55 protein-coding genes (1 of these 55 cut by a window edge) are annotated in these 57247 nt (G+C 69.2%); 18 read left to right on the top strand and 37 right to left on the bottom strand.

The features are described 5' to 3' along the window. Window positions 1-892: the 5' portion of a threonine synthase gene (locus MOQ72_RS19555; protein WP_242185299.1), read on the bottom strand. Its footprint begins 335 nt before the window's first position; the window shows 892 of its 1227 coding nt (coding positions 1-892); its start codon is at window positions 890-892; the stop codon falls past the left edge of the window. A 524-nt stretch (window positions 893-1416) separates the two neighbouring features. Between MOQ72_RS19555 and MOQ72_RS19550 the strand changes: the two genes are divergently transcribed. Next, a complete protein-coding gene (locus MOQ72_RS19550; RefSeq protein ID WP_242185298.1) occupies window positions 1417-2976 on the top strand; it encodes an ABC transporter transmembrane domain-containing protein in 1560 nt (519 codons plus the stop codon). 44 nt (window positions 2977-3020) lie between these two features. Beyond that, window positions 3021-4718: an ABC transporter ATP-binding protein gene (locus MOQ72_RS19545; RefSeq protein ID WP_242185366.1), complete on the top strand. Its 1698-nt coding sequence runs from the start codon at window positions 3021-3023 to the stop codon at window positions 4716-4718. On the opposite strand, the gene MOQ72_RS19540 is transcribed toward MOQ72_RS19545, so the two are convergent. From MOQ72_RS19540 to MOQ72_RS19525, 4 genes are all read right to left on the bottom strand, one after another. Then, complete coding sequence (locus MOQ72_RS19540) at window positions 4706-5290, bottom strand: TetR/AcrR family transcriptional regulator (protein ID WP_242185297.1); 585 nt, start codon at window positions 5288-5290, stop codon at window positions 4706-4708. The two genes, MOQ72_RS19545 and MOQ72_RS19540, sit on opposite strands and share 13 nt — an antisense overlap. Window positions 5291-5403: 113 nt before the next feature. Then, window positions 5404-5727 carry a DMT family transporter gene (locus MOQ72_RS19535; RefSeq protein ID WP_242185296.1) on the bottom strand — a complete coding sequence of 108 codons (324 nt, stop codon included), beginning with the start codon at window positions 5725-5727 and terminating at the stop codon, window positions 5404-5406. A gap of 119 nt (window positions 5728-5846) precedes the next feature. Continuing rightward, window positions 5847-6497 carry a hypothetical protein gene (locus tag MOQ72_RS19530; protein ID WP_242185295.1) on the bottom strand — a complete coding sequence of 217 codons (651 nt, stop codon included), beginning with the start codon at window positions 6495-6497 and terminating at the stop codon, window positions 5847-5849. A 14-nt stretch (window positions 6498-6511) separates the two neighbouring features. Continuing rightward, window positions 6512-7027 (bottom strand): SigE family RNA polymerase sigma factor, encoded by a 516-nt coding sequence (locus tag MOQ72_RS19525; protein WP_242185294.1) that lies wholly within the window; start codon window positions 7025-7027, stop codon window positions 6512-6514. A 168-nt stretch (window positions 7028-7195) separates the two neighbouring features. Between MOQ72_RS19525 and MOQ72_RS19520 the strand changes: the two genes are divergently transcribed. Next, window positions 7196-8218: a threonine aldolase family protein gene (locus MOQ72_RS19520; RefSeq protein WP_242185293.1), complete on the top strand. Its 1023-nt coding sequence runs from the start codon at window positions 7196-7198 to the stop codon at window positions 8216-8218. 61 nt (window positions 8219-8279) lie between these two features. Continuing rightward, window positions 8280-8879 (top strand): HAD family hydrolase, encoded by a 600-nt coding sequence (locus tag MOQ72_RS19515; protein ID WP_242185292.1) that lies wholly within the window; start codon window positions 8280-8282, stop codon window positions 8877-8879. 68 nt (window positions 8880-8947) lie between these two features. Here MOQ72_RS19515 and MOQ72_RS19510 read toward each other — a convergent pair whose 3' ends face one another. From MOQ72_RS19510 to purD, 3 genes are all read right to left on the bottom strand, one after another. Beyond that, entirely contained in the window at window positions 8948-9112 is a 165-nt protein-coding gene (locus MOQ72_RS19510) for a hypothetical protein (protein WP_242185291.1), read from the bottom strand. Between the two features lie 163 nt (window positions 9113-9275). Beyond that, window positions 9276-10454, bottom strand: coding sequence for a pyridoxal phosphate-dependent aminotransferase (locus MOQ72_RS19505; RefSeq protein ID WP_242185290.1), 1179 nt, complete (start codon window positions 10452-10454; stop codon window positions 9276-9278). Window positions 10455-10514: 60 nt separating this feature from the next. Beyond that, complete coding sequence (purD, locus tag MOQ72_RS19500) at window positions 10515-11777, bottom strand: phosphoribosylamine--glycine ligase (RefSeq protein WP_242185289.1); 1263 nt, start codon at window positions 11775-11777, stop codon at window positions 10515-10517. Window positions 11778-11996: 219 nt separating this feature from the next. On the opposite strand from purD, the gene MOQ72_RS19495 reads away from it, so the two are divergent. Then, a complete protein-coding gene (locus MOQ72_RS19495; protein ID WP_242185288.1) occupies window positions 11997-13115 on the top strand; it encodes a glycerophosphodiester phosphodiesterase in 1119 nt (372 codons plus the stop codon). A 58-nt stretch (window positions 13116-13173) separates the two neighbouring features. Next, the gene (locus MOQ72_RS19490; protein ID WP_242185287.1) at window positions 13174-14787 is read left to right on the top strand and encodes a Na+/H+ antiporter; all 1614 of its coding nucleotides are present in this window, start codon (window positions 13174-13176) and stop codon (window positions 14785-14787) included. 284 nt (window positions 14788-15071) lie between these two features. On the opposite strand, the gene MOQ72_RS19485 is transcribed toward MOQ72_RS19490, so the two are convergent. Beyond that, entirely contained in the window at window positions 15072-16358 is a 1287-nt protein-coding gene (locus MOQ72_RS19485) for an adenylosuccinate synthase (RefSeq protein WP_242185285.1), read from the bottom strand. A 103-nt stretch (window positions 16359-16461) separates the two neighbouring features. Between MOQ72_RS19485 and MOQ72_RS19480 the strand changes: the two genes are divergently transcribed. From MOQ72_RS19480 to MOQ72_RS19470, 3 genes are all read left to right on the top strand, one after another. Then, window positions 16462-17163, top strand: a complete 702-nt coding sequence (locus MOQ72_RS19480; protein ID WP_242185283.1) for a hypothetical protein — start codon at window positions 16462-16464, stop codon at window positions 17161-17163. 244 nt (window positions 17164-17407) lie between these two features. Continuing rightward, entirely contained in the window at window positions 17408-18046 is a 639-nt protein-coding gene (locus MOQ72_RS19475) for an HNH endonuclease family protein (RefSeq protein WP_242185281.1), read from the top strand. Between the two features lie 191 nt (window positions 18047-18237). Then, entirely contained in the window at window positions 18238-18525 is a 288-nt protein-coding gene (locus MOQ72_RS19470) for a hypothetical protein (RefSeq protein ID WP_242185280.1), read from the top strand. Here MOQ72_RS19470 and MOQ72_RS19465 read toward each other — a convergent pair whose 3' ends face one another. The 4 genes from MOQ72_RS19465 to MOQ72_RS19450 all read right to left on the bottom strand — a co-directional run bounded on the left by MOQ72_RS19465 (window position 18526) and on the right by MOQ72_RS19450 (window position 22045). Then, the gene (locus tag MOQ72_RS19465; RefSeq protein ID WP_242185278.1) at window positions 18526-19620 is read right to left on the bottom strand and encodes an FUSC family protein; all 1095 of its coding nucleotides are present in this window, start codon (window positions 19618-19620) and stop codon (window positions 18526-18528) included. It lies immediately after the preceding gene. A gap of 121 nt (window positions 19621-19741) precedes the next feature. Continuing rightward, the gene (locus tag MOQ72_RS19460) at window positions 19742-20152 is read right to left on the bottom strand and encodes a DUF3151 domain-containing protein (RefSeq protein WP_242185276.1); all 411 of its coding nucleotides are present in this window, start codon (window positions 20150-20152) and stop codon (window positions 19742-19744) included. 370 nt (window positions 20153-20522) lie between these two features. Further along, entirely contained in the window at window positions 20523-21557 is a 1035-nt protein-coding gene (gene fbaA / locus MOQ72_RS19455; protein ID WP_242185275.1) for a class II fructose-bisphosphate aldolase, read from the bottom strand. Between the two features lie 209 nt (window positions 21558-21766). Beyond that, on the bottom strand, window positions 21767-22045 hold the full coding sequence (locus MOQ72_RS19450; RefSeq protein WP_242185274.1) for a YciI family protein: 279 nt from the start codon (window positions 22043-22045) through the stop codon (window positions 21767-21769). Between the two features lie 91 nt (window positions 22046-22136). Here MOQ72_RS19450 and MOQ72_RS19445 point away from each other — a divergent pair, with 91 nt between their 5' ends. The 5 genes from MOQ72_RS19445 (at window position 22137) to MOQ72_RS19425 (ending at window position 26031) form a co-directional block, all read left to right on the top strand. Next, window positions 22137-22709, top strand: a complete 573-nt coding sequence (locus MOQ72_RS19445; RefSeq protein WP_242185273.1) for a SigE family RNA polymerase sigma factor — start codon at window positions 22137-22139, stop codon at window positions 22707-22709. Between the two features lie 84 nt (window positions 22710-22793). After that, window positions 22794-23720 (top strand): ROK family protein, encoded by a 927-nt coding sequence (locus MOQ72_RS19440; protein WP_242185272.1) that lies wholly within the window; start codon window positions 22794-22796, stop codon window positions 23718-23720. Next, entirely contained in the window at window positions 23717-24868 is a 1152-nt protein-coding gene (gene nagA / locus MOQ72_RS19435; protein ID WP_242185271.1) for an N-acetylglucosamine-6-phosphate deacetylase, read from the top strand. Before MOQ72_RS19440 ends, nagA begins: the two co-directional genes overlap by 4 nt. A gap of 137 nt (window positions 24869-25005) precedes the next feature. Continuing rightward, entirely contained in the window at window positions 25006-25209 is a 204-nt protein-coding gene (locus MOQ72_RS19430) for a hypothetical protein (protein WP_242185270.1), read from the top strand. A 138-nt stretch (window positions 25210-25347) separates the two neighbouring features. Further along, window positions 25348-26031, top strand: a complete 684-nt coding sequence (locus tag MOQ72_RS19425; protein ID WP_242185269.1) for a DedA family protein — start codon at window positions 25348-25350, stop codon at window positions 26029-26031. A 74-nt stretch (window positions 26032-26105) separates the two neighbouring features. Here MOQ72_RS19425 and MOQ72_RS19420 read toward each other — a convergent pair whose 3' ends face one another. From MOQ72_RS19420 to MOQ72_RS19375, 10 genes are all read right to left on the bottom strand, one after another. Further along, window positions 26106-26750 (bottom strand): TrmH family RNA methyltransferase, encoded by a 645-nt coding sequence (locus MOQ72_RS19420; RefSeq protein WP_242185266.1) that lies wholly within the window; start codon window positions 26748-26750, stop codon window positions 26106-26108. Beyond that, window positions 26747-27295 carry an orotate phosphoribosyltransferase gene (locus MOQ72_RS19415; protein WP_242185265.1) on the bottom strand — a complete coding sequence of 183 codons (549 nt, stop codon included), beginning with the start codon at window positions 27293-27295 and terminating at the stop codon, window positions 26747-26749. The genes MOQ72_RS19420 and MOQ72_RS19415 overlap by 4 nt, the downstream gene beginning before the upstream one ends. 137 nt (window positions 27296-27432) lie before the next feature. Beyond that, complete coding sequence (locus MOQ72_RS19410) at window positions 27433-28206, bottom strand: SDR family NAD(P)-dependent oxidoreductase (protein ID WP_242185264.1); 774 nt, start codon at window positions 28204-28206, stop codon at window positions 27433-27435. Between the two features lie 135 nt (window positions 28207-28341). Continuing rightward, the gene (locus MOQ72_RS19405; protein ID WP_242185365.1) at window positions 28342-29034 is read right to left on the bottom strand and encodes a TtfA family protein; all 693 of its coding nucleotides are present in this window, start codon (window positions 29032-29034) and stop codon (window positions 28342-28344) included. Between the two features lie 155 nt (window positions 29035-29189). Then, the gene (locus MOQ72_RS19400; RefSeq protein WP_242185263.1) at window positions 29190-29945 is read right to left on the bottom strand and encodes a S1 family peptidase; all 756 of its coding nucleotides are present in this window, start codon (window positions 29943-29945) and stop codon (window positions 29190-29192) included. A gap of 33 nt (window positions 29946-29978) precedes the next feature. Then, window positions 29979-30911, bottom strand: a complete 933-nt coding sequence (locus tag MOQ72_RS19395) for an ABC-2 membrane transporter-related protein (protein WP_242185262.1) — start codon at window positions 30909-30911, stop codon at window positions 29979-29981. Between the two features lie 72 nt (window positions 30912-30983). Continuing rightward, window positions 30984-31844, bottom strand: coding sequence for an ABC-2 membrane transporter-related protein (locus MOQ72_RS19390; RefSeq protein ID WP_242185261.1), 861 nt, complete (start codon window positions 31842-31844; stop codon window positions 30984-30986). Next, complete coding sequence (locus tag MOQ72_RS19385; protein WP_242185260.1) at window positions 31841-32716, bottom strand: ABC transporter ATP-binding protein; 876 nt, start codon at window positions 32714-32716, stop codon at window positions 31841-31843. The genes MOQ72_RS19390 and MOQ72_RS19385 overlap by 4 nt, the downstream gene beginning before the upstream one ends. Further along, complete coding sequence (locus MOQ72_RS19380) at window positions 32713-33105, bottom strand: GntR family transcriptional regulator (protein ID WP_242185259.1); 393 nt, start codon at window positions 33103-33105, stop codon at window positions 32713-32715. The genes MOQ72_RS19385 and MOQ72_RS19380 overlap by 4 nt, the downstream gene beginning before the upstream one ends. A gap of 210 nt (window positions 33106-33315) precedes the next feature. Further along, window positions 33316-33954 carry a TetR/AcrR family transcriptional regulator gene (locus MOQ72_RS19375; RefSeq protein ID WP_242185257.1) on the bottom strand — a complete coding sequence of 213 codons (639 nt, stop codon included), beginning with the start codon at window positions 33952-33954 and terminating at the stop codon, window positions 33316-33318. 127 nt (window positions 33955-34081) lie between these two features. Here MOQ72_RS19375 and MOQ72_RS19370 point away from each other — a divergent pair, with 127 nt between their 5' ends. Continuing rightward, window positions 34082-35308 (top strand): MFS transporter, encoded by a 1227-nt coding sequence (locus MOQ72_RS19370; RefSeq protein ID WP_242185254.1) that lies wholly within the window; start codon window positions 34082-34084, stop codon window positions 35306-35308. Window positions 35309-35374: 66 nt separating this feature from the next. Here MOQ72_RS19370 and clpB read toward each other — a convergent pair whose 3' ends face one another. After that, window positions 35375-37957, bottom strand: a complete 2583-nt coding sequence (gene clpB, locus MOQ72_RS19365) for an ATP-dependent chaperone ClpB (protein WP_242185253.1) — start codon at window positions 37955-37957, stop codon at window positions 35375-35377. Between the two features lie 198 nt (window positions 37958-38155). On the opposite strand from clpB, the gene MOQ72_RS19360 reads away from it, so the two are divergent. Further along, window positions 38156-39730 (top strand): alanine/glycine:cation symporter family protein, encoded by a 1575-nt coding sequence (locus tag MOQ72_RS19360; protein ID WP_372495466.1) that lies wholly within the window; start codon window positions 38156-38158, stop codon window positions 39728-39730. 93 nt (window positions 39731-39823) lie between these two features. Here MOQ72_RS19360 and MOQ72_RS19355 read toward each other — a convergent pair whose 3' ends face one another. From MOQ72_RS19355 to MOQ72_RS19335, 5 genes are all read right to left on the bottom strand, one after another. Continuing rightward, window positions 39824-40678: a YceI family protein gene (locus tag MOQ72_RS19355; RefSeq protein WP_242185251.1), complete on the bottom strand. Its 855-nt coding sequence runs from the start codon at window positions 40676-40678 to the stop codon at window positions 39824-39826. A gap of 120 nt (window positions 40679-40798) precedes the next feature. Further along, entirely contained in the window at window positions 40799-43330 is a 2532-nt protein-coding gene (locus MOQ72_RS19350; protein WP_504980667.1) for an MFS transporter, read from the bottom strand. A gap of 80 nt (window positions 43331-43410) precedes the next feature. Continuing rightward, complete coding sequence (locus MOQ72_RS19345; protein ID WP_242185249.1) at window positions 43411-43905, bottom strand: MarR family winged helix-turn-helix transcriptional regulator; 495 nt, start codon at window positions 43903-43905, stop codon at window positions 43411-43413. Between the two features lie 418 nt (window positions 43906-44323). After that, window positions 44324-44806 (bottom strand): MarR family winged helix-turn-helix transcriptional regulator, encoded by a 483-nt coding sequence (locus MOQ72_RS19340; protein ID WP_242185248.1) that lies wholly within the window; start codon window positions 44804-44806, stop codon window positions 44324-44326. Between the two features lie 141 nt (window positions 44807-44947). Beyond that, window positions 44948-45754 carry a pyridoxamine 5'-phosphate oxidase family protein gene (locus MOQ72_RS19335; protein ID WP_242185247.1) on the bottom strand — a complete coding sequence of 269 codons (807 nt, stop codon included), beginning with the start codon at window positions 45752-45754 and terminating at the stop codon, window positions 44948-44950. Between the two features lie 301 nt (window positions 45755-46055). On the opposite strand from MOQ72_RS19335, the gene MOQ72_RS19330 reads away from it, so the two are divergent. After that, entirely contained in the window at window positions 46056-47159 is a 1104-nt protein-coding gene (locus MOQ72_RS19330) for an FAD-binding oxidoreductase (RefSeq protein WP_242185246.1), read from the top strand. A 398-nt stretch (window positions 47160-47557) separates the two neighbouring features. Here MOQ72_RS19330 and MOQ72_RS19325 read toward each other — a convergent pair whose 3' ends face one another. The 8 genes from MOQ72_RS19325 to MOQ72_RS19290 all read right to left on the bottom strand — a co-directional run bounded on the left by MOQ72_RS19325 (window position 47558) and on the right by MOQ72_RS19290 (window position 54460). Beyond that, window positions 47558-48013 (bottom strand): heat shock protein transcriptional repressor HspR, encoded by a 456-nt coding sequence (locus MOQ72_RS19325; protein WP_277954337.1) that lies wholly within the window; start codon window positions 48011-48013, stop codon window positions 47558-47560. A 2-nt stretch (window positions 48014-48015) separates the two neighbouring features. After that, a complete protein-coding gene (gene dnaJ / locus MOQ72_RS19320; protein WP_242185245.1) occupies window positions 48016-49179 on the bottom strand; it encodes a molecular chaperone DnaJ in 1164 nt (387 codons plus the stop codon). A 25-nt stretch (window positions 49180-49204) separates the two neighbouring features. Then, complete coding sequence (gene grpE / locus MOQ72_RS19315) at window positions 49205-49900, bottom strand: nucleotide exchange factor GrpE (protein WP_242185363.1); 696 nt, start codon at window positions 49898-49900, stop codon at window positions 49205-49207. Window positions 49901-49917: 17 nt separating this feature from the next. Continuing rightward, complete coding sequence (gene dnaK / locus MOQ72_RS19310; RefSeq protein WP_242185244.1) at window positions 49918-51783, bottom strand: molecular chaperone DnaK; 1866 nt, start codon at window positions 51781-51783, stop codon at window positions 49918-49920. 236 nt (window positions 51784-52019) lie between these two features. Beyond that, window positions 52020-52862 carry a DUF4097 family beta strand repeat-containing protein gene (locus MOQ72_RS19305; RefSeq protein ID WP_242185243.1) on the bottom strand — a complete coding sequence of 281 codons (843 nt, stop codon included), beginning with the start codon at window positions 52860-52862 and terminating at the stop codon, window positions 52020-52022. A gap of 148 nt (window positions 52863-53010) precedes the next feature. Continuing rightward, the gene (locus tag MOQ72_RS19300; protein WP_242185242.1) at window positions 53011-53622 is read right to left on the bottom strand and encodes a TetR/AcrR family transcriptional regulator; all 612 of its coding nucleotides are present in this window, start codon (window positions 53620-53622) and stop codon (window positions 53011-53013) included. Beyond that, entirely contained in the window at window positions 53619-53942 is a 324-nt protein-coding gene (locus tag MOQ72_RS19295; protein WP_242185241.1) for a DMT family transporter, read from the bottom strand. The genes MOQ72_RS19300 and MOQ72_RS19295 overlap by 4 nt, the downstream gene beginning before the upstream one ends. Window positions 53943-54019: 77 nt before the next feature. Then, window positions 54020-54460, bottom strand: coding sequence for a DUF1707 SHOCT-like domain-containing protein (locus MOQ72_RS19290; protein WP_242185240.1), 441 nt, complete (start codon window positions 54458-54460; stop codon window positions 54020-54022). A 390-nt stretch (window positions 54461-54850) separates the two neighbouring features. Here MOQ72_RS19290 and MOQ72_RS19285 point away from each other — a divergent pair, with 390 nt between their 5' ends. Further along, the gene (locus MOQ72_RS19285; RefSeq protein WP_242185239.1) at window positions 54851-57079 is read left to right on the top strand and encodes a (Fe-S)-binding protein; all 2229 of its coding nucleotides are present in this window, start codon (window positions 54851-54853) and stop codon (window positions 57077-57079) included. The last annotated feature ends 168 nt before the right edge of the window (window positions 57080-57247 follow it).

Here is a 57247-nt window from a genome sequence, read left to right as displayed (position 1 = left end):
TCGCGCCCTCCCACCGCGGCGCGTGCCGTTCGCCGGTGTCGTGGGCGCGCACGATCGGCGCGCATCCCTCGGCCTGCACCACGACCATGCGGGGCCGCTTGGCGCCGATCCAGCCGAGCGCCTCCAGTTCGGCGAACGCCTTCCACATGCCCACCAGGCCGGTGCCGCCGCCGGTCGGGTAGATCACCACGTCCGGCAGTTCCCAGCCGAGCTGTTCGGCCAGTTCGTAGCCGAGCGTCTTCTTGCCCTCGACGCGGTAGGGCTCCTTGAGGGTGGACACGTCGAACCAGCCGCGGGCCGCGGAGCTCGTCTTGACCAGCCGTCCGGCGTCGTCGATCAACCCTTCGACCAGCCAGGTGTCGGCACCGGAGACCACCGCTTCGACCTGGTTGATGCGCGGGCAGTCGACGGGCATCACGACACCGGCGGCCAGCCCGGCGCGGGCCGCGTAGGCAGCGAGCGCGCCTCCCGCGTTGCCCGCCGACGGGGCAGCGACCGCCGACGCCCCGAGTTCGCGGGCGCGGGAGACCGCAGCCGCCATGCCGCGCGCCTTGAAGCTCCCGGTCGGGTTCTGGCCCTCGTCCTTGATGCGCACGTCCGCGATACCAAGCGCGTCGGCGAGCTTCGGCGCGGCCAGCAGCGGGGTGAACCCTTCGCCGAGGCTGACGATGTTCTCCTGGTGGCGGATCGGCAGGAGTTCGCGGTAGCGCCACATGGTCGGCTCGCGGGAGGCGAGGTCATCCGGCTGGACGGTGACCTTCGCCAGGTCGTAACGGGGGTAGAGCACCTTCTCGCACTCCGCGCACAAGCGGTGCGGTACGTCCGCGTCGTAGGTCTGCCCGCAGTAGGTGCATTCGAGGTGGGTCAGCGTGCTGCCGGTGGATGTCGCCATGCCCGCATCCTCGCTGGCGGCACCCGATCAGGTCCAGCCCACCCGCGCCGATCGGACTACCGGCGAATCCTCCCCAGAGACCAATCGGTACATTAATTCGAACCTAAATAATCCGGCGGCTGCTGGACCGCGCCAAAATGCGAACATATCGTTGGCACATCGAGTTGGCGCGAGCAAAGGGACCCGGACGGATGATCAGTGACGTCTTCCGCGATGAACAGCAGGACGTGTTCTGGATCGTCGGCGCAGGTTGCAACGTGCGACACGCCACCACACTTCGACCCGGCGCGGTGTACGCGGGCCAATTGATTCCATGCCTGTGCGACGAACAGTTGAAAGTTCCACAACCCACCCCCAGCGGTCGGCAACCGAACTCCAGACCGATCACCGACAAATGCCCAGAATGCGCTCGGAAAGCGACGGACTCGGAGTTCTCGGAAATAACCTGGGACTTCTGACACGCGCGGGCCCGCGGCGAAAATCGGTCGCCACGCCACGGACCGCGAACTACCGTCAATCCCGTCATGGCACCGAGCAGCTCACCTCGATTCCTGTGGTCCTTGCTGGCGCAACGGCCCGGCCTGCTCGCGCTCGCGACGATCTCCGGTGCGCTGTGGATGCTGCCGACCGCGCTGCTGCCGCTGGTCGTCGGTGCGGCGATCGACGCGGGGATCCGCGCCCACGACGTCGGCTCGCTGCTGCGCTGGGTGCTGGTCGTGCTCGGTCTCGGTGTCGCCCAGATGATCGCCGCGGGCACGCTGAACTGGGCGGCGCACACGCTCTGGATACACGGCACGGCGAGTGCGCAACGGGTCGTGCTGGCGCACGTGGTGCGCCTCGGTGGCACGCTGACGCGCAAGGTCCGGGCCGGTGAGGTGGTCGCGGTCGGCGCATCGGACATCTACCGCATCGGTGGGCTGTTCGAGGTGATCGGCCGGGCGACCGGATCGCTGGTGTCGTTCGCCGTGGCCGCGATCGTGGTGCTGTGGATCTCGCCGATCATGGGCGTCGTGGTGCTGATCGGCGTGCCGCTGGCCACGGTGGGCATCGGCCCGCTGCTGCGCCCGCTGCGCCGCCGCGAGGAGACGCATCGGGAGCGGCTGGGCCAGGTCAGCGCCCAGGCCGCGGACATCGTGTCCGGACTGCGCATCCTGCGCGGGATCGGCGGCGAATCCCGCTTCCACGCGCGATTCGTGGCCGCCAGTCGGCAGGTCCGGGCGGCCGGGGTGGCCACCGGGCGGATCGAGGCGTGGCTGGCCGGTGCGGAGATCCTGCTGCCCGGCCTGGTCACGGTGCTGGTGACCTGGCTCGGCGCCCGGCTGGCGCTCGACGGGACGATCAGCGTCGGCCAGTTGGTCGCGTTCTACGGGGTGTCGGCGTACCTGGTGATCCCGGTGCGCACCGCGACCGAGGCGTCCTACGCGTGGGCCTCGGCGCTGGTCGCGGCAGGTCGCGCGAGAGCCCTGCTGCGGTTGGAGCCCGAACCGGCGCCCCCGGAGCAGCCGGAACAACTGCCGCCCGGCCCGCTGGAACTGTTCGACGAATCCATCGGGCTGCGGATCCCGGCGGCCGAGCTGACCGTGATCGACGCGGGCGAGCACGTGGAGGCCTTCGCGGAACGCTTCGCCGGGCAGGTGCGCGCCGGTGGCGTGCCGCTCCGGGACGTCGAGCCGGATGCGTTGCGGCAGCGAATCGTGTTGGCGCACAACCAAGATCTGCTGTTCTCCGGACCGGCTCGCGCCGAAGTGGACCTGGGGTCCGGGGTGGACCTGGAAAGCGCTTTGCACGCCGCGGACGCCCATGAGGTGCTGTCGGCACTACCGGCGGATGAGGTGCTGGACGAGCGTGCCCGCTCGCTGTCCGGTGGCCAGCGGCAACGCCTGCTGCTCGCCCGCGCGCTCTGCGCGGACGCGGACGTGCTGATCCTGGACGAGCCGACCTCGGCGGTCGACGCGCACACCGAGGCGCGGATAGCCGAGCGGGTCAAGGAAATCCGCCGAGGTCGAACCACCGTGGTGTTCAGCCAGAGCCCGCTGTGGGCAGCGGTGGCGGACCAGGCATTGGACGTGGGAGCGAAGCCGTGACCGCGAGACTGCCGCTGGCGGGAGCAGCCGCCGTTCGCCGCTGGATGTGGCGAACGCTGCTGGTGCACCGCCGCCGCTTCGCCACGATGATGCTGCTGTTCTGCCTGGCGACACTGGTCGGACTGGTCGGCCCGCAGGTGCTCGGCTTCCTCGTCGACTCGGTGCTCACCGGCACCACGACCGGGCGGGTGGACCTGCTCGCCGGGGCATTCCTCGCGGTCCTCGCAACGCAGGCGCTGCTGGTGCGCGCCGCACGGCTGCGCGCGGCGATGCTCGGCGAGCACCTGCTGGCGGAATCGCGCGAAGGCATGGTCAGTCACGCGTTGCGCCTGCCGCTGGGCACCGTCGAGGCCGCTGGTACCGGTGATCTGCTCAGCCGCGCCACCACTGATGTCGACCGGCTCGACTACACGGTTCGCAACGCCGTCCCCGAGATCACCACGGCGCTGATCACCGTGGCGCTGACCGGCACCGCGATGGTCTTTACCTCGCCGCCGCTGGCATGCGGAATGCTCGTGGCGGTGCCGCTGATGGTGTTCAGCACCCGGTGGTACTACCCGCGTTCGCTGCCCACCATCCAGCGGGTCATGGCGAACTGGGCGGAAGTGCAGTCCAGCATGCACGAATCCGTCGAAGGCGCCCGCACCGTCGCGGCGCTGCGCCTGGCCGAACGCCGCGTGGCGCGCAACGAGCAGGCGCTCGGCCGGGCCGTCGCCGCCGAGCGGCGGCACCGGTTCCTGCTCAGCATGTGGCTGCCGTGCCTGGAACTGTCCTACGTGCTGCCCATCGCCGCGATCCTGCTGATCGGCGGGTGGGCCTACCAGGCGGGACTGGCCGAACTCGGCACGATCATCACCGTCGTGCTCTACGCCCAGGCGATGGCGAACCCGTTCGACGAGCTGTTCATGTGGTTGGAAGAGCTGCAGGTCGGCCACACGGCGCTGCAACGGATCCTCGGGGTCCGCGAGGTTCCGGCGGCCGATGATGCGCGGCGCGCCGCCAGCACCGACGGGCAGTGCGATCTCGTGCTCCGCGACGTGCGCTTCTCCTACCGGCCCGACCAGGAGATCCTGCACGGCATCGACCTGACCGTGCCGGTTGGACAGCGGCTGGTCATCGTCGGCCCGTCCGGCGCCGGGAAGTCCACGCTCGGCCGGTTGATCGCCGGGATCAGCCGACCGGATTCCGGCTCGGTCGCCTTCGGCAGCACCGAGGTCACCGGGCTGCCCACCGAAGCGCTGCGCCGCGAAGTGGTGCTGTTGACCCAGGAACACCACGTGTTCGCCTGCACGCTGCGGGACAACCTCGCGCTGCCGGACCACGAGCCGACCGACGACGACCTGACCGACGCGCTCAAGGCGGTCGGCCTGCTGGACTGGGTGGCGGCGCTTCCCGACGGCCTGGGCACGGTGCTCGGTTCCGGCGGCCACCCGGTTCCAGCGGCGCGCGCCCAGCAACTCGCGCTGGCCCGAGTGCTGCTGGCCGACCCGCACACCGTGGTCCTCGACGAAGCGACCTCGCTGCTGGACAACGCCACCTCGCGGGAGCTGGAGCGGTCGGTTTCGACGCTGCTCAGCGGCCGAACCGTGATCGCGATCGCACACCGGCTGCACACCGCCCGCAACGCCGACCAGGTGGCCGTGATGTCGGACGGCCGCATCGTCGAGCTCGGCAGCCACGCCGAGCTGCTCGCCGCCGAGGGGTCGTACGCCCGGCTGTACCGGGTGGCTCAGCCGAGCTGAGAGCGCAGCATCCGGCGGGCCGCCCCGCGCGGGTCGGGATCGCTTTCGATCAGCGCGTTCACCACCGCGCCGTCCACCAGCGCGACCAGTTCGAACAGCCGGTCGCGGCTGACCTCCATGCCGCTGCGGGCGAAGATCTCGGCCAGCAGATCGTGCAGCTCGGCGCCGAGCTCACGCATCAGCGGCGCCAGGTAGGGGCGGCGCGGCGAGCCGACCAACCGCTCGTAGCGCAGCAGCACCGGCTCGGCTCCGCCGTCGCGCGATCCGGTGCCCAGCAGCAGGTCGAGCATCAGCTCGATCACCGCGTCGGTGCTGCGGGGCTGGTCGATCAGCTCGTCCAGCCGGGCCCGGCCGATGGCGAGCTCCTGCCGCGACTCGTGCTCGACCGCGGCGCTGATCAGGTCGTCCAACGAGGAGAAGTAGTAGGTGGTGGAGGCCAGCGGCAGACCGGCGCGCTCGGCGACCGCGCGGTGCCGCACGGCGTCGAAGCCGCCCTCGGTGAGCAGCTGCGCGGCGGCCACCACCAACGCTTGCCGCCGCCGCTCGCCCTTCGGGGTACTGGCCGCTGTCATACCTGTCGATCCTATGCGTCAGCGGGCACGAGGTGGTTACCGCGGAGAATCGGTCCGCACCGCCCGGCGCCCGGGTCGATTCTCACGATCTGGACCTGCATCTTCGCGGCGGGTCAGTGGCTGACGCCGGAGAGGTTGAGGCCGATCACCCCGGCGACGATCAGCACGATCGAGACCAGCTTGAGCACCGAGAAGCCGTCGCCCAGCCAGACCATGCCGACGACGGCCGTCATCGCCGCGCCGATGCCGGTCCACACCGCGTACGCCGGTCCGGCGGGCAGCACTCGCATCGCGTACGCCAGGCCCGCGAAGCTCACCGCGGCCAGCACCAGGAACGACACCGTCGGAACCAGTCGGCTGAAGCCGTGCGAGAGCTTGAGCGAGATCGCCCAGCCCGCTTCGAACACTCCCGAGACCATCAGGATGATCCAGGCCATCATCACCGGCCGTCCTTCCTCCTATCAGCGAACTAGTACTAACGTACCAATAATTTGGTACACCAGTACCGTTCTGGTGAGGGAGGACACCTGCCGCGAACTCCGCGGCCCGGAACCGATCAGTACTGGTCGGCCAGGCTGCCCGCGATCGAGGCGAGCCGAGCGCCGTAGGGCGCCGCCGGGGAACCCGCATCCGGGTCGCTGAGCACCACGACCAGCTTGCCGCTGCGCGCCTTGCGGACCGACTGCTCGCTTCCGTCCGGCCGCCGCTGGTCACCGGGCGTGGCCTGATCCGGCGCGACCGCGCCCACCGGGCTGACGATCACCGTGACGCTGCCCGCCGAAGTCCCGTCGCGCAACGGGAACGAAGCCGCTTTGGCACCAGACGGACAAGGGCTGGTCGCAACCGGGGCCGTCCCGGCGGCTTCCGGCAACTGCCTGGTCACCGCGGCCGCGAGCTGCGCGTCCGGTCCGCACTGCCCCGAGCGGTTCTCCAGGACGCCCGGCCCGTCCACGCGCGGGGTGACCGGCGCGCTCTGGTACTCCGGGTGGCTGGCGACATTGCTGTTCGGCGAGGTGAACAGACCGGTGCCCGCCCCGACGCCGACCACCAGCACCGCGGCGGCGACGACTGTTCCCCCCACCGCCGCCACCCGGCGACGTGCGGTGATCCGCCGCGAAGCCCGCGCCACGTCCTGCTCGTCGAACGAAGCCGGAGGAACGGACCGCACCGACTCGCGAAACAGCTCTTCGAGCTTGCGCTCGTCCACTTACCCGCACCTCCTCACGCCGACCGCAGGTCCCCGAGCTCGTCGCCCAGCGCTTCCCGCAACGCCGCCAGCCCCCGGGCGCACTGGCTCTTGACGGTTCCTTCGCTGCACCGCATGACCGCGGCGACCCCCGCGACGTCCAGCCCCTCCAGGAATCGCAGCACCAGCACCGCGCGCTGCTTCGGCGGCACCTTCTGCAGCCCCGCCATCAGGGTTTGCCTGGTCGCCACCGACGTGTCCACGTCAGGCGAGTCCACCGGACGGTCCGGCAGCACCTCCGCGGCGCGCTCCCGCCGCCACGGCCGCCGGGACTCGTCGATCACCGCACGGGTCAGTGTGCGGCGCACGTACGCGTCCAGCGCGCCTTTGTCGCGAACTTTCCGCCAGTGCCGGTGCAGCGCGATGAAAGCGGTCTGGGCGAGATCGTCCGCGCGGTGCCAATCACCGCACATCATGTACGCCATTCGACGCACCGCCTCCCGCCGAGCCACGAAGTACTCCGCGAACTCCTGCTCCTCGCGCTGGTCCACGCGGAACTCTCCGCTCGTTCGTGCCTGCACCTGTGGGACGGGATCCCCGGCACCAACCGTTGCACGCGCGGTGCCCCGAGATCCACCCTGTGATTGATACCGCAGTCGACGCGTCGGTGTCCGCAGGGCCATTGCCCAAACCCGGTGTGGATATGGTGTGATCTCTTCGTGACCAACACGGCACCGATCGACCTCCGCTCCGACACGGTCACGCGTCCCGACGAGCAGATCTCCGCGGCCATGGCCGCCGCTGAAGTCGGCGACGACGTGCTCGACCACGACCCGACGATGCGTGCGCTGGAGGAACGTGCCGCTCAGCTGCTCGGCACCGCCGCTGCGCTGTGGGTGCCCAGCGGCACGATGGGCAACCTGATCGCTCTGATGATCCACCTGCGCCGCGGCGACTCCTTCCTCGCTCCGCGCGCCGCGCACGTGCTCAACCACGAGCTCGGCACTGCCGCTTGGTTGGCCGGTGGCATGCCGGAACCGCTGGAGTGGAACGCCGGGCCGGGACGCCCGACGGCCGACGTGGTGCGCGCGCAGTCCGACAGCAATGCCGGTTACGACATGCTGCGCACCAAGCTGCTGTGCCTGGAGAACACGCACAACGGCGCGGGTGGCGCGGTGCTCCCGCCGCACGAACACGCACAGCTCGTGGCGGCTGCGCGCGACAGCGGCCTGCGGGTGCACCTCGACGGCGCCCGGATCTGGAACGCCTCGGTCGCGCTCGGCGTGCCGCCAGCCGCGCTGACCGTCGGTGTCGACAGCGTGCAGGCATGCCTGAGCAAAGGGCTCGGCGCGCCGGTCGGCTCCGTGGTCGCGGGCAGCGTGGAGTTCACCACCGAAGCTCGCCGGGTGCGCAAGATGCTCGGTGGCGGAGTCCGGCAGGGCGGCGTGCTCGCCGCGGCCGGTCTCGTCGCGCTGGACCGCGTCGACTCGCTCGCCGAGGACCACGACAAAGCCCGCGCGCTCGCCGAGGGCCTGGTCGAGCACGGTTGGTCAATCACCGCTCCGCAGACCAACATCGTGCTCGCGGCGGTTCCCGACGTGCAGCTCACGCTGCGGCGCTTGGCCTCGGTCGGGGTGCTGGCGGTTCCGATGGAGGGGCAGGTCCGCTTCGTAACGCACCGCGACGTGTCCAAGGCCGACATCGAGGAGACGCTGCGCCGCGTCGGCGACGCCCGGATCTGATCGCGACGGCGGCTGGCACCACCTGCGTAGATTGAGTTCGGAAACGGACCGGGGAGGGCGAATGGTGCGTTGGGTCGTGTTCGACTACGGCGAGGTGATCAGTCGGCGAACCGCAGCGCTGCCCACGATCGCGGGGCTGCTCGGCGTCGAGCCGACGGAGTTCGAGGATGCCTACTTCGCCGAGCGCACCGCTTACGACTGGGGTTGCCCCGACCTGGAGTACTGGCAGGCGGTGGCCGAGCGGCTGGGCAAGACCGCCGACGCCGCGCTGGCTACGCGACTGACCCGCGCCGACATCACCGGTTGGCTGGAGACCGCGCCGGAATCCCTGCGCCTGCTCGAAGATCTGCACCAGCAGGGCGTCACGATGGCGCTGCTGTCCAACGCGCCGTCGTCGTTCGGGCGGGTGGCGGAGCAGGAGACCTGGGCTCGGCTGTTCAAGCACCTGATCTTCTCCGGCGATCTGCGGGTGGCGAAGCCGGACGCGCAGATCTGGCGGATCCTGCTGGACACGATCGACGCACCGGCGGCGGAGTGCCTGTTCTTCGACGACCGCCAGGAGAACGTCGACGGCGCTCGTGCGGCCGGTCTGCACGCCGAACGCTGGCAGGGCGCGGAGGCCGCGCGCAGCATCCTCCAGACCCACGGCGTCCTCCCGTGAGCACGCCGGGTCGTGAGTGCGTAAGTGGGCTCCAGCCCGGTTTCGCACTCACGACTCCTGGTGGGTGATCAGCGTTTGATCTGCTTGTGGTCGCGGGCCCAGCCGATCGCCGCGGTGGCGACGAAGAGCACGCCGCCGATCACGGCGAGCCAGAACAGCCCCTTGATGATGAAGCCAGCAACCGAGATCACCAGCCACAGCAGTAGCAGCCCGCCGATCACCTTCCACAACATCGCAAGCTCCTCAGCTCGACCGCGCGAATCCCGTCTCACCCTCAGCGTGCCAGATCGACGGCCCGAAACGACCCGCCGAACACCCACAACCAGGGAAAACTCAGGGAAACCCGGAGACCTCCCACTCGTGAGTGCGAAAACCGGCTCCAACCGGCTTTCGCACTCACGACTGCGGTTGGGGCAGCCAGTGGGTCAGGCGGTTCATGGCTTCCTCGATGTCGTCGGTGCTGCCCGCGAACGACATCCGGACGAAGCGGTGACCCCGCGCCGGGTCGAAGTCGACGCCCGGCACCACTGCGACACCCGTTTCGTCGAGCAGCCTTCGGCAGAACTCCGCGGTGTCGTTGGTGAGGTGGCCGATGTCCGCCCAGGCGTAGAACGCGCCGTCCGCCGGGGCCACTCGCGTGATGCCGAGTTCCGCGAGTCCGCCCAACAGCAGCTCCCGATTCGTGCGGTAGCCCTCGACGTGTGCGCTGACCTCGGCGTATGCGTCCTGGGAGAACGCCGCGATGGCGCCGTACTGGGACAGCGCGGGCGGGCAGAGCGTGAAGTTCCCGGTCAGCGAATCCACCGCGCGGCGCAGCCGCGGCGGCACCAGCATCCAGCCCAGCCGCCAGCCCGTCATGGACCAGAACTTCGAGAACGATTGCATGATCACCGGCTCGGACGAGTACTCCCGCGCCGAGTGGGCGCGCTTCCCGAAGGTGACCCCGTGGTAGATCTCATCGCTGATCAACTGCACGCCGTTGCGGTCGCACCACGCGACCAGACCGGCAAGTTCGTCAGCGGGAACCACCGTGCCGGTGGGATTCGCCGGGCTGGCGAGGATCAAACCCCGCACCGGCTGGTCGAGCGCTTCCAACATCGCCACGGTCGGCTGGAACCGGGTCGTCTCGTCGCACGGCAGCTCCACGACCTCGCAGCCCAGCGCCGACAGGATGTTGCGATACGCGGGGTAGCCCGGACGTGCCAGCGCCACCCGGTCCCCGGCGTCGAACGCGGCGAGGAAGGCGAGCAGGAAACCGCCCGATGCGCCGGTGGTCACCACCACGTCGTCGAGAGGAACCGCCAGACCGCAGGAGCGTTCGTAATGCGACGCGATCGCCTCCCGCAGTTCGGGTAGGCCGAGCTGTTCGGTGTAGCCGAGCGGATGCCTGTGCAGTGCCTCGGCGGCGGCCTCGCGCACCGCCTTCGGTGCGGGTGTCGAAGGCTGGCCCGCCGCCAGCGACACCACGTCCCCGTGGGTGCGCTGACGCGCCGCAGCGGCAGTGAGGACTTCCATCACCTGAAACGCCGGGATGTTGGCCCGTTGAGCTGCGGCAAGCGCGGTGCTGTTCACCATGGTGCACAGCCTGCCAGACAGCCTTCGCACCGCGTTTGGCCCAGCTGACCCGCTCCGCCCCTAGGCGGTCGGGATGGCGACTTCGCCGTGGACAGCGCGGAGTGCGATGTCGGTGCGGTAGTGCGAACCCGGCAGGCGCACTCCTTCGACTCGCCGGTACGCCTCTTCGCGGGCCGATGCCAGGTCCTCGCCGGTCGCCACCACCGACAGCACCCGGCCACCAGCGGAGACCACCGCGCCGTCCTCGCGCCGCCGGGTGCCGGAGTGCAGGACGCCCTGGGCGTCGCCGCCCTGGATCACGTCGTCGACGCGCGGCCGTCCGGGATAGCCCTCCGCCGCCACGACCACGGTCACCGCCGCACCGGGCTCCCATTCCAGCGGCGGCTGTTCGGCGAGCCGACCTTGCGCGACCGCGTTGAACAGCGCCGCCAGCGGCGTGTGCAGCAGAGCCAGCACGGCCTGCGTCTCCGGGTCGCCGAACCGGCAGTTGAACTCGATCACCTGCGGGCCGGTCGAGGTCAGCGCGAGACCCGCGTAGAGCAGCCCGGAGAACGGTGTGCCGCGGCGTGCCAGTTCGTCGACCGTCGGCTGCACGACGGTGCGCACCACGGTCTCGACCAGGTCGTCCGGCGCCCACGGCAGCGGCGCATACGCACCCATGCCACCCGTGTTCGGGCCCGCGTCGCCGTCACCGACCCGCTTGAAGTCCTGCGCGGGCACCAGCGGCACCACGGTGGTGCCGTCCACCAGGCAGAACAGCGAAGCCTCCGGGCCGTCCAGGAACGACTCCAGCAGCACCGGGTGGCCGCCGTCGAGCAGCTTGAGCGCGTGCGCCCGCGCCGCGTCGAAGTCGCCGGTCACCAGCACGCCCTTGCCAGCGGCTAACCCGTCGTCCTTGACCACCCAGGTGGGACCGAAGTGCGCCAGCGCGGCGTCCAGCTTGGCGGGGTTGTCCACCACCTCGCTGTGCGCGGTGGGCACCCCGGCCGCGAGCATGACGTCCTTGGCGAACGCCTTGGAGCCTTCGATGCGCGCCGCCTCCTTGGACGGGCCGAAGCAGGCGATGCCAGCCGCCCGAACCGCGTCGGCCGAGCCCGCGACCAGCGGTGTCTCCGGGCCGAAGACGACGAGGTCGGCACGCCACTTGGTGGCCAGTTCCGCCACGCCCTCCGGCTTGGCGAAATCGACGCCGTAGGTCTCGGCGAGCGCCGCGGTGCCCGCGTTGCCGGGCGCGCAGGCCAGCGCGGTCACGGACGGGTCGCGGGACAGCGCCAGCACGATCGCGTGTTCCCGGCCACCGCCACCGATCACGAGGATTCGCACAAACCGCAGCGTAGAGCGTGCGGCACGGCACAGCGGCGCTGCCCCGGCAATCCTTGCGGAGGCTTTATCAACTTCGGCCCGAGCGGCCCGGCCCCGGCAGTTCACCCAGCGGTCGGCACGGCGTTGCCCGGTCTTGCGCGAATGGTCGATTGCGGCGGTAAGGGTTTTGCCCGACTGTGCGACGTTGATCGACACGCCGCGCGAGACACAGGAGGGCAAATGACGATCCGGGTACGCCTGACGGCGCTGTCCGTTGCGGGCGCCGCTGCGCTGGGGCTGCTCGCAGCACCCGCCATCGCGGCCCCACCCCGTCCGGACACCGCCGATCGGGTCGAGGTCTTCGGGCACCGCGGCGCCTCCGGGTACCGGCCCGAGCACACGCTGGCCTCCTACGAACTGGCCGCCCGGATGGGTGCCGACTACATCGAGCCGGACCTGGTGTCCACGAAGGACGGTGTGCTGGTCGCCCGGCACGAGAACGAGATCGGCGGCACCACCGACGTCGCGGCGCACCCCGAGTTCGCCGACCGCAAGACCACCAAGGTCATCGACGGCGTCGAGATGACCGGCTGGTTCACCGAGGACTTCACCCTGGCCGAGCTCAAGACGCTGCGCGCCACCGAACGCATCCCGGACATCCGGCCGAACAACACCATCTACAACGGCCGCTTCGAGGTGCCGACGTTCCAGGAGGTCCTGGACCTGCGCGCCCGGCTGTCCCGGGAGTTGGGCCGGGACATCGGCGTCGCCCCGGAGACCAAGCACCCCAGCTACTTCGCCAAGCTCGGGCTGGCGTTGGAGCCCGGTGTGGTCAAGGCGTTGAACGACAACGGCCTGAACCGGTCGAACGCCAAGGTCGTCGTGCAGTCCTTCGAGGTGGGCAACCTCAAGGAGCTCAACCGGTCGCTGCGCGTCGAGTTGGTGCAGCTGATCAGCAACACCGGCGCGCCGCAGGACTTCATCGAGGCCGGGGATCCGCGCACCTACGCCGACCTGGTCAAACCGGAGGGGCTGCGGGAGATCGCGAGCTACGCCGACGTGATCGGCCCGGACACCAAGGTGATCCTGCCGGTGAACTCCGACGGCTACCTCACCGAGCCGACCACGGTCGTCGCCGACGCGCACCAGGCCGGGCTGAAGGTCGTGCCGTACACGGTGCGCGCGGAGAACACCTTCCTGCCCGCCGACTTCCAGTCCTCGGCCGAACCGGCCGCCTACGGTGACGTGCTCGGCTTCTTCCACGCGCTGTTCGACCAGGACATCGACGGGATCTTCAGCGACTTCCCGGACATCGCGGTGCTCGCCCGCGACGAACACGCGGCGGCCGCCGGTCGTTGATCAGCACTGGGGCCACCGGGACACCTAACCTGTCCATGATGGACGGAGGTGACGCCCGGTGGCCCAACTGCTGCTCGTCCTGATCGGCGCGCTGCTGGTCACCGCGGTCGCCCGCAGCCGCGAGATCGCCGCCCCGCTGCTGCTGGTCCTGGTCGGCCTGGTGGTGTCGCTGATCCCCGGCCCGGCGGCACTGCGGATCGGTCCGGAACTGCTGCTGACCGTGGTGCTCCCGCCGCTGCTGTACACCGCGGCGCTGGAGAGCTCCTACACCAACTTCCGGGCCCGGATCAGACCGATCGTGCACCACGGCGTGCTGCAGGTCATCGCCACGGCCTTCGTGATCGGCTGGCTGGCCTACGTGCTCATCCCGGAACTGCCGCTGAACTCGGCGATCGTGCTGGGCGCGGTGATCGCGCCGCCGGACGCGGTGACCGCTGCCGCGATCGGCCGCCAGCTGAAGCTGCCGCGCGGCGTGATGACGGTCCTCGGCGGTGAAAGCCTGATCAACGACGCGGCCGCGCTCACCGTCTACCGGATGGCCATCGCCGCGGTCGTCGGGACCACGCCGACGTTGGCGCAGGGTGCGTGGGTGTTCGTGCTGGCCGTCGTGGTCGGCATCGGACTGGGGCTGGTGTTCGGGGTGCTCGCGCAGGTCGCTCGAAACCACGTCCCGGACGTGCAGGTGGCGACCATGCTTGGCGTGCTGGTGCCGTTCATCGCGTACCTGACCGCCGAGCAGCTGCACGGCTCCGGGGTGCTCGCGGTGGTCACCGCCGGGCTCTACGTCGGCCACAACCAGCCGCGTGCGCGGGCCGCCGGGCGGCTGCAGGAGCACACCGTCTGGGTGTCGATCAACCTGCTGCTGGAAAGCCTGGTGTTCGCCTACATCGGGCTGCAACTGCAGGAGGTCGTCAACGGCGTCATCGCCTCCGGGCGGGACATCGTCGGCCTGCTGGCGACGGCCTTGCTGCTGCTGGCCGCGACACTCGGCTTCCGGATCGTGTGGATGTTCGGCTCCAACTACGTGCCGGGCCTGTCCCACCTGCTGACCGGCGGCCGCAAGCGCGGCAGCTGGTGGCGGCGCACCACCGTGCTGTCGTGGGCGGGGATACGCGGCGTGGTCACTCTCGCGGCTGCTGGCTCGATCCCGTACACCACCGCAACCGGCGCGCCGTTCCCGTCGCGGGAGCTGATCCAGTTCGTGGCCTTCGTGATCACCGTGGGCACCATCCTGGTGCAGGGCACCACGCTGCCGTGGCTGATCCGGAAGCTGGGCATCACCGATGTGGACGAGGCCGCCCGCGACGACCAGGCCGAGGCGGTGGCCAGGGTGACCGCGACCAACGCGGCGCTGCGCTACCTGGATGGGCTAACCCCGGCGGACTTGGGCACCGAGCCGGAGCACTTCGAGCGGATCATCGGCCGGATGAAGGACCTGGTGGAGCACCAGGGGATGACGGCGGCGGAGCAGGTCGGACGCACGCCCGCGGAGCGGGCGGACACGGCGAGCAAGGCGTTCTCCGACCTGCGCCGCGACGTGCTGGAGGTGCAGCGGTCGGCGATGGCCGACGAGCGGGACGCGGGCAACGTCGACGACGAGGTGCTGCGCCGCGTCCTGCGCGAGCTCGACCTGCAGGAAGCCGCTCTCGACAACTCCTGGCGCAACCGCTGAGGTCAGTCGACACCGCGGTCCGCGTCCGGGTGCTTGGCGTAGTGCAGCTCGCCGTAGTTCAGCGAGATGTGCCGCACCATCCACCAGCACCTCACCCGGCTCGGGGTCGGCGGTGTCGGCCAGGGTCAGGCCGGTGGCGGTGTCCGGAGTTCAGCAGCAGACCGCGCATGGCGACCTGCTCGAAAGCGATCGGACTGCGCAGCACAACCACCGCTCAGGTGCGGAAATTCCGGGGTCGTGAGTGCGCAACCGGGCTCCAGCACGGTTGCGCACTCACAACGGCCTCACGCCATGGTGTGGCGGACGATGGTCTGGTCGCGGCCGGGGCCGACGCCGATCGCCGAGATCCGCGCCCCGGCGAGCTCCTCGATGCGCTCGATGTAGGCGCGCGCGTTGGCCGGGAGGTCTTCGAAGCTGCGCGCTCCGCTGATGTCCTCCCACCAGCCCGGCATCTCCTCGTACACCGGCACCGCGTGGTGCACCCCGGTCTGGGTCATCGGCATCTCGTCGATCCGCTCGCCGTCGACGTCGTATGCGACGCAGATCGGGATCGTCTCCAGCCCGGAGAGCACGTCCAGCTTGGTCAGGAAGTAGTCGGTGATGCCGTTGACCCGAGTCGCGTAGCGCGCGATCACCGCGTCGAACCACCCGGTGCGCCGCGACCGGCCGGTGGTCACGCCGAACTCACCGCCCTGCTTGCGCAGGTTCTCCCCGGCCTCGTCGATCAGCTCGGTCGGGAACGGACCGGCCCCGACGCGGGTCGTGTACGCCTTCAGGATGCCGATCACCGCGTTGATCTTCGTCGGCCCTATGCCCGAACCCGCGCACGCGCCACCCGCGGTCGGGTTCGACGAGGTCACGAACGGGTAGGTGCCGTGGTCGACGTCCAGCAGGGTGCCCTGCGAGCCCTCCAGCAGCACCGTCTCGCCGCGGTCCAGCGCCTGGTTGATCAGCAGCTTGGTGTCGGCGATCCGGCTGGCGAACTGCTCGCCCTGGGCCAGCACGGTGTCCACCACCTCGTCGACGTCCATCGCGCGGCGGTTGTAGACCTTGACCAGGATCTGGTTCTTGATGTCCAGCGCGGCCTCGACCTTCTGCCGCAGGATCTTCTCGTCCAGCAGGTCCTGCACGCGGACCCCGACCCGAGCGATCTTGTCCTGGTAGCAGGGCCCGATGCCGCGACCGGTGGTGCCGATCTGCTTCTTGCCCAGGTACCGCTCGGTGACCCGGTCGATGGCCACGTGGTATGGCATGATCAGGTGCGCGTCGGCGGAGACCAGCAGTCGCGTGGTGTCCACGCCGCGGCCCTCCAGCCCGGCCAGTTCTTCGAGCAGCACGCCCGGATCGACCACGACACCGTTGCCGATCACGTTGGTCACGCCAGGGGTGAGGATCCCCGACGGGATGAGGTGCAGTGCGAAGTCCTGCCCGTCCGGCAGCACCACGGTGTGCCCCGCGTTGTTGCCGCCCTGGTAGCGGACGACCCACTGGGCCTGCTCGCCGAGCAGGTCGGTCGCCTTACCCTTGCCTTCGTCGCCCCACTGGGCGCCGATCAGCACGATCGCCGGCATGTGAAACTCCAACCTGGACTGGGTGGTCGCCAGCGTTCCCGCACGCTTCGCCCGCTCCCACCACGGGGTATGCCGGTCGATCAGGGTAAACCAGGAGCGAAACGTGAGTACCACCGCATTGTCCTGCGGAAACGTCGACCGCGCTACGCATCCGTCCGGTGACGGGGTGCGATGGTTCGACGTCCCGGCGACGCCAGGCCGCGAAGACCTGGATCCGCTGCTCGCCACCGCCGGAGATCGCCTGGTGGTGCACGGCACCGATGCCGACCTCGCCGCGGTCGTGCTGCGCCTGCTCCGGAAGAACCGGCTGGCGGACCTGGTCATCGGTTACGTCCCGGTCGCGGAGTCGCCGGTCGCGCGGCTGCGCGGGCTCGCGGTGGGCGATTTCGACCGCGCGCTGACCGCCGCGCCGCGCCCGGCGGCGTTGATCCGGGACGACTCCGGCGGCGTGTTGCTCGGCGCGGGACTGATCGAGCCGATCACCGGGCAGGTGTACTGCGACGACGAGCAGGTGCTCAACGGTTCGGCGATGAGCATCGAGGTTTCCCCCGATCCAGCTGCCACCCCGCTGCCCGAGTCCACTTCGGACCCGTTGAGCAGCACGCTCGAACCGGCCACCGACGGCCTGCTGGTCACCACCGTCCGCCGCGGCCTGCTGCGACGCCGCCGCGAGATCACCCGCGGCCGCGCGGTGCAGGCGTCGTTCCGGTCGGCGACGGTGCGCCACGACGGCCTCGCGCACCCGCGCCCGGTGGAGAAGTGGGTCTGGTACCGCCACACCGAAGACCTGCGACTGGCCTGGTGATCACCCCAAAACGGACATCTAGTCGGTCAATTTCCGGCAAAACTGCCCGGCCCCCAGCGTTCGCAGCAAGAAATCAGCCGATCGGCGCAACGGCCAGCTCAGTGCGAAATTCACCAAGCGGTGGCACGATCAGTGGCGGTTTCACGCCAAGTCACCCGTTGGCCACGCTGCGGCATTGAAACGGCTACCCGCGTGGGCAATGGTCAACATCGACATCGGCGAGACGCTCACGCGGAGGAAGCCAATGACAGGCCACCGAACGTTGCGCGCCACCCTGACCGCCCTGCCCTTGGCGGGTCTGCTCGGCCTCGCACTGGCCGTGCCAGCCAACGCCGAGCCCCCCGGCATCCCCGACCCGGCCGCGGCGAAGTCCCAGCTCGCCGAGCTGACCGTCGCCCCGGAAGGCTCGATGGACGGCTACAGCCGGGAGAAGTTCCCGCACTGGATCGAGGGGCCGGACAACTGCAACACCCGTGAATCGGTGCTCAAGCGCGACGGGGACAACGTGCAGGTCGGCTCGGACTGCTACCCGACCTCCGGCAGCTGGTTCAGCCCGTACGACGGCGAAACCTGGACCCAACCGTCCGACGTGGACATCGACCACGTGGTGCCGCTGGCCGCCGCGTGGCGCTCCGGCGCGGCGCAGTGGACCCAGGACCAGCGCCAGGCGTTCGCCAACGACCTGGACAGCCCGCAGCTGATCGCGGTCACCGACAACGTCAACCAGGAGAAGGGCGACCAGACCCCGGACCAGTGGATGCCGCCGGTGGCGGGCTACCACTGCACGTACGCATCGATGTGGGTCGCCTCCAAGCACAAGTACCAGCTGACCATCACCGAAGCGGAGAAGGGCGCGCTGCAGACCGCGCTCGATGGCTGCTGATCCTCGGTTCGCAGCGGCGCCCCAGCCCACCAGCGGGCCGGGGCGCCGTCCACTCCAGACATTGCGGGTGTCGAGCGGCTGCCTGGATGATCGAGGTGGACGCCCCGCATGCTGGGCCGCTTCCCAACTGCACCTCGGCAAGTCGCGGGACATACTGGCGACATCCAGCTCAGCGCGAAGAGGGCAGTGCGATGGATGACCACACCGGCCCGCCGCAAGACGCCGTGCTGCGTTCCTCGGTGACGGCCCCACCGGGTGGCGTGATGACCGACGAGGTCGGCGTGATCACCGGCGAACTGGAACTGGCCACCGAATGCGCTGGCGGCGATGTCAAGGTGTGGATCCGCTACGCGGGCGCCGCCGAGTGGTACCGGTTGTCAGCAGCCGACTGCCACCTCTACGACCAGCGCGATCACGACGCGCTGCACCGCGCCTTGGCCGCGGTCCTGAACCGCCCGACCGCCCACCTGCGCGGCTGATCACTCGGCCTGCTGCTCCGGATGCAGCGGTGGGAGCGCGGCAGTGGCCTCGACCCGGCTGAAGCCGGTGGCTTGCAGGAGGTCCACCGCGATCGAGCGCACCTGCAACACCACGACCTGCATCGAGAAGTCCCCTTCGCCGAGGAGCTCCACTGTGGACTTCTTGGCGACCGACCGGGCGGCCTCCCGCGCTTGCAGTGGATCGACCCCGCTGGCCAGCTCGTCGCGCAACAGCACGACAGCACCCGCCAACTCCTCCAGAAGTCCCGGCAGCGGGCGTGGCACCGGCTCGCCGTCGCGCAGCGCGGCGAGCGCTCGACGCGCCAGCACGCGCGTGTTCCGCAGCGCACGGTCGATCGGCGTCGCCGCTGTCGCGTACCGTTCCAGGTCACCGCGACGCCGCCACCGGATGGGCGCGAACCGGGCGATCTCCACCCCGGCCTCCAACGCGGTGCGGAATTCCTCCACGGAACGCTGGCTCTTGCGCGCCTTCGCGAGCACGTCGGTGGCCATCTCAAGATCCTGCCGCGCCACCGCGTTCCCGACGCCCCGGAGCGCATCGGCGAGCGCGCCGAGCACCAGGCGTCCGTTGCGGTGCGCCACCGCGAGCGGATTGGCGGGCAGCAGCGCGGCGACGACGAAGCCGACCAGCCCACCGATCGCCGCGTCGATCATCCGCGTCAGCCCACCCTCGGTGGCAGGGGGCAGCAGCGTCGCGACCAGCACTGATGACGAAGCGGCCTGCAGCACGATCACGCCACCGCCGTCCAGCAGCACGGCGGTGCTCATGGCCAGCGCGACGACCAGCGCGATCTGCCAGGAACCGGTGCCGATGATCGAGATCAGGATGTCGCCGACGCCGATACCGATGCTGACCCCGACCACCAGTTCCAGGGCACGCCGCATCCGCTGGCCCAACGACACGCCGAGCGAGATGACCGCGGCGATCGGCGCGAAGAACGGCGCGGGATGCCCGAACACGTGCCGGGCCAGGAACCACGCGAGTCCGGCCGCGACCGCGCACTGCACGATCGGAACGCCGGTGCGCATGAGGCGGCGCAAGCGGCGGACGAATTCCTCGCGCAGTCGGTGCACGTGCACATTGTCGTTCAGATCTGGGCCGGATCCGAGAGCGGGCTCAGGTGAGGGGCACCTTTGACCGGCTTACTCGGTCGAAGGTGCCCTTCACTCACCCGATGCGCGCCTGGCGGGGTGATCAGGCCAGGCCGGTGGCTTCCAGCGACGCCGGGTCGCTGTCGGCGAGCAGTTGGCGGCAGCGGTCGAACTCGTCGTCCTCACCGATCGCCTGCGCCGCCTTGGCGAGCGCCGCGATCGACCGCAGCACGCCCTGGTTCGGGACGTGCCGCCACGGCACCGGGCCGAAGCCCTTCCAACCCGCCTTGCGCAGCGCGTCCAGGCCGCGGTGGTAGCCGGTGCGCGCGTAGGCGTACGCGGCGATGTGCTCGTCCGCGTCCAGCGCCGATTCCGCGAGGGCGGCCCACGCGGCGCTGAACGTCGGGTGGTGCGCGGCGACCTCGGCCGGGTCGGTGCCCGCGGCCAGCTCGCCCTGCGCGGCCTCGTTCTCCGGCAACAGGGTTTCCGGCGGTTCCAACAGGTTCCTCGTCATGACCCCAATCCTGTCAGGTACGAAGACGGCCGGTACGCCACCAGGCGAACGGGCCGTACGACATCAACACCGCAGACAACGGCAGCGACCAGGCAGATCCCACCGAGTCGACGTCAGGCAAGCGGCGCAGCCGCTTCCAGCGGTAAACCGCCACCGCGATGCTCGACTCAAGTGCTCGGGAGCCGCCGCAAGCGCCGAAGGCGCTTAGCCCACCCGAGCAACCGGCACCGCCGCGGGTTCTGAGAAGCCTTCTCGCGAGGACAGCCCCGACGCCGCGTATCGGACACATACATAAGTCGGGGATCCCGGAGTCGAGAAGGCTTCTCAGGTTCCGCTACTCGCACCGCCACGCAAGGTGCGTCGGAAGATCTCAACCCGCAAGCATGCGGCCTGCGGACTTGAGGTTCTCGCAGGCGTGGGCCACGCGGGCGGCCATCGCCTGCTCCGCCACCTTCAGGTAGCTGCGCGGGTCGTAGGTCTTCTTGTTGCCGACCTCGCCGTCGACCTTCAGCACGCCGTCGTAGTTCTTCAGCATGTGGTCCGCGATGGGCCGGGTGAAGGCGTACTGGGTGTCGGTGTCGATGTTCATCTTCACCACGCCGTAGGAGACCGCCTCGTGGATCTCCTCCAGCAGCGAGCCGGAGCCGCCGTGGAAGACCAGGTCGAACGGCTTCGAGCCAGCGGGCAGGCCGAGCTTCTCGGACACCACGTCCTGACCCTGCTTGAGGATCTCCGGACGCAGCTTGACGTTGCCCGGCTTGTAGACGCCGTGCACGTTGCCGAACGTCGCGGCCAGCAGGTAGCGGCCCTTCTCGCCGGTGCCGAGCGCGTCCACGGTCCGCTCGTAGTCGCCGGGCGCGGTGTAGAGCTTCTCGTTGATGTCGTTGGCGACGCCGTCCTCCTCGCCGCCGACGACGCCTACCTCCAACTCCAGGATGATCTTGGCCTGGGCGGTGGCGGCCAGCAGTTCCTGGGCGATCTCCAGGTTCTCGGTCAGCTCGACGGCGGAGCCGTCCCACATGTGCGACTGGAACAGCGGGTTCTCGCCGCGGCTGACGCGCTCCTGGCTGATCTGGATCAGCGGCCGGACGAAGCCGTCCAGCTTGTCCTTCGGGCAGTGGTCGGTGTGCAGCGCGATGTTCACCGGGTACTTCGCGGCGACCACGTGCGCGAACTCGGCGAGCGCGGTCGCACCGGTGACCATGTCCTTCACCTTGGTGCCGGAGGCGAACTCGGCGCCACCGGTCGAGATCTGGATGATGCCGTCACTCTCGGCCTCGGCGAACCCGCGCAGCGCCGCGTTTAGCGTCTCCGACGAGGTCACGTTGATGGCCGGGTAGGCGAATTCGCCAGCCTTCGCCCGGTCCAGCATCTCCGCGTAGACCTCGGGGGTCGCGATGGGCATCGGTCGTCCTCCTCGGGTGGAGTTTGGTAGTGGTGACGGGGAGTTGCGCAGCATCCTACGAGCCGGTGTCCGCGACCAGCGGCCACTTCCGACCCGGAGCCACACTTTCGCGTCACAGTGCCCCAGCCGGGGCACTTTTGGAAAGCCGGTGACAGGATTCAGAACCGGACAAATCCTGTGTACATCCTCACACGCTGCGGGTTCGGCGGCTACAGCCACGCCCCGGTGACCAGCTGCCACTCGCGGATGGTGGTCTTGGCGATCACCCCGGCCTCGGTGTAGGGGTCCGCGTCGAGGATCTCCCGCAGCTCGTCGGCGTCGGCCACCGCGTAGACGAGCTGCGCGCCCAACTGGTCGGCGAACGGGCCACCAGCCAGCAGCACGCCGCGCTCGGCGAGGCCGCGGCAGTACTCCCGGTGGGCAGGCCGCACCCGAAGTCGGAGTTCCTCGTCCGCGCCGTACACCAACTCGACCACGAACATGGCCATCCCGAGACACCTCCGTCATCGATCACGGTCGGCATCGACGCTACCCGGTCGAGGGACACGGGCCGGTGGGCAGCCGGTAGGTTGTCCGATCATGGCCGGTGATTCGCACAGCGTCGAACGCAGCGTCGAACAGACCCTCGGGCAGCTGCGCGCGCTGGACAGCGCGTCCATGGAGATCCCGGCCCGGCCGCTGAACCTCGAAGACCTGTACCGCCAGCAGCGGATGCGGATGGTGCGGCTGGCGATCCTGCTGGTCGACGACCCGGCGACGGCCGAGGACGTGGTGCAGGAGGCGTTCACCGGGCTCTACCGGAACTGGTCCGGGTTGCGCGACGCGAAGGCGGCGATCGGGTACCTGCGGACCGCGGTGGTCAACGGCAGCCGGTCGGTGCTGCGCCGCCGCAAGACCGCTCGCGAGTACCAGCCGCCGCACCAGGCCGACGCCCGGTCCGCCGAATCCCTGGCGATGTTGAGCGCCGAGCACCAGGCGGTGGTGGTCGCCTTGGGCAAGCTGCCCCGCAGGCAGCGCGAAGTGCTGGTGCTGCGTTACTACGGCGACCTCTCGGAGGCGGAGATCGCCGAGGTCACCGGGGTGTCGCGGGGCACCGTGAAGTCGACCGCGAGCCGCGGCCTGGAGGCCCTGCAGAAGCTCGTGGGCAACTGATCTCGGGAAGTCCGCGAAATCCACGGCGAACGACACACCGATTTGGTGTAGACCACTGGGCGCCGGTAGCGGAGGATCGTCGGCGTGACCGCACACGCCATCGCCGTCGACGTCGGCGGTACCGAGATGAAAGCCGCGCTGGTGGCCGTGGACCACGACACCGCCCGCCCGCTGCGGCACTTGCGCCGTCCGACGCCGCGCGGCTCGGACGGCGCCGCGACCGCTGATCACGTCGTCGCCGCCGTCACCGAGCTGGTGTCCGACCTGCGCACCGGCGCGGCGGAGGCCGTTGACGCGGTGGGCGTGGTGGTGCCTGGCGTGGTCGACGAGGCGCACGGGGTCGGGGTGTTCTCCGCCAACCTCGGTTGGCGGGACGTGCCGCTGCGCGACCAGCTCGCCGCCCGCATCGACCTGCCGCTGGGCTTCGGCCACGACGTGCGCGCCGGTGGACTCGCCGAAGTCCGCTTCGGCGCTGCTCGCGGCATGCGCGACGTGGTCGTGCTGCCGATCGGGACCGGGATCGCCGCCGCGATGGTGCTCGACGGTCGGCTGTACTCCGGGGGCGGCTTCGCTGGCGAGATCGGGCACGTGGACATCGGGCACGGCGAACCGTGCGGGTGCGGCAGCAGTGGTTGCGTCGAGGCCGTGGCGTCGTCGGCCGCCGTTGCTCGGCGCTACCAGGCACGCACCGGCAAGGACGGCACGGCCGTCGAGGTCGCCGCTGCGGTGCGGGCGGGCGATCCGGACGCGCAGGCTGTGTGGCAGGACGCGGTCGACGCCCTCGCCCGCGGGCTGCTGGTGCTCGTGACGGTCGCGGCGCCCGAGTGCATCGTGCTCGGCGGCGGGTTCGCCCAGGCCGGAAATCTGCTCACCGAGCCGCTGCGCGCTCGATTGGACGGCATGCTGGCGGCATATCACCGCCGCCCTCACCTCAAACTGGCCGAGCTCGGCGACACCGCGGGCTGCCTGGGCGCAGCGCTGCTGGCGACGGAAGGGTTGAAAACACCGTGAACGCTCCCGAACTGATCCTCGCCGGTGGGCAGGTCGTCACGCCGGGCGGAGTGCTGGACTCCGGCTGGGTGCAGGTCTCCGGTGGGAAGATCACCGCGGTCGGCACCGGCCCGGCACCGGAGGCCGCCAGCACCGTCGACCTCGCTGGACGCTGGCTGGTGCCCGGCTTCGTGGACATCCACTGCCACGGGGGTGGTGGCGGCTCGTTCACCGGCATCGAGGTCGACCAGGCGCACGCCGCGATCAACACGCACCGCGGCCACGGCACCACGACGATGCTGGCCAGCCTGGTGTCGGCGCCGCTACCCGACCTGGCCAAGCAGATCAGCGCACTCGGCGAGCTGGTCACCGACGGCGTGCTGGCGGGCGTCCACCTGGAAGGTCCGTTCCTGTCCGCGGCGCGCTGCGGGGCGCACGATCCGGCGATCCTCCGGCCGCCGGAAGCCGCGGCGGTCCAGCAGTTGCTGGACGCCGGGCGGGGCGCGGTCCGGATGGTGACCCTGGCGCCGGAGCTGCCGAACTCGATGAACGCCATCCGGCAGCTCGTCGACCACGGGGTGATCGCCGCGGTCGGGCACACCGATGCCGTGCTCGACCAGGTGGTGCCCGCGGTGGAGGCGGGCGCCACGGTGGCCACCCACCTGTTCAACGCCATGCGGCCGCTGCACCACCGGGAGCCTGGGCCGATCGGCGTTCTGCTGGAGGACGAGCGGGTGACCGTCGAGCTGATCTGCGACCTGGTGCACCTGCATCCAGCGGTGGTGAAGCTGGCCGCCTCGCACGCGGGCACCGGGCGGACCGTGCTGGTCACCGACGCCATCAGTGCGACCGAGGCTGGTGACGGCACCTACGAGCTGGGCAAACTGCCGGTCACCGTGACCGACGGCGAGCCGCGCCTGGCGGACGGTTCGCTGGCGGGCAGCACGTTGACGATGGATGTGGCGTTCCGCAACCTCGTCAAGACCTGCGGGCTGACGGTGCCGGAAGCGGTCGCGGCCTCGGCGACCAAGCCCGCGCAACTGCTCGGCCTCGGCGAGGAGATCGGCGAAATCCGCCCCGGCCTCGCGGCGGACCTGGTCGTCCTGGACGAGGCCCTGAACCTGCACGCGGTGCTGAAGAACGGCACCTGGCTGACCAAACCGAGCTGACGACCTCGCAGTTTGGTCGTGAGTGCGAAAGCCGGTTGAGCCGGTTTTAGCACTCACGACTTCGTCTGCGAGGTGGGGCGCTGCCGACGATGTGCTGGTAGGTGACGCACCGTCCGCCACCTCGCTACGCTCGGGGCGTGACTCGACAAGACCCCGCCAACCTGCTCGCCGCCGCACTGCGTGCGCAGGCCGGTGGCAGTCCGGGCTTGGCCGTGCCACCTAACGCCGCGCCGCCTCGAAAGCGGTTGCCGGTCCTCGGGGTCCTGCTGTTCGCTGTGTTGCTCGGACTGTTGGCTGGCGGCATCGCCGGACTGCTCACCTTGTTCTACCCGGCCGGGTGAGAACGGCGGCAGAACTCCCGAGAACCGCCCACTTTCCGTCGCCACGCGGTACCTGATGATCGGCGCGCTGCCCTGCGAATTCGGCGGGTTGCTCGCCCGAGAATTGGCGCGGCGGCGGCCACGGTACCGTTGGCAGGCGTGACGACCGAATTGCCCGCGATTGTCAACGCCGCCACTCCCGCGCTCGCGCTGCTGCCGGACTGGCTGGATCCGGAACACATCATCGAGTCCATGGGCCCCTTCGCCCTGATCGGCGTGTGCCTGATCATCTTCGCCGAATGCGGCCTGCTCATCGGGTTCTTCCTGCCGGGTGACTCGTTGTTGTTCGTCACCGGTCTGTTCGTCGCCACCGGCGCGATCGACACCCCGATCTGGTTGGTCTGCCTGCTGCTGGCGGTTTGCGCGTTCGTGGGCAACGTGACGGGGTACTGGATCGGCCGCAAGGTCGGCCCGGCGATGTTCAACAAACCGGACTCGAAGCTGTTCAAACGCGAACACGTGGAAAAGACCCACGAGTTCTTCGAGCGCTACGGGGCGCGGGCGATCATCCTGGCCCGGTTCGTCCCGATCGTGCGGACCTTCATCACGGCGGTCGCCGGTGTCGCGCGGATGGACCAGCGGAAGTTCTTCACCTACTCCGCGATCGGCGGTGTCGCGTGGACGGTGAGCATGACGGTGCTCGGCTTCTTCCTGGGCAACATCCCGTGGATCAAGAACAACCTTGAGGTGATGGCGATCGTGATCGTGCTGATCTCGATCATCCCGATCATCATCGAGTACGTGAAGGGCCGCCGCGAAAAGGCCCGCAACGCCGCCAACTGACCGGCAGTCCGAACCGGCACCGCGCCCACCGGGCCGGTGCCGGTTTCGCATTCCGAGGCGTCCCGATTCGGGACTCACCAGGCTTCGGCGAGGTTGGCGTGCTGCTGGACCCACGTGTGCATCACAACTCCCGCCGCGACACCGGCGTTGATCGACCGCGTTGACCCGAACTGGGCGATCGAGACCACCAGATCCGCGCCGCGCCGCGAGTCCTCCCGCAGGCCAGGGCCTTCCTGACCGAACAGCAGCACGCAGCGGCGCGGCAGGTCGGTCCGCTCGATCGGCTGGGCGCCGACGGCGTTGTCCACCGCCACCAGCGCGAGGTCGTGCTCGGCCGCGTATCCGCGCAGCGACTCCAGGTCGGCGTGGTGGTGGATGTGCTGGTACCGGTCGGTGACCATCGCGCCGCGCCGGTTCCACCGCCGCCGCCCCACGATGTGCACCGCCTTCGCGGCGAACGCGTTGGCGGTGCGCACCACAGTGCCGATGTTGTGGTCGTGCTGGAAGTTCTCGATGGCCACGTGGAAGTCGTGCCGCCGCTGGTCCAGGTCGGCGACGATCGCCTCGCGCCGCCAGTAGCGGTAGTGGTCGACGACGTTGCGCCGGTCGCCGTGCTCCAGCAGCTCCGGGTCGTAGCGCTCGTCGGTCGGCCACGGGCCGGACCACGGGCCGACTCCGACGGTGCTGCCCCACTCGGTGGGGCCGACGTCCTCGTTCACGCCAACCCGAGATCCGCCAGACCCAGCAGCGAGCGGTACGGCAGCCCGGCGGCCTCGATCGCCTCGCGCGCCCCGGTGTCGCGGTCGACCACAGTGGCCACTCCGACGACCTCGGCGTCCACCGAGCGCAGTGCTTCGACCGCCGTGAGGACGCTGCCGCCGGTGGTCGAGGTGTCCTCGACGGCGAGCACTCGGCGACCCGTGACGTCCGGGCCTTCGATGAGCCGCTGCATGCCGTGCGCCTTGGTGCCCTTGCGCACCACGAAGGAATCCAGCGCGGGCCCTTCGGAGTGCATCATCGCGATGGCAACGGGGTCGGCACCGAGGGTGAGGCCGCCGACGGCCGCGTACTCCCAGTCGGCGGTGAGCTGGCGCAACAGGTCACCGATCAGCGGCGCCGCCCGGTGATGCAGCGTCGCGCGACGGAGATCGACGTAGTAGTCCGCTTCCTTGCCGGAGGCCAGCGTGACCCGACCGTGCACGACGGCGATCTCCCGGACGATGCGGGCGAGCTCGGTGCGCTGCTGTTCATCCACTTTGACCACGAGTTTTCAGCATACCGGCAGGGTGCCCACCCCCTACCGCTCCGGTGCCGCGAGGTGGCGGAAACGGGGTGAGGGGCACCCTTTACCAACTTACTTGGTAAAGGGTGCCCCTCACCCCTCACCTGAATGGGGTCGAGTCAGGTGCGGCCTGGGACGGTGCGGGTCACGATCATGCGCTGCAACTTCTGCGGCACCAACCGGCCGAGGGCGACGAGCGCCTTGTACTGCACGCCCGGCACCGACACGGCCTTGCCCCGGCGCAGGTCGGCCAATGCCTCGTGCACCACCTGGTCGGCCTGCAACCAGAACGCCTTGGGCAGCCGCCCCATCTCCAGCCCGGCCCGCTGGTGGAACTCGGTCCGGGTGAAGCCGGGGCACAGTGCCATGACCCGCACACCGGATCCGGCCAGCGCGACCGACAGCCCTTCGGAGAGCACGGTCACGTACGCCTTCGTCGCCGCGTAGGTCGACCCCGATACCGGGAAGAACCCGGAGATGCTGGACACGTTGATCACGTCGCCGCGGCCGCGCTCCCGCATGCCCCGCACCGCAGCGTGGGTCAACGCCAGCACGGCGGCCACGTTGACGTCGAGCTGCCGTTGCAGCTCCGAGGCGGGGGCGTCCCAGAACGAGCCCGAAGTGCCGAACCCGGCGTTGTTGACCAGCAGATCGACCGGTCGTCGGTCGTCGGCGAGGCGCTGCTCGACCTTGGCCCGCTGCTCGGCGTCGGCCAGGTCGGCCGGGAGCACTTCGACCCGGACGTTGTGCCGGGCCTGCAGGCGGTCGGTGAGTTCGGCGAGCCGTTGGATGTCACGGGCCACCAGGACCATGTCGTGGCCCTCCGCGGCGAGTCGGCGGGCGAAGGCGCGCCCGATGCCTGCCGTGGCGCCGGTGACGAGTGCGGTAGCCATGCGCCGAACCTACCGAAGGGTTCCCCCAGCGCCCGGAAGGGCTCGGCTCCCGCATCGGCGCGGCGCCCGAGCACCTGCAGTCGTGAGTGGTTCTGGTCGTCCTAGCAGCCGAAACCGCTCACGACCGCGGGCGGATCAGCGCTGGTGTTCAGAGGAGGACTCCGCCTGGGCTGGCGTCTCCTCCTCGTTCGGGTCGGTGTCGAACGGGTCGACCAGGTCGGCGAGTTCGCCGAGGTCGCGCAGCAGTCGCTCCAGCCGCGCCGGGTCCGCGTCCTCCGGGTGCAGCGCCGCGAGCACCCAGTCGTTCTCCAACCACACCACGGTGACGTCGTGGCCGATCTCCTCGGTGGCGTCCACCAGATCCGGCGTCACCAGCGGCCGGGCGGCGGCCACCTCGGTGACGAAGGCGTACCGGGACCCGACCGGGCCGAGCAGGTCGAGTCCGGAGTCCTGCGGCACCGGCACGTCCGGCAGCCAGAGCTCGATGGTGGCCGGGGCGGCCCGCCGACAGCGAATCGCGACCAGCACCGCAGCGGTCTTGCCGCTGACGTCGAGGTCGAGGACGTACACCTGGCGCCGTCCATCGGCGGTGAACGTCGACCCGGCCACCACGTCGACCGCGGTCACGCTGCTGTACTGGGCGAGCACGCCGCGGTCCCACCGGGTCGGCAGGACTTGGTCGGCCTCGGCGAACTGCCAGCCGCGCAGCGCCGCCCAGCGGCGCCGTTCCCGGTTGTTCGAGGTGCGCTGCGACCGATCGGCGATCAGCAGCGCTACACCCGCACCGATCGCGACGACAGCGATGACGAACCAGACCCACGCAGGTATGCCCACAGTGCGCAGGGTAGTCCGATCACCGCGCAACACGAAGATCAGCTGGACATCCAGCGCGGAACCGCACCATTGGCTGTCACTGACCTGGGAAAACGAGAAGAGCGGTCCGGCCGGGTGGCGCGTCCCGGCCGAGCCGCCGACCAGTTGGGTCAAACGCCGATCTGCTGGTCGATCCAGTCCCGGACCGCCACCGGATCGGCGTAGATGTCGGGCTCGCCGCCGCAGATGTCCGTCGGCTCGGCACCGCCGAACCGGCTCACGACGCCGATCTGCTCCCAACGCCCGGCCGAGTCGCGGATCAACGCCGGACCACCGGAGTCGCCCTGGCACATGGACTCGCCGCCGAAACCGCGCACGCACAAGTCGACGCTGCCGTCGGTGTTGGCGCACTCCGCATCGGCCCCCACCTCGGTGTCCAGCTGCTTCAGCGCACGCGGGAACACCGGGATCTCCCCGCACTCCAACTCGCTGCACTCCCGGCCCCAACCGATCAGCCGCGTGTCCTTGCCCGCGACCTGCGCGGACTCCGCGATCGCCACGGTCGGCAGGTCCACGGGACGGTCGAGCGCCAGCAGCGCGAAGTCGTACTGCGCCAGGAACTCCTTCTTGTACTGCGGGTGCAGGACCTTCTCGGTGATCCGGCGTTCCTCGCCGCCCTCAGTGCGATCCGGACTACCGATGCGGACGGTCAGCTGCCCTGGTTCGACGGAGTCCACGCAGTGCCCGGCGGTCAACAGCCACCGCTCGTCGATCAGGGTCGCTCCACAGTGGAACCTTGGTTCGCCGGGCATCTGCAACGACGCCATGAACGGATACGCCTCGTCCGCCGGACCGCCACCGACGATCGCCTGCGCACTTCCCGCTGTGAGCACCCCGGCGAACACCGCGCCCAAGGCAGCAGCCAACAATTTCCCAATTCGCATTGTCTTCCCTTCGGGTCAGACGTTCTTGCGCCGCAGCAACCAGATCGCCGAACTGACGCAGACCGCGGTGAGCGCGAGGAATATGCCGGACTCGATGAACTGGAACGTCCAGAACCGGTCGCTCGGCTGGACGAGCAGCGTTTGCGTGAATCCGGCCTGCTCCAACTCTTCGTACTCGGCGGAGCCGATTCCGGTCGAGTACGGGATGCCAGCGAGCCGGAGCGATTCGAAGACGTCACCCTCTGCACCGCTGGGTGCCCGGAAGACGATGCTGGTGAGCCAGCCGGAACGCGCGCCGGGGTACTGGTCCGGGGTGATGCGCTCCGGCGTCATGTAGTGCGCCCGGAGCCAGCCCACGACGGGCAGCAAGACGGCGAGGAAACCGGCCAGCGAGACGGCCATGCCGATGAGCAGGTGTTTGAAGAGGGTGCCCGCGATGACGCCGAGCGCGAAACCGAACAGGCACATCGCGGGGAAGACCGGCATCGAAAGCGTGAAGGTGTCGAAGCGTCCCCACTCCGCCACTGCCGGTTGGTAGAACCACATGTACGCGCCCGAGAACACCGCACTGAGCGCCACGACGACGCCACCGAGTAGGAACACCTTGCTGAACAGCCAGTGTTCCCGCGAGATGCCCTGCGTCCAGGCGTAGCGGAAGGTGCGCTGCTCGAACTCGCGCGAGAGCATCGGCGCACCGACGAACGCGCCGATCAGCGCAGGTAGCAAGGGCAGCAGTGTGCTGCCCAGCAGGGTCAGCATGCTGATCGACGACGCATACTCGCCGCAATTCATGGCAACGCCTATGCCGATGCAGTCGGCCAGTTCGACCGGGCCCAGCGATTCCCGCAATCCGTTGCCCATGAACAGCAACCAACCGGCGAAGCCGACCAGGATCACGCCCAAGGCGGCGATCGTGAACCGATGTTGTCGCCAGGTCAACCAGATCATGTATCTACCTCCGATGTTGCGGGCAGCACCGGTCGGGGCGCGGTTCGCGCCCTCGATTCGTCCGGAAAGAGTTCAGCTGAGTTTGCGGCGCAGCCAGACGACGGCCAGCGCCAGGAAAGCGGTGGTCAGCGCGAGGTAGATCCCCGCCTCGATGAATTGGAACGGCCAGAAGCGGTCCGCCGGGTGGTAGGTGACGATCTGGACCGGTGGCGGATCACCGTGGTGCCAGGCCATCGAGCCGCTGATGTTGCCCATCACGTCGCGGTAAACGGAACCGAGGTGGTAGGCGCCGTCGAGCGGATCAGCGGATTCGCCCGGCGCTCCGACCGGCCGGTTCAAGGTCATCGGCGCAAGGTAGTTGGGCCGCAGCAGCAGGGCCACCGCCAAGAAGACGGCGGCTCCGCCGACCAGCGTCACCGCCATCGCGGGCACCGTGCGCTTGAGCAGCGCCCCGGCGAGAACGCCCAACGCGAAGGCGAACAGGCAGCTCGCCGGGAACACCGGGACGGCCTGGTTGAAGAAGCGGAACCAACCAACTTCGGCGGCCATCGGCTCGAACCACATCATGTGCGCGCCCGCGTAAACCGTGCTGAGCACCAGGACCGCGCTCCCGACCAGGAACACCTTGGTGCACAACCAATGGCTGGTGGAGACGCCCTGGGTCCAGGCGTAGCGGAAGGTGTTGTGCTCCAACTCCCGGGACACCAGCGGAGCACCCGCGAACATGCCGACGAGCAGCGGCAGCAGGAGCAGGACGTTGCCGAGATCCTCGCCGAACTTGACCAGACGCGAGAACCCGTACGCCGCCGTGTAGACGCTCCAGGCGTCGGCGTCCAGCGATTCGGCGAACGCGTAGAGCACCACCAGGCCGAGGAAAACAGCAGCGAAACCAGCCAGGCCGAGTCGGTGCTGCCGCCAGGTCAACCAGGTCACGCGGCGACCTCTCGAACCCGCTCCGGCGCCGACGTCGTCAGGTACCGCATGACCAGCGATTCCAGGTTGACGCGCTGAACGTCGCAGGACGGGCCGGGGCTCGGGCGATTCCCCCGCACCAGCAGGGAAATCCGGTCGCCGCGATCCTCCCGGTGCACGACCTCGCCGGTCACGGCGTCCGCCTCGTGCGCCGGTCCGACCAGAACGTGGTGCTGCTCCAGCAGATCGTCGATGTCGCCGATCAGCTTGACGTCGCCGCGGTCCAGCACGATCAGGTAGTCGCAGAGCCGCTCCAGCTCGGAGACCACGTGCGAGGACAGCACCACGGTGCAGTCCCGGTCAGCCTTCGCCGCCATCAGCGTCGACATCATCTCCCGCCGCGCCAACGGATCCAGGCTGGCCACCGGCTCGTCCAGGATCAGCAGGTCGGGTTCCTTCGCCAGGGCCAGCGCGAGCGCGACCTGTGCCCGCTGACCGCCGGAGAGCTCGCCGACCTTGGCGTCCAGCGCTATGTCCAATTCGGACAGCCGCTCGGTGGCGATCTGCTGGTTCCAGTGGCGGTTCAGCAGCCGCCCGGCCTTGAGCATCTCGTGCACCCGGAAGTTCCGGTACATCGAGTGCTCCTGGTCGAGGTAGGCGACCCGGTGCAGCACGGTGTTCGGCCGCACCTGATCACCGAGCACCTCCAACTGCCCCTCGGTCTGGCTCAGCAGGCCGACCGTCAGGTTCATCAGCGTGGACTTGCCCGCACCGTTCGGGCCGACGAGGCCGACCACCCGGCCCGCGGGGATCTCGATGGTGCAGTTGCGCAGCGCCCACTTCCGCCGGAAGCGCTTGCCCAGTCCAGTGGTTCTGATCGCTATCTCGGTCAAGACTTCCCCTCAGATCGGTTCTCGTGGAGCACCGTCGCGACCATCGCGGCGATGCCCTCGGCGTCCATGCCCGCCTGGTAGGCGGCCGCCAACCACTTCTCCAGGCCGACGCGCAGTTCGGCCTGCTTCTCCGCGGGCAGCCCGGTCAGGCCCTGTTCGATGAACGTGCCCTGGCCGGGGCGCCCCTTCGCCAGCCCCTTGTGCTCCAGCTCGCGATACGCCTTCAACACCGTGTTGGGGTTGATGACCAGGTTCTTCGCGACTTCCTTGACGGTGGGCAGCCGATCCCCGACGCGCAGCTGCCCGAGCCGGAGGGCGTGCTCGACCTGGTGCACGAGCTGCCGGTACGGCGGCACGCCCGATCCCGTGTCGACCCGGAACTCGATCAAGCACTCGCTCCAATCTCTATTTACCTATGACCATAGGATAATGGTGTATTGATCTCGGTCAACCGAAACCCCGAAAAACGCCCCTGAACAGCAAAAAGCCGCCCGAGCCGAACGCTCGGGCGGCAGCTGCGACAGCAGATCGAAGCTCGACGTCAGGTTGCGGGAGCGGCTGCGCGGGGCTCACCCGCCGCGCACTCCACCCCGGAGCCGTCAGGCCGTGTCGTACGTGTCGTAGTTGTCGCAGAGGGTCTGCCATTCGCCCCGATCCGGCGCCGGTCCCCGCAGCTCCGGACCGCCCGCGCGCAGACCTTCGAGCACCAGCCCCAGGTAGCGGGCCCGGAGTTCGGCGCGCCGGGACTCACCGGTCGGCAGCGCCGGGTTGAGGTGCTTGAACAGCAACAGGATGTCGGTCCAGTCGACGTCCGCGCGCAACGCACCGGACCGCTTGGCGGTGTCGACGAGCTCCTCGATCACCTTCGCGACGCGCTCCTGCAGGTCCCGGAACTCCTCGGAGTAGGCGTACCGCTTGCCCATCGGCGGCAACACCGTGCCGATCCCCGCCCCTTCCCGCAGGCAGCGGTACATGAACCGGGTGAGGGCCTGCCACGGATCGGGCTCCTCGGCCCGCGCCGCCTCCGCTTCGTCGAGGATCAGCCGGAACGCGGCGATGCGAACCTGCTCGACCAGTTCCTGCTTGCTCGGGTACCGCCGGTACACGCTCGCCACGCCGACCCCTGCGCGCTTGGCGACCTCGGCCATCGGCGCCGCGAAGCCCTGCTCGGCGAACACCGAGCGAGCCGCGGCGATGACCTGATCGTCATATCGCGCCGATCTGTTCAGTGTGGCCATGCCCACAGGATACGCCGCACCGGAATGATTTATTCCGCAGCCTGGTTGGACCGGATCGGAATCTTCCGTTCCGCTAGGTCGGCCAGCTCCCGCAGGCCGACCGGCCCGTCCGCAGGAAGCAGGAGGCATGGTCAGCACTGAGCTCGTCGAGTCCCGCGAAGCCGCGCGAGCGGCGTTCCGCAGAGGGGCGCTTTCCCGACCTGCCTCGTTCTGGTTCGTCGGAGCGCTGTACGCGGTGTTCCTGATGGCGTCCACCGTGCCGTCGCCGATGTATTCGATCTACCAGCAGCGGTGGCATTTCACGACCACCGTGCTCACCGAGGTCTTCGCCGTCTACGCGGTGGCGATCCTGCTCGCCCTGCTGTTGTTCGGCGCGGTGTCCGACCACATCGGTCGCCGCCCCGTGCTGTTGGGTGCCTTGGCGGTGGAGATCGTCGCGATGCTGGTGCTCGCGGCTGCGCCGGGCGTCGGGTGGCTGTACGTCGGCAGGGCGTTGCAGGGCCTGGCCACCGGGGTCGCGACCAGCGCGATCAGCGCCGCGCTGCTGGACTTCCAGCGGCCCGGTTCCAACCACGGACCGCTGGTCAACGGCGTCGCCGCCGGTGTCGGGATGGCGGTGGGGTCGCTGCTGGCGGGTGCCCTGGTGCAGTTCGTGCCCGGTCCCACGCTGACCAGCTACCTGCTGCTCATCCTCGCGTTCGTGATCGCGATCCCCGGGGTGCTGGCGATGCCCGAGTCAGTCGCGCGGCGCGGCGCACTGCGCCACGTGCTCCGCCCGCAGCGACCGAAGGTGCCCAGCGGCAAGGGCGCAGTGTTCGCCCTGATGGCGACCACCTTGCTGGCGGCGTGGATCGTCGGTGGGATGTTCATGTCCCTCGGGCCGTCGGTGGCCAAGGGGCTGGTCAGCGGCAGCCCGTACCTCGTCGGCGGGTTGACCGTCGCGGTGCTGGCCGGGTTCGGCGGCCTGACGCAGCTGTTGCTGTCCGGCTGGACGGCGCGCCGAGCGGTGCGGATCGGTGCGCCGCTGATGATCGTCGGGCTCGCCGGGGTGGCTGGCTCCGCACTCGGGAGCAGCGCCGAGGTGTTCTTCGTCGGTTCGGCGGTGCTGGGCATCGGCTGGGGCCTGATGTTCATGGGCGGCTTCCGGATGCTGACCGGGCTGGCGGCCGCCGAACACCGGGCCGGTACCTCCGCGCTGATCTACGTGGTGGCGTACCTGTCGGCCGGAGTTCCCAGCGTGGCCCTCGGCTTCCTGAGCACGATCTTCGGCCTGGTGACGGCAACAGTGGTCTTCGCCGCGACGGCGGCGTTCTTCGCCGTCCTCGCGGCCCTATCCACCCTCATCCGCCACTGACACCACACGATCAGGTAAGAGTGAGGCACCTTTGACCAGCCGGTCAAAGGTGCCCTTCACTCGTTGTCAGGCGGCTTCGACGGTGAGGGCTTGGTTGTCGTCGGTGACGTCGACGCGGATCTTGTCGCCCTCCCGGATGTCCCCGGCCAGCAGCTTCCGGGCGAGTTGGTCGCCGATCGCCGACTCGACCAGGCGGCGCAGCGGGCGCGCGCCGTACACCGGGTCGAAACCGTTGAGCGCCAACCAGTCCCGCGCCGCCGGTTGCACGTCCAGGCTGAGCCGCCGCTGGGCCAGCCGCTGCGCGAGGCGCTCCACCTGGATGTCCACGATCGACGTCAGCTCGTCGGTGGACAGCGAGTGGAACACCACGACATCGTCCAGCCGGTTCAGGAACTCCGGCTTGAAGTGCTTGCGCACCACCGAAAGCACCGCGTCGTCGCGCTCCCGCTCGGTCAGGTTCGGGTCGGCGATCGCCTGCGAGCCGAGGTTCGAGGTCAGCACCAGGATGGTGTTGCGGAAGTCCACCGTGCGGCCCTGGCCGTCGGTGAGCCGCCCGTCGTCGAGCACCTGCAGCAGTACGTCGAAGACGTCCGAATGCGCCTTCTCCACCTCGTCGAAGAGCACCACCGAGTACGGCCGCCGCCGCACCGACTCGGTCAGCTGCCCGCCCTGGTCGTAGCCGACGTAGCCCGGCGGGGCGCCGACGAGCCGCGCGACCGAGTGCTTCTCGGCGTACTCGCTCATGTCGATGCGGATCATCGCCCGCTCGTCGTCGAACAGGAATCCGGCCAGCGCCTTGGCCAGCTCGGTCTTGCCGACGCCGGTGGGGCCGAGGAACAGGAACGAGCCGGTCGGCCGGTCCGGGTCGGCGACGCCGGCGCGCGTCCGCCGCACCGCGTCGGACACCGCGCGCACCGCTTCGGCCTGACCGACCACCCGCGCCTCCAGCGCGTCCTCCATGCGCAGCAGCTTGGCGGTCTCGCCTTCCAGCAGACGACCGGCCGGGATGCCGGTCCAGGCGCTGACCACGTCCGCGACGTCGTCCGGGGTGACCTCCTCCTGCAGCATCGCCTTGCGCTCGGTCTGCGCCTGGGTAGCCGCGTCGAGTTCCTTCTCCAGCTGCGGAATCCGGCCGTAGCGCAGCTCCGCGGCCTTGCCCAGGTCGCCGTCGCGCTCGGCGCGCTCGGACTCGCCGCGCAGCTGCTCCAGCTGCGTCTTCAGGTCGCGGACCTTGTCGATGGATTCCTTCTCCTGCTGCCACCGCGCGGTCAGCTCGGACAGCTTCTCGCGGCGGTCGGCGAGTTCGGCGCGCAACGCGGCCAGCCGTTCCAGCGAGGCCGGGTCGTCCTCTTTGGACAACGCCATCTCCTCGATCTCCAGCCGCCGCACGGCTCGTTCGACCTCGTCGATCTCCACCGGCCGGGAGTCGATCTCCATGCGCAGCCGGGACGCGGCCTCGTCGACCAGGTCGATGGCCTTGTCCGGCAGGAACCGGGCGGTGATGTAGCGGTCGGACAGGGTGGCCGCGGCGACCAGCGCGCCGTCGGTGATCCGCACGCCGTGGTGCACTTCGTAGCGCTCCTTGAGACCGCGCAGGATCGCGACGGTGTCCTCCGGGCTCGGCTCGCCGACCAGCACCTGCTGGAACCGGCGCTCCAGCGCGGCGTCGGTCTCGACGTGCTCGCGGTACTCGTCGAGGGTGGTCGCGCCGACCATGCGCAGCTCGCCGCGGGCGAGCATCGGCTTGATCATGTTCCCGGCGTCCATCGCGCCCTCACCGGTCGCCCCGGCGCCGACGATGGTGTGCAGCTCGTCGATGAAGGTGATGATCTGCCCGGCCGATTCGGTGATCTCCTTGAGCACCGCCTTGAGCCGTTCCTCGAACTCGCCGCGGTACTTCGCCCCGGCCACCATCGAGCCCAGGTCCAGCGCCACGACCCGCTTGCCGCGCAACGATTCCGGCACGTCCCCGGCGACGATGCGCTGGGCCAGGCCCTCCACGATCGCGGTCTTGCCGACGCCGGGTTCGCCGATGAGCACCGGGTTGTTCTTGGTCCGCCGGGACAGCACCTGCACGACGCGCCGGATCTCGGCGTCGCGGCCGATCACCGGGTCAAGCTCGCCCTTGCGGGCGCGTTCGGTGAGGTCCTGCCCGTACTTCTCCAGCGCCTTGTAAGTGCCCTCGGGATCCGGGCTGGTCACCCGCGCCGAGCCGCGCACCTTGCCGAAGGCCTCGGTCAGCGCTTCCGGCGTCGCGCCGTGCTTGCGCAGCAGATCCGAGACCCGGCCGCCCTCGGCGGCGAGGCCGACCAGCAGGTGCTCGGTGGAGACGTACTCATCGCCCATCTCGGTGGCCAGCCGCTGGCTGTGGGTGAGCGCCTTGACCGCGTCGCGGGACAGCTGCGGCGCGGACACCGTGCTGCCGGTGGCCGCGGGCAGCGAGTTGATGATCTGCTCCAGCTCCCGGCGCACCTCTGTCGGGTCGGCGCCGACCGCGGTCAGCAGTGGCGCGGTCAGCCCGTCGCCCTGGGCCAGCAGCGCCCCGAGCAGGTGCGCTGGACTGACATCCGGGTTGCCCGCCACCGTCGCGGCCTGCACCGCGGACGAGATCGCCTGCTGGGTCTTGGTCGTCGGGTTGAACGCGTCCATTCCTCACCTCGTCGCCGAGCACCTGATGCGAGCACATCATCTCCCGCACCACCATCCACTACATAGTCAACGTGAGGAAAGTTGAGCGAGTTCCGCTCAAGCGAGTCGGGCCGAAAGGCACGAAATGATGTCTTTTGCGGAAATGTCACTGGAGTCGCTTGTGGGGCAAACGTCACCCGTTTTAGCTAACGCGTCATGATGAACAGCACTGAATTGCCGCTCCCGCCCCCGGACGGGCAACTCGTCCTGGCCGCTGCGGAGGGCGGCGCGTTAGCCGGTGTCGAAGACGCCATCAACACCGTGTTCAACCCGATCTCGGAGGGCTTCTCCAACCTCGTCTTCGGCGAGATCACCGTCTTCGGCGTGACCTTCCCGTGGATCGTGGCCTGGCTGGTCATCGCCGCCGCACTGTTCACCGCGGTCTTCGGCTTCATCCAGGTCCGCTCCTTCAAGCTCGCCGTGGACCTGGTGCGCGGCAAGTACACCAACCCGGACGAGCCCGGCGAGATCAACCACTTCCAGGCGTTGGCCTCGGCCCTGTCCGGCACCGTGGGGCTCGGCAACATCGCCGGGGTCGGCGTGGCCGTGACGGTCGGCGGGCCGGGCGCGACCTTCTGGATGATCATCTGCGGCCTGCTCGGCATGGCCACCAAGTTCGTCGAGTGCACGTTGGGCGTGAAGTACCGGGAAATCGCCGCGGATGGCACGGTCTCCGGCGGCCCGATGCACTACCTGCGCAAGGGCATCGCGGAACGGATCCCAGGAGCGTTCGGCGCGACGCTGGGCAAGGTGCTCGCCGTGCTGGCGGCGGTGATGATCCTGTTCTTCGCCATCGCTGGTGGGAACATGTTCCAGGCCAACCAGACCTTCGCGCAGCTGCGCGACGTCACCGGCGGTGACACCGGCTGGCTCGGCTCCGACGGCGCAGCGCTGGTCTTCGGCGTCCTGCTGGCGGTGCTGATCGGCGCGGTGATCATCGGCGGCATCAAGTCCATCGGCGCCGTCACCAGCCGTCTGGTTCCGGCTATGGCGATCATCTACATCGCCGCCAGCCTTATCGTGATCGGCGTCAACATCGACGCGGTGCCCCGTGCGATCGGTGAGATCATCTCGGGTGCCTTCACCCCGGCAGCCGGATTCGGCGGCCTGATCGGCGTCCTGATCGTCGGCTTCCAGCGCGCCGCCTTCTCCAACGAAGCCGGTCTCGGTTCGGCGCCAATCGCGCACTCGGCGGTGCGCACCAAGCACCCGGTCACCGAGGGCCTGGTGGCGCTGCTGGAACCGTTCATCGACACAGTGATCATCTGCACCATGACGGCGCTGACCATCGTCATCGCCAGGACCCAGTTCTGGGTGGACGCCCAGCAGACGGTGCTGTCCGGTGGGGACACCCCGGACGGCGTCACGGTCACCTCGGAGTCCTTCGCCACGGTGCTGCCGTGGTTCCCCTACGTCCTCACGCTGGCCGTCGCGATGTTCGCGATCTCCACGATCATCACCTGGGGCTACTACGGCCAGCGGGCGTGGCTGTTCCTCTTCGGCGAGGGCAAGACCAACGAACGCGTCTACAACGTGGTGTTCTGCCTGTTCACCGTGGTCGGATCGGTGCTGACGCTCAGCAGCGTGCTCAACTTCGCCGACGCGGTGCTGTTCGCGCTGGCACTGTTCAACATCATCGGGCTCTACATCATGATCCCGGTGGTGAAGCAGGAACTGGCTTCCTACCGGACGAAGATCCGCACCGGTGAGGTCCGGAAGTTCGAGAAGGTCTGACGAGCAGCGTTTTCCCACGGGTAGCGGCGATTTAGCGCGAAATAGCCGCTACCGCGGGGAACGGGTGCCGAGTTCGCGCGAAATCGCCCGCCGTCACTCCTCGCGGACGGTTTGGATGTCGATCTCCACCTTCAGCGTGGTGCCGATCGCCGCGATACCGGTCTGCAGGGCCTGGTTGAACGTGATCGCGAAGTCCTCGCGGCGCAGCTGCGTGGTCGCGGTCGCCGAGGCGCGGGTGCCGCCCCACGGGTCCGGGCCGACCCCGGCGAACCGGGTGTCCAGCCGCACCGGCCGGGTCATCCCGCACAGCGTCAGCTCACCGTCGAGATCCCAGCGGTCGCCGCCGCGCGGGCGCAGCCCGGTGGACCGGAAGGTGATCTCCGGGAACTGCTCGACGTCCAGGAAGTCCTTGCTGCGCAGGTGGTCGTCGCGCATCCCGTTGGCCGTGTCGATGCTGGCCGCGGTGATCTGCACCGACACCGTGGACGATTCGACCGGGTTGCCGATCCGCACCTCGCCGCTGAACTCGTTGAACCGGCCGTGGATGCTGCTGATCCCCAGGTGCTTGGCGGTGACCAGGATCGACGAGTGCACCGGGTCGATCCGCCACAGGCCGGGCGAGGGCAGGTCCGAGCCACCGACCCGGCGCAACTCGACCTCGCCGAGGGTGGCGGCGGTCCCATCGTGCACCAGCGTGGACCGGGCGACGGGTTCGTGCGCGACCGCCGTGACGATCGCGGTGTAAGCACCGGCCTTGAGACCGGATGCGACCACCGAGCCCTGCGCATCGCCCTGCACCCTGGCCACCTGGGTGCCGGTGGCGTCGATGACGGTCAGCACCGCCTCCGGCACCGGCCAGCCGTCGCTGCCGCGCACCGTCGCGGTGACCGCCCCCGCTCCAGCGGGCGTGGTCCCGTGCGTCACGGCCTGCCGTTGGCCGAGATCCATCTAGAACATCTCCTCTGTGGCTGTCGGTCGTGGGCCGGGTACTTCGCCGCCGGGGTGGGCGCGAACCGGAAGTTCCGCCCACCCGGTCCTGGTGCGGAAGATACCGCGCACCACCGCGTTTCAGTCGCCCTGCGGGTAACCGAGTTCGACGTCGTGCGTGCTCTGCTCACCGGCCAGCCGCAACGACGTGGCGACCGGCGGATAACCGGTGGCGATCACGGTGTACTCGCCGTCCGGCAGGTCGGTGAAGGTGTAGTTGCCGTCGATGTCGGTGGTGGCCGCGCCGACGACCGCCCCACCGGAATCCAGCAGGGTCACCCGCGCGTCGGCGACCGCGACGCCGAGGTTCGCCGACCGGACCACGCCGCTGAGCCGCGTGCCGCTCTGCAACGCGACGTCGACGGTGTTCTCCTCGCCGTCGGTCACGGTCACCGAGTTCGCCACCGGCCGGAAGCCCGGTGCGGTCACCGTCAGCGCGTAGCTGCCGCCGACCAGGTCGGCGAACAGGTAGTACCCGTCCGGCCCGGTCCCGGCGGTGGAGACGACCTCGCCGCGGACGTCGGTGAGCACCACCATCGCCCCGGCGATGCCCTGGCCGCCGACGTGCACCAGGCCGGTGAGCTGACCGGCGCCGAGCAGTTGCACGTCGTGGCGGACCGGGCGGTCGGCGACCACCACCATCGACGCGGTCGGCTGGTAGCTGCCGCCGGAGGCGATCAGCACGTAAGTACCGCCGTGTCCGACCCCGAGCTGGAACCGCCCGTCGTGGTCGGTGCGGGCCCGCTCGACCTGCCGACCGTTGGCGTCGGTCAGGGTCAGCACCACCCCGGAGACCGGCGTGCCGATCGAGTCCTGGACGGTGCCGTGCACGAACAACCCACCACCGTCGCCCGGTGTCGCCAGGTTGCCCGCCAAGTGCCTGCCGTTGGTCGCGTAGCGCCGTGGCCCAACCGGCTCTGACCAGGCATCGAAGGCATCATCCACAGAGTTGTCCACAGGTTCGGCGGCCAGCCGCGCGGGCCGCATTCCGGCACCCCCAACCTGGGCAGAACCGTTCGTCGCGGGATGCTCCGCGGCCCAGTTGTCCACAGGCCGACCGAGGTTGTCCACAGTGTCTTCGTGCCCGGCCACCGCAGCAGCCTCCCTTTCCTCGTGACTGTCGATCGTGGTCCGCAGCGGCGTCTCGCGGAGGAACAGCACCGCGAAGAACGTGACCACCGCGATGCACGCGGAGACGAAGAAGATATCGCCAATCGCGTCGCCGTAGGCAGCCCGCACGATGGTCTGCACCGGGCCCGGCAGGTTGGCAACGTCCAGCGAGCCGCCACCCGACCCGGCCGCCTGCGCGGCACCGGGGATCTTCGCCAGCCCCTGCGCGATGTACTCCGACACGCGGGTCGCCAGCACCGCGCCCAGCACCGAGACGCCCGCCGAACCGCCCAGGGTCCGGAAGAACGTCACGACCGCGGTCACCGAACCCATGTCCTTGCCGCTGGTGGAGTTCTGCACCGCCAGCACCAGGTTCTGCATCAGCATGCCGACCCCGCTGCCCATCAGGAACAGGTAGACGCCGACCAGCACCAGGTTCGTCTCGTGGTCGATGGTGCTCAGCAGCCACATCGCCACGATCATCGTGATCGAACCGCCCAGCAGGAACGGTTTGATCTTGCCGGTGACGCGGGAAATGATCTGCCCGGACACCGTCGAGGACAGGAACAGCCCGCCGACCATCGGCAGGGTCATCAGGCCCGCGGTGGTCGGGGTGAAGCTGCGCGCGATCTGGAAGTACTGGCCCAGGAACACCGCGCCGCCGAACATCGCAGTGCCCACCGCGACGGTGCCAATGGTGGCCAGCGTGACGGTCGGGTTGCGGAACATCCCCAGCGGCACGATCGGCTCGCTGACCTTGGTCTCGATGATCAACGCGATGAGCAGCGCGAGCAGGCCGCCGCCCACGTAGGTCGCGGTCTCCACCGACCACCAGTCGAACTGCTTGCCCGCCAACGAGACCCACACCAGCAGCAGGCTCACCCCGCCGACCAGGAACAGCGCCCCGAACCAGTCGATCTTGACCGACCGCTTGACCACCGGCAGCCGCAGCGTCCGGCCGAGCACGATGAAGGCGATCACCGCGATCGGCACGGTCACCCAGAAGCACCAGCGCCAGCCCAGCCAGGGCGTGTCCACGATGAGTCCGCCGACCAGCGGTCCGCTGACCGTGGCGACCGCGAAGGTGGCGCCGATGTAGCCGCTGTAGCGACCGCGTTCGCGCGGGGACACCATCGCGGCGATCACGACCTGGATCAGTGCCTGCAAGCCGCCCATGCCGATGCCCTGCAGGGCGCGGAAACCGATGAGCATCTCCATCGACTGCGCGAACCCGCCGAGCACCGAACCGGCCGTGAAGATGGTGATGGCCAACTGGTAGAGCAGCTTCTTGCTGAACAGGTCGGAGAGCTTGCCCCAGATCGGGGTGGACGCGGTGGAGGTGAGCAGCATCGCCGTGACCACCCAGGTGTACTGGCCCTGGGTGCCCTTGAGATCGGCGATGATCCGGGGCAGCGCGTTCGACACGATCGTCGAGCTGAGGATGGCGACCAACAGCGCCAACATCAGACCCGACATCGCCTCCAGGATCTGCCGATGCGTCATCGACGATTCCGCGGTGGGCTCGGCGCGCCCGTCCCGCCGGACCGGCACTGTCGCGTCCGGCGCCGTCTCCGTCGAGGTGGTCATCGAGTTCCTTCCTTGGTCGCGGAGTCGGTGGCGCAGACCGCGTCGCCGATCGTGTAGCGGCGGATGTCGGCCATCGCTTCGCCCAGCAGCCGGGCGAGGTCGCGCACCTTGGCGTCGTCCCAGTCGGCCAGCGCTTCGCCGATCCATTCCGCTTTCTTGCGTTCCAGCGCGGCAACCGCGCGCTCGCCTTCGGCGGTGGCGCGCAGCAGCACGACTCGCTTGTCCGCGGGGTCGTGTCGACGGCTGATCAGGCCCGCCTGTTCGAGCTGCCCGACCTGGCGGCTCACCACGGACGCGTCGACGATCCGGTGTTGGGCGAGGTCGGAGGCCCGGCATTCGCCGCGGTAGACGAGTTCGGTGAGCAACCCGGCGGCGGCGTAGGGCACCTGCTCGGTGGTGAAGTGCCCGCGCTGCATGGCTACCTGTTTGAGGCCGAGCAGGGCGCGGAGTGGTCCGAGCAGTTCGCTGCAAGTCTCTTGTGTTGGTCCCATGGCCCATTCCTTTAGTTGCTGCACGCAACTATAAAGCGGGTTAGTTGCATCGCACAACTTGTAGACCTGTGACCCCCCGCACCGCAATGACGCGGGTACCTCCCCATGCCACCCGACACCCCGCAGATTGGCGCAGCGCTCAAAACGAGCCTCGTCAGGCAAGCGGCGTAGCCGCTTTCGGCGGTGAACCGCCACCGCGACGAGCAACTGAAGGCTGCTTGAGCCGTCGCAAGCGCCGCAGGCGCTTAGCCCACCTACGCAACTTGCACCGCCGCGGGTTCTCAGACGTCTTCTCGCGAGGACAGCCCCGACGCCGCGTATCGGACATACATAAGTCGGGGATCCCGGAGACGAGAAGACGTCTGAGGTTCCGCTACTCGCACCGCCACGCAAGCCACTCCGCGAGCTCTCTTAGAGCTCAGATCATGGTGTTGAGTTTGCCGAGTAGTCGGGCCAGATCCTTGAGGTCCTGGGTGGACCAGCTGGCGAACTCGCCGTGCAGGTGCTTGCGGCGCTCGGCGCGGACCTTGGACAGCCGCTCGCGCCCCAGGTCGGAGAGCTGGATGCGGCGGGCGCGGCCGTCATCGGGGTCGGGCACCCGCTCAAGCAGGTTCAGGTCCACCAGGGTCGCGATCTGCCGACTCACGGTGGATTTGTCCAGCCCGGTGCGGTCCGCGACGTCCATGCCGCGCAGTGGCCCGGCGTCGTCGACCATCAGCAGCAGGCTGTAGGAGGCCGGGTCCAAATCCGGGTGCACCCTCGCGGCGACCTCGGTCGACAGATTCCGGGCACGGCGGAACATCATCACCAGTTCGCGCTCGACGGTTTCCGCCGCGGCACGCCGGTCGACGCCCTCCTCGCGCACCACGCCCGCCGAACCCCGCGCCTCGTCCTCGATCACAGCTCTCCCGCCCGCGCCCCCGCAGGTCGGCGGAGGCGCCACCGTCGGCCCCGCACCCCAGAGTGCCTGAAACCAACGCTAGTCCGTTTCGCCCACTCTATGAACGGGCCGGATAGGACCGGGTGGCGGATCGCGGGGACGTCAGCTCTCGGGGCTGCCCACCGGCTCGGGCTGGTGCCACGGCCGGGGCATGCCCTTGGCGCCGAAGTAGTCGCCGCCCTTGCGCTTGACGTCGTCGGTGCCCCAGCTGCGCTGACGCAGCACCGGCACCATCCGCGGGATGTGCTTGCGGCAGTGGATGTACGCCTCTTCGACCTGCACCACCACCCAGCGCTCGGGAGTGCGGCCGCGGTCGAACTCGGCGGGCAGCGCCGGGTGGATCGCGCGCAAGTCGCCGTCCTCGACGATGCGGGCCTTGCCGTTGACGTGCAGGCCGATCAGATCTGTGACGAAGTCCACCAGCAAGATCCCGATGTGCGGGTTCTCACTGATGTTGCCCAGGCTCGCCAGCACGCCGTTGCCGCGGTACTCCGGGTAGCACAGGTGCCGCTCGTCGAGGACCTCGATGAAGCCGGGCGGTCCGGCGCGCAGGCTGGCGTCGCAGTCGCCACGGGCGTCGGAGGTGGCCACGAACGCCATCTCCATCCGCCCGATGAACTCCTTCATCTGCGCGTTCAGGTGGTCCAGCACCTGGTCGTCGTAGAACTTCCGGGCTCGTTTCTCGGTGCCGTAGGCGCACTGCAGCAGGTGTTCGCCGGTCGAGCCGGGCAGCGGGTCCGGTCCGTCTCCGACGAACGGATCGCGCGGCGGGGCGGCGGGGAGCAAGTCGTGGTGTTGGAGCGGGGTGGTGACCAGCCAGGCATCGTTGCAGGTCGGCAGGTCGGAGAGCTCCAGGTCCAGCAGGGCGGCCTCGGCCGTACCGGTCGGGGTCGGGTGATCGGGGGTCACGCGGGTCACCGTGTCACGTCTCCCTTTCCGCCAACAGGAGTGGATACTAGGTTCCCCCGACAGGTCCATGCATTATCTACGAGTAGTAGTTAAAAAGCACTCAAAAGTGGCATCAAGGCACACGCGTCCCCGAGCACGAGTTAGGGTCCACCTGACGTCGGGGAACGCTTGCAAGTAGTGGTGTGCCTGCCTGGGTACGACCGCCAACGTGGAGAAACTACCCCGAACCATGACAGCGAACGCCGTACTGAGCCCCGGACCACCCCCGAACCGCGAGCCATCGAACTCCGGTGTCAGCAAGATGGTTCGCCTGATCCGCGAGAGCTTCGCCGTGGTGGAGCCGCACGCCGACGATGTGGCGAGGTTCTTCTACGGCATGCTCTTCAGCCTCTCCCCGGCCACCCGCGAACTGTTCGCGGTGAACATGGAAGTGCAGCGCAGCCGCCTGTTGCGGGCGCTCGTGCACGTCATCCAGATGGTCGACAAGCCGGACGAGCTGCTGCCGTTCCTGCACCAACTCGGCCGCGACCACCGCAAGTTCGGCGTGGTCGCCGCGCACTACGAGGCGGTGGGCACCGCGCTGCTCGCCGCGATCAAGAAGTACGCCGGTGACGCCTGGACCGACAGCGTCGAGCGCGCCTGGGCCGAGGCGTACACCGTGATGGCCTCCGCGATGACCGAGGCCGCCGCCGCCGATGACGGCCCCGCCTGGTACACCGGCCAACTCGTCCACCACGAGCGGCTGAGCTGGGACGTCGCGGTGGTCCGCATCCGACCCGACCACCCGGTGCCGTACCAGGCCGGGCAGTACGTGAGCGTCGAGGTGCCGCAGCGGCCCCGGCTGTGGCGCTACCTGACCCCGGCGAACGCGCCGAACGACGAAGGGATCATGGAGTTCCACATCCGGGCCGTGGAAGGCGGCTGGGTCAGCCGCGCGCTGGTCGGGCACGCCCGACCCGGCGACCAGTGGCGCATCGGCTCGCCGATGGGTCGGCTGACCGTGGACCGGGAGACCTCGCCGGACGTCCTGATGATCGCCGGTGGCACCGGGCTGACCCCGATGCGCGCGATCATCGACGACCTCGCGCAGTACGGCGACAACCCGCGCGTGCAGCTGTTCTACGGCGGCCGGACCCGCGAGGACCTCTACGACCTGGAGAACCTGCAACGCGTCGCGATGCACAACCCGTGGCTGACGATCACGCCGGTGCTGGAGAACGACCCGGCCGTCTCGGGTGCCGAGCACGGCACGCTCGCCGAGGTGGTGACCCGCTACGGCGCGTGGCAGGACTGGGACGTGCTGGTCAGCGGTTCGCCGTCGATGATCCGCGCAACGGTCTCCCGGATGCTGGTAGCCGGTACGCCGCTGGACCACATCCGCTACGACCCCTTCACCCTGGACTGAAAAGGTTGTCCCCCCAGGCAAAGGGCATCAAACCGAGCAAGAACGCGAAGGTTGACGCAAACCTCACCCGCCACCCCCACGAGGAAGACGCGACAAGAGGAAAAGACGATAAGAGGCGGCAAGAAGCAGACAAAACGTAAGTTTCGGCAGGCAAGCGGCGAAGCCGCTTCCAGCGGTAAACCGCGACCGCGACAAGCAACTCAAGCCGACTGAGCCGTCGCAAGCGCCGAAGGCGCTTGGCCCACTCTCGCAACTTGCACCGCCGCGGGTTCTCAGAGGCTTTCTCGCGAGGACAGCCCCGACGTATCGGAATACATGATGTCGGGGATCCCGGAGACGAGAAAGCCTCTGAGGTTCCGCTACCCGCACCGCCACGCAAGTCCTCTTACTTGGAAAAATCAGCGGCGGCGTTTGCGCTCTGGTTTCCAGACCACCAGGGCCGTTTCCTGGCGGATCGGGACGAGGTCTCGGCGGTAGGACGCGTGCACCTGGGCCGCGGCTTGTTCGGCTGCGACGTGCGCGGCGGCCACCTCTTCCGCCAGTTCCTGGACCTTCGCGCGCAGGGCGTCGACCTCGTTCTCCAGGTCGATGATCCGCTTGATGCCCGCCAGGTTGACGCCTTCCTCCTGGGAGAGGCGTTGCACCTCGCGCAGCAGCGCGATGTCGCGGAGGGAGTAGCGGCGACCGCCCGCGGGCGTTCGTCCGGGCGAGACCAGGCCCAACCGGTCGTAGCTGCGCAACGTCTGCGCGTGCAGCCCGGAGAGCTGGGCCGCCACCGAGATCACGAACATCGGCGTGTCCTCGTTGGCCCCCGGCGGGAATCCGAAGCCTGGATCGGTTGGGCGACCGGCCATGACTACCTCCCGAGCATCTCGTTCAGGTCGCGACGCGGATCGTGGTCGGCGGTCGCCTTCGCGTAGTCCGCCAACGCCTCAGCCGCCTTGCCGTCCAATTTGGACGGAACGGCGACCTGCAACGTCACCAGGAGATCCCCGCTGCTGCCGTCCTTCTTGCTGGCACCCTTGCCGCGCACTCGGAAGGTGCGACCGCTGCCGGTCCCGGCCGGGACCTTCAGCGACACCTTCCCGTCCAGGGTCGGCACGGTCAACGTAGTGCCCAACGCCAGTTCGGGGAAGGTGACCGGCACCGTGATCGTCAGGTCATCACCGGAACGTCCGAACACCCGGTGCGGATTGACGTGCACCACCACGTACAGATCACCGGCGGCAGCACCGTGCCGACCGGGTTCGCCCTGGCCCGCCAACCTGATCCGCTGCCCGTCGGACACCCCGGCCGGGATCCGCACCGTCAGCGTGCGGCTGCGGGTGCTGACCCCTTCGCCGTTGCAGTCCGGGCACGGCGTGTCGATGAGCGTGCCGCGACCTCGGCAGTCCGGGCACGGCTCGCTGAACGCGAACGCGCCCTGGTTGCGGGTCACCAGCCCGGAACCCGCGCAGGTGGCGCAGGTGCGGGGCCGGGTACCCGGCTTGGCGCCCGAACCGTGGCAGGTCGGGCAGCTCACCGGGCTGGACAGCCGCAACGGCACGGTCGCACCTCGCACCGCTTCGGCGAAGTCGATGCGCACCTCGGTTTCCACGTCGGCACCACGGCGCGGCCGGTTCGTCGTGGTGGCACCGGGACGGCGGTTGCCGAACAGCCCGCCGAAGAGGTCGCCGAGTCCCCCGCTGCCACCACCCTGCGCGCCGCCGAAGAGGTCACCGATGTCGAAGCCGCCGGGTCCGCCGAAACCGCCGAAACCGCCCTGGCCGCCGAGACTGCCAGCCCCGAACAGCTTCCGCGCCTCGTCGTACTGCTTGCGCTTCTCCGGATCGGAGAGCACGCCGTACGCCTCGGAGACGGCTTTGAACTTGGCTTCCGCCTGGGCGTTTCCGGGGTTGGCGTCCGGGTGGTTCTCCCGCGCGAGCTTCCGGTACGCCTTCTTGATCTCGTCGGCCGAAGCCCCGGAGGAGACGCCCAGTTCGGCGTAGAAATCCTTGTCGAGCCATTCCCTGGCGCTCACCGGACGCCCCTCCCTTCGGTCCTGATCAACCCTGTTCGGCTTGGTTCTCGCCAGCTGCGGGCTCGGCCTCGGCCGCGGGCTCGGCGGAGGATTCCGCAGCGGGCTCGTGATCGGTCACCGCGACCATCGCCGGACGCAGCACCCGGTCGGCGAACCGGTAGCCGCGACGCAGCACGGTCGTCACGGTCGGGCCCGACACGTCGGGGGAGGTGGTGTGCTGCACCGCCTCGTGCACTGACGGGTCGAACTCATCGCCCTCCTTGCCGAACGGCTCCAGCCCGGCCGAGTTCAACGCCGTGATCAGCTTGTCCGCCACGGCTTTGAACGCGCCGTTGAGGTCGCCGTGCGCTTCGGCGCGCTCCAGGTCGTCGAGCACGGTCAGCAGGTCGCCAGCCACCGACGCCTTCGCGGCCGCGATCACCGCTTCTCGGTCGCGTTCCACCCGCTTGCGGTAGTTCGCGTACTCCGCGGTGACCCGCTTGAGGTCGGCGGTGAGCTCGTCGACCTGCTGCTGCAACCCGGACTTCTCGTCCTGGGCCTGCTCTTCCGCGGGCTGCGCGGCGGCCTGGACGATCTCCTCGTCGAGGGTGCCGGACATGCTTTCGGCCACCTGCGTCTCTTCTCCATTCGGAGCAGGGACCCGGCGCTGGCCGGTCACGGGGTCGATACGACGCCGATCCCGGACCACCACCGGCTCCTGCTCACCTTCGTTGCGCGACATTTCCGGCCTGTCCGCGGTCACTTCTTCTTCTCGTCCTCATCGTCGACGATCTCGGCGTCCACGACGTCGTCGGCGCTCGACGAACTCGCCCCGGCCGCGTCGCCAGCCGCGCCCGCACCGGCACCGGCAGCTGCGTTGGCTCCGGCGTCGGCGTACAGCGCCTGGCCGAGGGCCTGGGAATCGGTGGCGAGCTTCTCCACAGCCGCGGAGATCGCGGCCACGTCGTCGCCCTTGAGAGCCTCGTTGACCTCGTTGATCGAGGTCTGGACCTTCTCCTTGACGTCCGACGGCAGCTTCTCGTCGTTCTCCTTGAGAACCTTCTCGGTCTGGTACACCAGCGTCTCGGCCTGGTTGCGGGCCTCAGCCTCCTCGCGGCGCTTCTTGTCCTCATCCGCGTGCGCCTCGGCGTCCTTGACCATCCGGTCGATGTCGTCCTTCGGCAGCGCCGAGCCGCCGGTGATGGTCATCGACTGCTCCTTGCCGGTGCCGAGGTCCTTGGCGGAGACGTGCACGATGCCGTTGGCGTCGATGTCGAAGGTGACCTCGATCTGCGGCATGCCGCGCGGCGCGGGCGGGATGCCGGTCAGCTCGAACATGCCGAGCTTCTTGTTGTGCGCGGCGATCTCGCGCTCACCCTGGAAGACCTGGATCTGCACCGACGGCTGGTTGTCGTCGGCGGTGGTGAAGGTTTCCGAGCGCTTGGTCGGGATCGTGGTGTTGCGCTCGATGAGCTTGGTCATGATGCCGCCCTTGGTCTCGATGCCCAGGGACAGCGGGGTGACGTCGAGCAGCAGGACGTCCTTGACCTCACCGCGTAGCACACCGGCCTGCAGGCTGGCGCCGACCGCGACGACCTCGTCCGGGTTGACGCCCTTGTTCGGCTCCTTGCCAGCGGTCAGGTCCTTGACCAGCTCGGTCACCGCGGGCATCCGGGTGGAGCCACCGACCAGCACCACGTGGTCCATTTCGGCGAGCTTGATGCCAGCGTCGCGGATGACCGCCTCGAACGGCTTGCGGCAGCGCTCCAGCAGGTCGGAGGTGATCCGCTGGAACTCGGCGCGGGACAGCGTCTCGTCCAGGAACAGCGGGTTCTTGTCCGCGTCCACGGTGATGTAGGGCAGGTTGATGTTCGCGGTGGAGGAGCTGGAGAGCTCGATCTTGGCCTTCTCGGCGGCTTCCTTGATCCGCTGCATGGCCATCCGGTCCTTGGTCAGGTCGATGCCCGACGAGGACTTGAACTTGTCCACCAGCCACTCGACGATGCGCTCGTCCCAGTCGTCGCCACCGAGGTGGTTGTCGCCGCTGGTCGCGCGCACCTCGACCACGCCTTCGCCGATCTCCAGCAGCGACACGTCGAAGGTGCCGCCACCGAGGTCGAAGACCAGGATGGTCTGTTCCTTCTCGCCCTTGTCCAGGCCGTAGGCCAGTGCGGCGGCGGTCGGCTCGTTGACGATGCGCAGCACGTTGAGCCCGGCGATCTGCCCGGCCTCCTTGGTCGCCTGCCGCTGGGCGTCCTCGAAGTAGGCGGGCACGGTGATCACCGCGTCGGTGACGTCCTCACCCAGGTATGCCTCGGCGTCCCGCTTGAGCTTCATCAGCACGCGGGCGCTGATCTCCTGCGGCGTGTAGGACTTGTCGTCGATCTGCACCTTCCAGTCGGTGCCCATGTGCCGCTTGACCGACCGGATGGTGCGGTCCACGTTGGTGACCGCCTGGTTCTTCGCTGGCTGACCGGTGAGGATCTCGCCGTTCTTCGCGAAGGCCACGATGGACGGCGTGGTCCGCGAGCCCTCGGAGTTGGCGATCACCGTCGGTTCACCGCCCTCTAGGACGGAAACGACGGAGTTGGTCGTCCCCAGGTCGATGCCGACCGCTCGCGCCATGCTGAATTCCTCCCGACTTGATACCTGTGCGCCCAAACGCCATCACGAGCCCTTGAGCCTTGCTCACTCAAGTTTTACCCACCGCGCGTCACCACCGTCAAACCGGATTGAGCGCGGCGTACTCAAGCTTTCTGCCAGCACAACGGCTGACCAGGGACGGGAGTTCCCCACCTGGAGCGCGAAGTGATCTGGGCGACATGTCGACGGATCGCCATGTCGACATGCCGACCGCGCGGTCAGGACGACTGGACGACGATGTTGCCGCTGCCGGTGGACAGCTCCAGCCGCTTCGCGGCGGCCGGATCCTGCGGCACCTGGATGTCCACGTCACCGCTGCCGGTGTCGGTGTCGACCCGGTAGCGCTCGTCGGGCACGGTCAGTTCCACGTCGCCGCTGCCGGTGGACACCTCGGCGGACTGCGGTCCAACGAGGTGGAGCTCCGCGTTGCCGGACTGGGTCGTCGCGACGATCTCCGCGCCGCGCAGGTCGCGCCCGTCGATGTCGCCGCTGCCGGTCTCGGCTTGGACGTTACCGCCGAGCCCGGCGAGGGTGATCTCCCCGGAGCCGGTGTGCGCGTCGACCGGACCATCGACCTGGCTCACCCGCACCGACCCGGAACCGGTGCGCACGTCGACCGGGCCGTCGATGTCGCTCACCTCGACCGAGCCGGAGCCGATCTCGGTCCGCACCGACTGCATGCCGACCACGCGCAGCGAACCGGAGTCGAGGTTGCCGCGAACCGGCACCGGACTCGGCAACGTGACCTGGTAGTCGACGCTGCAGTTCCAACCGCACGCAGTGGCCAGCACGAGCGCGCCGCCCTCGACGCGGTGCTCGACCTCGTCGCCTTCGCTGAAGAACGCAGCTCCCCAGCGCTGCACTCGCTGGGTGATCTCGGCACGGCCGCCGGGCACGTAGCGCACCTCGACATCGCCGGAGCCGTTGGCCAGCTCGACGCCGTTGATCCCGTCCAGCGCGGTGGTGCGCTCCTCGGCGGATGCCAGCGGCCCCCAGGTCAGCGCTGCTCCGCCGAGCAGCACCAGAACTGCCCCGCCAACCGCGAGTCCCACCCGAGCCATGCCAATCCCCCTGTCGCTGGCTGACTGTTCGCGCGACCGAAACTACGCACCACATCCGGGCCGAACATCAGGGACACCCCCGAAACAGCCCGGAAGTTCCCCCGAACACGACGTTCGCAGCAAGCCGCCCGGCGGTGCGCCGGACACGTTATTTCCGCAGGTAGTCCACTGGGTGCAGGAGGAAGCGCAGCGTTGGTTCGAGTTCTTCAGCGGTGGGCGGCTCATCGGCTATCAGGCCCTGGAGGAGCAGTCCGTCGATCGCCGCGAACAGTGCGCGGATCACCGGGGGATCGCCACCAGCACCGTTGTTGATGGAGCCGGAGGCGATCTCGATCCAGCGGCGGGCGGCCGGGCGCAGCGCGGGCCGCTTGGCCGCCAGCAGGTACAGCTCGTATTCGCCGAGGGTGCGTTCGCGGTGCTCACGCACCATCTCGACGATCAGTTCGGCAACCGCCCTGGGCCACTCGCGGTTGTCGTCGACCCGCTCACGCAGCCGGTCCATGTCGGCGATCATCTTCTCGCAGCTCTCCAGCAACGCGGCCACCAGCAGTTCGTCGATGCCAGCGAAGTAGTAGGCGATCGACGCCGGTGGCACCTCGGCCTCGCGCGCGATGTTGCGGTGACTGACCCCGGCCACGCCGTCGCGGGCGACGACCCGCAGCGTCGCGTCGATGATCGCGCGGCGGCGACGTTCTCCCTTGGCCCGGCGACCGTCGGTCTCCGCGTCGGCGCGATCGAGGTTGCGGTGTGCGGCGGTCAATGCGCGCCGCCCAGTTCCAGCGCAAGCACCCCGCCGATGATGAGCGCGATGCCACCGATCTGCACCGCGGTGATCGACTCGCCGAGGAACACCGCTCCGATGATCGCCACCAGCGCGACCCCGGCACCGGCCCAGATCGCGTAGACGACGCCGACCGGCAGGCCCAGCTTGAGCACCGCGCTGAGCGCGGCGAAGGCCGCGAGGTAGCCGACCACGACCAGGATCGACGGGACCGTCCGGCTGAACCCGTCGGACAGCTTCAGCGAGACCGTGGCGAGCACTTCGCTCAGGATCGCCACCGCCAACATCAAGTACGCCACGCCGCCTCCAAGAAAATTGAACGATCGCCCTACTTCTTGAGCATACGGATGCCCGAACCCGCCAGGCACGCGGAATTTCAGTGATCCGCGTCCGGCTCCTCGGATTTCTTGTCGTCGCCGCCGGAGATCATGGTGGCGACGTTGATCGCGGCCCAGATCCCCATCGGGAAGATCGGCCAGAAGAACAGCGGCTGACCGGAGGCGATCGAGGTCACCAGCCAGATCCCGACCAGGATGAAGGTGACGCTCGCCCAGTCGCGCCACTCCTTGACCATCTTGCGCTTGCGCCGTTCGCGCTTGACGACCTCCGGCGACGGCTTCGCGGGCACCGGCGCGGGCAGGTCGGTGGTCAACGGCTCCAGTTCGCCGAACGTGGTCGCCGCGTACGCCTGCTGCAGGCGCTCGTCGTATTCGACGATGGTCAGCCGTCCCTCGTCGAGCGCCGCGCGCAGCCGTTGCGCGACCGCCTCGCGATCGGCGTCCGAAGCGCGCATCGCTCCGCTGCCCGGCTCCGTCATCGCAGACCCCCTAGTTCGCTCCAACTGGTGAAACAACCGAACGAACCGTTCACCCGATCAAATACGTGGCGAAAATCGCACCGCCGATGGCAAGTCTGCCGCGACCGATGTCCACGGCGTTGCAGTCCCGCGAAATCGTGCCGCCACGCCGCACGCGTCCAACAGCGACAACTCGCGAAACCCCAGCAACGGCACCACATCTCCCCGCAGCGGACCGGACGTTCGGAGACCCAGGATATCCGAGAAACCTGTACAAATGCACAACTAGTTTTTCGCCCGGCGGTCTCGCAGAATCATCGACTGTTCCCGACTCACGCCCCCAATAGTTACCGGCGGGTAATAGGGCGTACGCTCCCCAAACGGACAACACTCGAACAGGAGGCCGCGAGCATGGGTGCCCTGCAGCTCGTCCTGGGCCTGATCTGTCTCGCCGTGACCGCGGTCGCGGTGGTGCTGGTCGTCAGGACCGTCCGGCGGATGGTGTCGGCCATCCGGCTCGGCCAACCGGACCCGACCAGGAGCGGCCCGTTCGGCGCCCGCTTCGGGAACATGGTCAAGGAGATCCTCGGCCACACCCGGATGCTGAAGTGGGGGCACGTCGGCGTCGCCCACTGGTTCGTGATGCTCGGCTTCCTCGGCCTGAGCCTCACCGTGCTGGAGGCGTACTTCGAGGTCTTCTACCCGCCGTTCCACTTCCCGGTGCTCGGCTCGTGGTCGCTGTGGAACCTGGTGGTGGAGATCCTCGGGGTGACCACCATCCTCGGCGGGCTGTGGCTGATCGGCGTCCGCCAGGCCAACCACCCGCGCCGCGCGGGTCGGGTGTCGCGGTTCCAGGGCTCGAACTTCTGGCAGGCGTACTTCGTCGAGGCCGTGGTGGTGCTGGAAGGCGTGGGCATCATGGGCCTGCGCGCGTTCAAGTACTCCTCGGGGCTGTTCGACGCACCGGTGTGGGCAGCTCCGGTCACCTACGCGGTCGGCGGCATCCTGCCCGCGAGCACCGCGGCCGTGTCGGTCTTCGCCGCGTTCAAGATCCTGTCCGCGATGATCTGGGTGATCGTGATCGCCTCGAACATCACGATGGGCGTGGCCTGGCACCGGTTCACCGCGTTCTTCAACATCTACTTCAAGCGGGAAGCCGACGGCGAAGTGGCGCTGGGCGCGGTGAAGCCGATGATCAGCGGCGGGAAACCGCTGGACTTCGAGGAAGCCGATCCGGACACCGACGTCTTCGGCGCGGGCAAGGTCGAGGACTTCTCCTGGAAGGGCTGGCTGGACTTCACCACCTGCACCGAGTGCGGTCGCTGCCAGTCGCAGTGCCCGGCCTGGAACACCGGCAAGCCGCTGTCGCCGAAGCTGCTGGTCACCTCGTTGCGCGAGCACGCCTACGCCAAGGCCCCGTACCTGCTGGCCGGTGGCCGCAAGGACATGGCCGGGGACGAGGTCGGCATCACCGGCGACGACGCCGAAGCGCGGCTGGCCAAGATCGACGCGCTCGCCCTCGCCGAGGCGGAGCGCCCGCTGATCGGTGGCCCGGACGAGCTCGGAGTGATCGACCCCGACGTGCTGTGGTCGTGCACGTCGTGCGGGGCGTGCGTGGAGCAGTGCCCGGTGGACATCGAGCACGTCGACCACATCGTCGACATGCGCCGTTACCAGGTGATGATCGAGTCGAACTTCCCGACCGAACTGGGCGGGATGTTCAAGAACCTGGAGAACAAGGGCAACCCCTGGGGCCAGAACGCCAAGGACCGGCTGGCCTGGACCGACGGCCTGGACTTCGAGGTGCCGGTGTTCGACGGCGAACTGGCCGACGACGTCGAGTACCTGTTCTGGGTCGGCTGCGCCGGTGCGTTCGAGGACCGCGCCAAGAAGACCACCCGCGCGGTGGCGGAACTGCTGCACATGGCCGGGGTGAAGTATGCGGTGCTCGGCCCGGAGGAGACCTGCACCGGCGACCCGGCGCGACGCGCGGGCAACGAGTTCATCTTCCAGATGCTCGCGCAGCAGAACGTGGAAGTCCTCAACACCGTTTTCGAGGGCCGCGAGCCCGGCAAGCGCAAGATCGTCGCGACCTGCGCGCACTGCTTCAACAGCCTGGCCAACGAGTACTCCCAGCTCGGCGGCGACTACGAAGTCGTGCACCACACCCAACTGCTGAACAAGCTGGTGCGGGAGAAGCGGCTGGTGCCGGTCGCGCCGGTCGCCGAGGACGTCACCTACCACGACCCGTGCTACCTGGGCCGCCACAACAAGGTCTACACGCCGCCGCGCGACCTGGTCGGCGCCTCCGGCGCGACGTTCCGCGAGATGCCGCGGCACGCGGACCGCTCGATGTGCTGCGGTGCCGGTGGCGCGCGGATGTGGATGGAAGAGCGCATCGGCAAGCGGATCAACGTGGAGCGCGTCGACGAGGCGCTGGGCACCGCGCCGTCGAAGATCGCCACCGGCTGCCCGTTCTGCAAGGTGATGCTCTCCGACGGCCTCACCGCCCGGCAGAGCGAGAAGGTCGCCTCGGAATCCGTCGAGGTCGTCGACGTCGCGCAACTGCTGCTGTCGGCGGTCAAACGCGGCCAGTCGTCCACAGAGGACACTCCCGACCCGGCCCCCACCGGCAGCTGACGCTGGAACGTCGCGGCACCACAGGGTGACAGAGACTCCTCACCTGAATGGGGTCGGGGGGGGGGGGGAACCGGGGGGGGGGGGGGGGGGGGGGCGGGCCCCCCCCCCCCCCCCCCCCCGCGGCACCCGCGGGGCGCCCCCCCCCCCCGGGGGGGGGCGCCCCCCCCC

The sequence above is a fragment of the Saccharopolyspora soli genome, assembly GCF_022678645.1.
In the GTDB taxonomy this organism is placed as follows: Bacteria; Actinomycetota; Actinomycetes; order Mycobacteriales; family Pseudonocardiaceae; genus Saccharopolyspora; species Saccharopolyspora soli.
This window is presented reverse-complemented; position numbering and strand designations above follow the sequence as displayed.

Bases quoted from the DNA above. Each gene is read 5' to 3' on its own strand.
- MOQ72_RS19545 (WP_242185366.1), top strand. From the start codon at position 3,021: ATGTGGCGAACGCTGCTGGTGCACCGCCGCCGCTTCGCCACGATGATG.
- MOQ72_RS19330 (WP_242185246.1), top strand. From the start codon at position 46,056: ATGGTTCGCCTGATCCGCGAGAGCTTCGCCGTGGTGGAGCCGCACGCC.
- MOQ72_RS19515 (WP_242185292.1), top strand. From the start codon at position 8,280: ATGGTGCGTTGGGTCGTGTTCGACTACGGCGAGGTGATCAGTCGGCGA.
- MOQ72_RS19505 (WP_242185290.1), bottom strand. From the start codon at position 10,454: ATGGTGAACAGCACCGCGCTTGCCGCAGCTCAACGGGCCAACATCCCG.
- MOQ72_RS19355 (WP_242185251.1), bottom strand. From the start codon at position 40,678: ATGGATCTCGGCCAACGGCAGGCCGTGACGCACGGGACCACGCCCGCT.
- clpB (WP_242185253.1), bottom strand. From the start codon at position 37,957: ATGGACGCGTTCAACCCGACGACCAAGACCCAGCAGGCGATCTCGTCC.
- MOQ72_RS19535 (WP_242185296.1), bottom strand. From the start codon at position 5,727: ATGGCCTGGATCATCCTGATGGTCTCGGGAGTGTTCGAAGCGGGCTGG.
- MOQ72_RS19395 (WP_242185262.1), bottom strand. From the start codon at position 30,911: ATGATCTGGTTGACCTGGCGACAACATCGGTTCACGATCGCCGCCTTG.
- MOQ72_RS19410 (WP_242185264.1), bottom strand. From the start codon at position 28,206: ATGGCTACCGCACTCGTCACCGGCGCCACGGCAGGCATCGGGCGCGCC.
- dnaK (WP_242185244.1), bottom strand. From the start codon at position 51,783: ATGGCGCGAGCGGTCGGCATCGACCTGGGGACGACCAACTCCGTCGTT.
- MOQ72_RS19510 (WP_242185291.1), bottom strand. From the start codon at position 9,112: ATGTTGTGGAAGGTGATCGGCGGGCTGCTACTGCTGTGGCTGGTGATC.
- MOQ72_RS19290 (WP_242185240.1), bottom strand. From the start codon at position 54,460: ATGACGGAGCCGGGCAGCGGAGCGATGCGCGCTTCGGACGCCGATCGC.
- grpE (WP_242185363.1), bottom strand. From the start codon at position 49,900: ATGTCGCGCAACGAAGGTGAGCAGGAGCCGGTGGTGGTCCGGGATCGG.
- MOQ72_RS19460 (WP_242185276.1), bottom strand. From the start codon at position 20,152: ATGACGAGGAACCTGTTGGAACCGCCGGAAACCCTGTTGCCGGAGAAC.
- MOQ72_RS19345 (WP_242185249.1), bottom strand. From the start codon at position 43,905: ATGGGACCAACACAAGAGACTTGCAGCGAACTGCTCGGACCACTCCGC.
- fbaA (WP_242185275.1), bottom strand. From the start codon at position 21,557: ATGCCCATCGCGACCCCCGAGGTCTACGCGGAGATGCTGGACCGGGCG.
- MOQ72_RS19305 (WP_242185243.1), bottom strand. From the start codon at position 52,862: ATGGCTCGGGTGGGACTCGCGGTTGGCGGGGCAGTTCTGGTGCTGCTC.
- MOQ72_RS19450 (WP_242185274.1), bottom strand. From the start codon at position 22,045: ATGGCCATGTTCGTGGTCGAGTTGGTGTACGGCGCGGACGAGGAACTC.
- MOQ72_RS19550 (WP_242185298.1), top strand. From the start codon at position 1,417: ATGGCACCGAGCAGCTCACCTCGATTCCTGTGGTCCTTGCTGGCGCAA.
- MOQ72_RS19495 (WP_242185288.1), top strand. From the start codon at position 11,997: ATGACGATCCGGGTACGCCTGACGGCGCTGTCCGTTGCGGGCGCCGCT.
- MOQ72_RS19350 (WP_504980667.1), bottom strand. From the start codon at position 43,330: ATGACGCATCGGCAGATCCTGGAGGCGATGTCGGGTCTGATGTTGGCG.
- MOQ72_RS19375 (WP_242185257.1), bottom strand. From the start codon at position 33,954: ATGGCCACACTGAACAGATCGGCGCGATATGACGATCAGGTCATCGCC.
- MOQ72_RS19325 (WP_277954337.1), bottom strand. From the start codon at position 48,013: ATGGCCGGTCGCCCAACCGATCCAGGCTTCGGATTCCCGCCGGGGGCC.
- MOQ72_RS19285 (WP_242185239.1), top strand. From the start codon at position 54,851: ATGGGTGCCCTGCAGCTCGTCCTGGGCCTGATCTGTCTCGCCGTGACC.
- MOQ72_RS19470 (WP_242185280.1), top strand. From the start codon at position 18,238: ATGGATGACCACACCGGCCCGCCGCAAGACGCCGTGCTGCGTTCCTCG.
- MOQ72_RS19445 (WP_242185273.1), top strand. From the start codon at position 22,137: ATGGCCGGTGATTCGCACAGCGTCGAACGCAGCGTCGAACAGACCCTC.
- MOQ72_RS19475 (WP_242185281.1), top strand. From the start codon at position 17,408: ATGACAGGCCACCGAACGTTGCGCGCCACCCTGACCGCCCTGCCCTTG.
- MOQ72_RS19370 (WP_242185254.1), top strand. From the start codon at position 34,082: ATGGTCAGCACTGAGCTCGTCGAGTCCCGCGAAGCCGCGCGAGCGGCG.
- MOQ72_RS19360 (WP_372495466.1), top strand. From the start codon at position 38,156: ATGAACAGCACTGAATTGCCGCTCCCGCCCCCGGACGGGCAACTCGTC.
- MOQ72_RS19485 (WP_242185285.1), bottom strand. From the start codon at position 16,358: ATGCCGGCGATCGTGCTGATCGGCGCCCAGTGGGGCGACGAAGGCAAG.
- MOQ72_RS19540 (WP_242185297.1), bottom strand. From the start codon at position 5,290: ATGACAGCGGCCAGTACCCCGAAGGGCGAGCGGCGGCGGCAAGCGTTG.